The organism is Trinickia caryophylli (genome assembly GCF_034424545.1).
In the GTDB taxonomy this organism is placed as follows: domain Bacteria; phylum Pseudomonadota; class Gammaproteobacteria; order Burkholderiales; family Burkholderiaceae; genus Trinickia; species Trinickia caryophylli.
Map to the genome: position 1 here is coordinate 1,889,586 of NZ_CP139970.1, position 57,671 is coordinate 1,947,256.

44 protein-coding genes (2 of these 44 cut by a window edge) are annotated in these 57,671 nt (G+C 62.6%); 23 read left to right on the forward strand and 21 right to left on the reverse strand.

Features of this window, described 5'->3' with window-relative positions:
- Positions 1 to 1,558, reverse strand: partial view of a type III secretion system export apparatus subunit SctV gene (gene sctV, locus U0034_RS08585; protein WP_085228662.1) — the 5' portion only. 650 nt of this gene lie to the left of the window's left edge; only the first 1,558 of its 2,208 coding nucleotides appear in the window; its start codon is at positions 1,556 to 1,558; its stop codon lies off the left edge, out of view.
- Between the two features lie 398 nt (positions 1,559 to 1,956).
- A complete protein-coding gene (locus U0034_RS08590) occupies positions 1,957 to 2,844 on the reverse strand; it encodes an autoinducer binding domain-containing protein (protein ID WP_085228661.1) in 888 nt (295 codons plus the stop codon).
- A 332-nt stretch (positions 2,845 to 3,176) separates the two neighbouring features.
- On the opposite strand from U0034_RS08590, the gene U0034_RS08595 reads away from it, so the two are divergent.
- Positions 3,177 to 4,034, forward strand: a complete 858-nt coding sequence (locus tag U0034_RS08595; protein ID WP_102622903.1) for a helix-turn-helix transcriptional regulator — start codon at positions 3,177 to 3,179, stop codon at positions 4,032 to 4,034.
- Positions 4,035 to 4,075: 41 nt separating this feature from the next.
- On the opposite strand, the gene U0034_RS08600 is transcribed toward U0034_RS08595, so the two are convergent.
- Positions 4,076 to 4,927 (reverse strand): hypothetical protein, encoded by an 852-nt coding sequence (locus U0034_RS08600; protein WP_139831175.1) that lies wholly within the window; start codon positions 4,925 to 4,927, stop codon positions 4,076 to 4,078.
- Between the two features lie 755 nt (positions 4,928 to 5,682).
- On the opposite strand from U0034_RS08600, the gene U0034_RS08605 reads away from it, so the two are divergent.
- Positions 5,683 to 6,528, forward strand: coding sequence for a class I SAM-dependent methyltransferase (locus U0034_RS08605; protein WP_085228740.1), 846 nt, complete (start codon positions 5,683 to 5,685; stop codon positions 6,526 to 6,528).
- Positions 6,529 to 6,615: 87 nt separating this feature from the next.
- On the opposite strand, the gene U0034_RS08610 is transcribed toward U0034_RS08605, so the two are convergent.
- Both U0034_RS08610 and U0034_RS08615 read right to left on the reverse strand, forming a co-directional pair.
- Complete coding sequence (locus tag U0034_RS08610) at positions 6,616 to 7,467, reverse strand: DUF2182 domain-containing protein (RefSeq protein WP_102622904.1); 852 nt, start codon at positions 7,465 to 7,467, stop codon at positions 6,616 to 6,618.
- Positions 7,468 to 7,474: 7 nt separating this feature from the next.
- Positions 7,475 to 8,248, reverse strand: coding sequence for a DUF899 domain-containing protein (locus U0034_RS08615; RefSeq protein ID WP_085228657.1), 774 nt, complete (start codon positions 8,246 to 8,248; stop codon positions 7,475 to 7,477).
- Positions 8,249 to 8,346: 98 nt separating this feature from the next.
- On the opposite strand from U0034_RS08615, the gene U0034_RS08620 reads away from it, so the two are divergent.
- From U0034_RS08620 to U0034_RS08685, 14 genes are all read left to right on the forward strand, one after another.
- Positions 8,347 to 9,567 (forward strand): helix-turn-helix domain-containing protein, encoded by a 1,221-nt coding sequence (locus U0034_RS08620; RefSeq protein ID WP_085228656.1) that lies wholly within the window; start codon positions 8,347 to 8,349, stop codon positions 9,565 to 9,567.
- 9 nt (positions 9,568 to 9,576) lie between these two features.
- On the forward strand, positions 9,577 to 10,251 hold the full coding sequence (locus U0034_RS08625) for a Vgb family protein (protein ID WP_085228655.1): 675 nt from the start codon (positions 9,577 to 9,579) through the stop codon (positions 10,249 to 10,251).
- A gap of 294 nt (positions 10,252 to 10,545) precedes the next feature.
- A complete protein-coding gene (locus U0034_RS08630; RefSeq protein ID WP_085228654.1) occupies positions 10,546 to 11,244 on the forward strand; it encodes an RraA family protein in 699 nt (232 codons plus the stop codon).
- A 31-nt stretch (positions 11,245 to 11,275) separates the two neighbouring features.
- Positions 11,276 to 11,815 (forward strand): hypothetical protein, encoded by a 540-nt coding sequence (locus U0034_RS08635; protein WP_085228653.1) that lies wholly within the window; start codon positions 11,276 to 11,278, stop codon positions 11,813 to 11,815.
- A complete protein-coding gene (locus tag U0034_RS08640) occupies positions 11,812 to 12,669 on the forward strand; it encodes an aminotransferase class IV (RefSeq protein ID WP_085228652.1) in 858 nt (285 codons plus the stop codon). The genes U0034_RS08635 and U0034_RS08640 overlap by 4 nt, the downstream gene beginning before the upstream one ends.
- Before the next feature lie 31 nt (positions 12,670 to 12,700).
- Entirely contained in the window at positions 12,701 to 13,369 is a 669-nt protein-coding gene (locus tag U0034_RS08645) for a 2OG-Fe dioxygenase family protein (RefSeq protein ID WP_085228651.1), read from the forward strand.
- Positions 13,370 to 13,394: 25 nt separating this feature from the next.
- Positions 13,395 to 13,751, forward strand: a complete 357-nt coding sequence (locus tag U0034_RS08650; protein WP_158243492.1) for a cupin domain-containing protein — start codon at positions 13,395 to 13,397, stop codon at positions 13,749 to 13,751.
- A 36-nt stretch (positions 13,752 to 13,787) separates the two neighbouring features.
- On the forward strand, positions 13,788 to 15,335 hold the full coding sequence (locus U0034_RS08655) for an AMP-binding protein (protein WP_085228649.1): 1,548 nt from the start codon (positions 13,788 to 13,790) through the stop codon (positions 15,333 to 15,335).
- A gap of 93 nt (positions 15,336 to 15,428) precedes the next feature.
- On the forward strand, positions 15,429 to 15,692 hold the full coding sequence (locus U0034_RS08660) for a phosphopantetheine-binding protein (RefSeq protein WP_158243493.1): 264 nt from the start codon (positions 15,429 to 15,431) through the stop codon (positions 15,690 to 15,692).
- Between the two features lie 36 nt (positions 15,693 to 15,728).
- On the forward strand, positions 15,729 to 16,610 hold the full coding sequence (locus tag U0034_RS08665; RefSeq protein WP_085228647.1) for a chlorinating enzyme: 882 nt from the start codon (positions 15,729 to 15,731) through the stop codon (positions 16,608 to 16,610).
- 34 nt (positions 16,611 to 16,644) lie between these two features.
- On the forward strand, positions 16,645 to 17,574 hold the full coding sequence (locus tag U0034_RS08670; protein ID WP_158243494.1) for a 3-oxoacyl-[acyl-carrier-protein] synthase III C-terminal domain-containing protein: 930 nt from the start codon (positions 16,645 to 16,647) through the stop codon (positions 17,572 to 17,574).
- A 61-nt stretch (positions 17,575 to 17,635) separates the two neighbouring features.
- Positions 17,636 to 18,892, forward strand: coding sequence for a cation:proton antiporter (locus U0034_RS08675; RefSeq protein ID WP_114717933.1), 1,257 nt, complete (start codon positions 17,636 to 17,638; stop codon positions 18,890 to 18,892).
- Positions 18,893 to 19,106: 214 nt separating this feature from the next.
- Positions 19,107 to 20,036, forward strand: coding sequence for a DMT family transporter (locus tag U0034_RS08680; RefSeq protein WP_158243495.1), 930 nt, complete (start codon positions 19,107 to 19,109; stop codon positions 20,034 to 20,036).
- Positions 20,037 to 20,086: 50 nt separating this feature from the next.
- Positions 20,087 to 20,641 (forward strand): gamma carbonic anhydrase family protein, encoded by a 555-nt coding sequence (locus U0034_RS08685; RefSeq protein WP_085228643.1) that lies wholly within the window; start codon positions 20,087 to 20,089, stop codon positions 20,639 to 20,641.
- Here U0034_RS08685 and U0034_RS08690 read toward each other — a convergent pair.
- Positions 20,638 to 21,087: a YybH family protein gene (locus tag U0034_RS08690; protein WP_085228642.1), complete on the reverse strand. Its 450-nt coding sequence runs from the start codon at positions 21,085 to 21,087 to the stop codon at positions 20,638 to 20,640. The two genes, U0034_RS08685 and U0034_RS08690, sit on opposite strands and share 4 nt — an antisense overlap.
- 400 nt (positions 21,088 to 21,487) lie before the next feature.
- Between U0034_RS08690 and U0034_RS08695 the strand changes: the two genes are divergently transcribed.
- The gene (locus U0034_RS08695; protein ID WP_085228641.1) at positions 21,488 to 22,201 is read left to right on the forward strand and encodes a LuxR C-terminal-related transcriptional regulator; all 714 of its coding nucleotides are present in this window, start codon (positions 21,488 to 21,490) and stop codon (positions 22,199 to 22,201) included.
- 216 nt (positions 22,202 to 22,417) lie between these two features.
- Here the strand turns inward: U0034_RS08695 and U0034_RS08700 are convergent, their stop codons facing one another.
- The 12 genes from U0034_RS08700 to pqqA all read right to left on the reverse strand — a co-directional run bounded on the left by U0034_RS08700 (position 22,418) and on the right by pqqA (position 41,420).
- The gene (locus U0034_RS08700; RefSeq protein WP_085228640.1) at positions 22,418 to 24,355 is read right to left on the reverse strand and encodes an acid phosphatase; all 1,938 of its coding nucleotides are present in this window, start codon (positions 24,353 to 24,355) and stop codon (positions 22,418 to 22,420) included.
- A 222-nt stretch (positions 24,356 to 24,577) separates the two neighbouring features.
- The gene (locus U0034_RS08705) at positions 24,578 to 26,338 is read right to left on the reverse strand and encodes a ShlB/FhaC/HecB family hemolysin secretion/activation protein (protein WP_085228639.1); all 1,761 of its coding nucleotides are present in this window, start codon (positions 26,336 to 26,338) and stop codon (positions 24,578 to 24,580) included.
- A gap of 50 nt (positions 26,339 to 26,388) precedes the next feature.
- Positions 26,389 to 26,982 (reverse strand): hypothetical protein, encoded by a 594-nt coding sequence (locus U0034_RS08710; protein ID WP_085228638.1) that lies wholly within the window; start codon positions 26,980 to 26,982, stop codon positions 26,389 to 26,391.
- A 260-nt stretch (positions 26,983 to 27,242) separates the two neighbouring features.
- The gene (locus tag U0034_RS08715) at positions 27,243 to 27,626 is read right to left on the reverse strand and encodes a hypothetical protein (RefSeq protein ID WP_114717935.1); all 384 of its coding nucleotides are present in this window, start codon (positions 27,624 to 27,626) and stop codon (positions 27,243 to 27,245) included.
- Between the two features lie 134 nt (positions 27,627 to 27,760).
- A complete protein-coding gene (locus tag U0034_RS08720; RefSeq protein WP_102622905.1) occupies positions 27,761 to 28,219 on the reverse strand; it encodes a hypothetical protein in 459 nt (152 codons plus the stop codon).
- The gene (locus U0034_RS08725) at positions 28,206 to 28,484 is read right to left on the reverse strand and encodes a hypothetical protein (RefSeq protein WP_139831174.1); all 279 of its coding nucleotides are present in this window, start codon (positions 28,482 to 28,484) and stop codon (positions 28,206 to 28,208) included. Before U0034_RS08725 ends, U0034_RS08720 begins: the two co-directional genes overlap by 14 nt.
- 530 nt (positions 28,485 to 29,014) lie before the next feature.
- Positions 29,015 to 29,284, reverse strand: a complete 270-nt coding sequence (locus tag U0034_RS08730) for a hypothetical protein (RefSeq protein WP_139831173.1) — start codon at positions 29,282 to 29,284, stop codon at positions 29,015 to 29,017.
- Complete coding sequence (locus tag U0034_RS08735) at positions 29,281 to 30,099, reverse strand: hypothetical protein (RefSeq protein WP_085228636.1); 819 nt, start codon at positions 30,097 to 30,099, stop codon at positions 29,281 to 29,283. Before U0034_RS08735 ends, U0034_RS08730 begins: the two co-directional genes overlap by 4 nt.
- Positions 30,100 to 30,354: 255 nt before the next feature.
- Entirely contained in the window at positions 30,355 to 39,918 is a 9,564-nt protein-coding gene (locus U0034_RS08740; RefSeq protein WP_085228634.1) for a two-partner secretion domain-containing protein, read from the reverse strand.
- Positions 39,919 to 40,433: 515 nt separating this feature from the next.
- Complete coding sequence (locus tag U0034_RS08745) at positions 40,434 to 40,817, reverse strand: hemerythrin domain-containing protein (protein ID WP_085228633.1); 384 nt, start codon at positions 40,815 to 40,817, stop codon at positions 40,434 to 40,436.
- A 172-nt stretch (positions 40,818 to 40,989) separates the two neighbouring features.
- Positions 40,990 to 41,280 carry a pyrroloquinoline quinone biosynthesis peptide chaperone PqqD gene (gene pqqD / locus U0034_RS08750; RefSeq protein WP_085228738.1) on the reverse strand — a complete coding sequence of 97 codons (291 nt, stop codon included), beginning with the start codon at positions 41,278 to 41,280 and terminating at the stop codon, positions 40,990 to 40,992.
- A gap of 65 nt (positions 41,281 to 41,345) precedes the next feature.
- Complete coding sequence (gene pqqA / locus U0034_RS29215) at positions 41,346 to 41,420, reverse strand: pyrroloquinoline quinone precursor peptide PqqA (RefSeq protein ID WP_085228737.1); 75 nt, start codon at positions 41,418 to 41,420, stop codon at positions 41,346 to 41,348.
- Between the two features lie 355 nt (positions 41,421 to 41,775).
- Here pqqA and U0034_RS08755 point away from each other — a divergent pair, with 355 nt between their 5' ends.
- The 6 genes from U0034_RS08755 to U0034_RS08780 all read left to right on the forward strand — a co-directional run bounded on the left by U0034_RS08755 (position 41,776) and on the right by U0034_RS08780 (position 47,668).
- On the forward strand, positions 41,776 to 43,194 hold the full coding sequence (locus U0034_RS08755) for a HAMP domain-containing protein (protein ID WP_085228632.1): 1,419 nt from the start codon (positions 41,776 to 41,778) through the stop codon (positions 43,192 to 43,194).
- Positions 43,191 to 43,838, forward strand: coding sequence for a response regulator (locus U0034_RS08760; RefSeq protein WP_085228631.1), 648 nt, complete (start codon positions 43,191 to 43,193; stop codon positions 43,836 to 43,838). The genes U0034_RS08755 and U0034_RS08760 overlap by 4 nt, the downstream gene beginning before the upstream one ends.
- Positions 43,839 to 44,008: 170 nt before the next feature.
- Positions 44,009 to 45,154, forward strand: a complete 1,146-nt coding sequence (gene pqqE, locus U0034_RS08765; RefSeq protein WP_085228630.1) for a pyrroloquinoline quinone biosynthesis protein PqqE — start codon at positions 44,009 to 44,011, stop codon at positions 45,152 to 45,154.
- Between the two features lie 104 nt (positions 45,155 to 45,258).
- Positions 45,259 to 45,765 (forward strand): urate hydroxylase PuuD, encoded by a 507-nt coding sequence (locus U0034_RS08770; RefSeq protein ID WP_085228629.1) that lies wholly within the window; start codon positions 45,259 to 45,261, stop codon positions 45,763 to 45,765.
- Entirely contained in the window at positions 45,762 to 46,919 is a 1,158-nt protein-coding gene (serC, locus tag U0034_RS08775) for a 3-phosphoserine/phosphohydroxythreonine transaminase (protein WP_199187042.1), read from the forward strand. Before U0034_RS08770 ends, serC begins: the two co-directional genes overlap by 4 nt.
- The gene (locus tag U0034_RS08780) at positions 46,916 to 47,668 is read left to right on the forward strand and encodes a hypothetical protein (RefSeq protein ID WP_085228628.1); all 753 of its coding nucleotides are present in this window, start codon (positions 46,916 to 46,918) and stop codon (positions 47,666 to 47,668) included. Before serC ends, U0034_RS08780 begins: the two co-directional genes overlap by 4 nt.
- Before the next feature lie 111 nt (positions 47,669 to 47,779).
- Here U0034_RS08780 and U0034_RS08785 read toward each other — a convergent pair whose 3' ends face one another.
- The 3 genes from U0034_RS08785 to U0034_RS08795 form a co-directional block, all read right to left on the reverse strand.
- Positions 47,780 to 49,540 carry a ShlB/FhaC/HecB family hemolysin secretion/activation protein gene (locus U0034_RS08785; protein ID WP_085228627.1) on the reverse strand — a complete coding sequence of 587 codons (1,761 nt, stop codon included), beginning with the start codon at positions 49,538 to 49,540 and terminating at the stop codon, positions 47,780 to 47,782.
- Positions 49,541 to 49,693: 153 nt separating this feature from the next.
- On the reverse strand, positions 49,694 to 50,467 hold the full coding sequence (gene bcpI, locus U0034_RS08790) for a contact-dependent inhibition immunity protein BcpI (protein WP_233211866.1): 774 nt from the start codon (positions 50,465 to 50,467) through the stop codon (positions 49,694 to 49,696).
- Positions 50,468 to 50,505: 38 nt separating this feature from the next.
- Positions 50,506 to 57,671, reverse strand: the 3' portion of a protein-coding gene (locus U0034_RS08795) for a hemagglutinin repeat-containing protein (RefSeq protein ID WP_085228625.1). The gene runs 3,202 nt beyond the window's last position; only the last 7,166 of its 10,368 coding nucleotides appear in the window; the start codon falls outside the window, past its right edge; the stop codon is at positions 50,506 to 50,508.

Consider the following 57,671-nt stretch of genomic DNA (forward strand, 5'->3'; position numbering starts at 1 on the left):
CCTGCGTCTCCTGGATGCCGATGAGTTCGTCGGCGTGCTGGCGGACGATCTGCTCCACGTGTGCCGCGAGCACGGCCTCGCACGACAGGTGCCTGCTTTCGTGCGCGGCGCCCTCGGGCTTGATCCAGAGTGCCGTCGCGAACGGGCCGAACGGTTCGGCCGGCTGCCGCTCCGCCTGCTCGGGCAGCGGCGACGTGCCGTCCCACAACTGCCAGCCCGGCTTCAACGCACCTTGCGCCGCGAGCACGTCCTGCAGATAGATGCGATAGGTGCCCTCGGGAATCTTGTCGTCGTCGGTCAGCGTGATGCGCGGGAAGACCGTGCCGATATCGGCATCGACACGCGCCTTCGCCCCCGAAAGCGAGGCCTGCAACTGCGCGAGATTGATCGCGCCGCGCAAATCGGCCGAAAGCGTGACGGAGATGAGCGACGTGACACCGGCCGCATGCGTGACGCGTGCCGCTTGTCCCTCGCCCTCCGTGCCGCCCACATGGCCGGCAATATTGATGAGGTTGAAACTCGGCGCGGCCGTGCGCCGCTTCATCTGCATCAGGGCGATGCCGCCCAGTGCGAGCGCGATGAGCGCGAACGACCACTTCGGGAAGCCCGGCACGATCAGAAAGCCGGTCAGCACGAGCGCGGCGATCAGCAGGGCGCGCGGATGCGCCATCAACTGCTCGCCCAACTGCTCGCCGAGCTGACGCTGGCGCGAGTCGCGCGTGGCCACGCGCGTCGTGACGATGCCGGCCGCGATCGAGACGAGCAGCGACGGAATCTGCGACGCCATGCCGTCGCCGACGGTCAGGATTGCGTAGCGCTGCAGCGCCTCGCCGATGCTCATTTGATGCATGAGCGTACCGACGGCGATGCCGGCTACGATGTTGATGAACGCGATGACGAGGCCCGCGATGGCGTCGCCCTTGACGAACTTCATCGCGCCGTCCATCGCGCCGTGCAGTTGGGATTCCTGCTCGAGCTTTTCGCGGCGCTCGCGCGCCTCGTCGGCGCTGATGATGCCCGCGCGCAGATCGGCGTCGATGCTCATCTGCTTGCCCGGCATCGCATCGAGCGAGAACCGCGCGCCGACTTCGGCGACGCGCTCGGAGCCCTTGGCGATGACGATGAACTGCACGACGGCGATCACGAGAAACACCACGCCGCCCACGACCACGTTGTTGCCGACGACGAGCCGGCCGAACGCGTCGATGACGTGGCCGGCGTTCGCGTGCAGCAGAATCAGCTTGCACGACGCGATATTGAGCGCGAGACGGAACAGCGTCGTGAAGAGCAGCAGCGCCGGGAACGAAGAAAAGCTGACGGCGGACGGCACATAGGTGGACACCGTCAGCAGCACGACGCTGATCGCGAGGTTCAGCGAGATCATCCCGTCCAGCGCCGCTTGCGGCAGGGGCAGGATGAACAAGGAAATGACCGCGGCCACGAACGCCGCGAGCACGAGATCGGCTCGCGGCGAAGCGGACCATCGCGCGCCGGCTACGCTTGCGCCGGCGGAAAACATCCGCTGCCAGTCGCGCGGAAGCGCCTTGAGATCAGCCATTGTCGAGTACTGACTCCCTGTTGTTACGCCGACCGTCACTTCGATCGTTACTTCGATCGCTACTTCGGTCGTTACCCCGATCGTTGTCACGCGCCGGCAGGTCCGACCGGTGCGGCGCTATGCGCACGACCCCGATCTTTGCCGTGTTTTCCGGCTTCTGAACAACATACGAACGCGCGCGCCTTCACGCGACGGCTCGCCCGAAGACGGCACAGCTGCTGTCCAGCCGGGCCCCTTCGGGTATCCGAACGCGATCGAGTGTAACGGGCCGATTCAACGGATAACGGTAGTCGTCTCGTAGCTGACGAGGCGCTTTGCGGGCCCTTTCACGGGCCGTACTACGAAAGTTGCACGGGGCCGATCAAGTGCAACGTATTGCTACGAAGTGCTACAAATTGCTACTGATTCGCGAGCGCGACGGGCTCCCACGCACGCAGCCGCCGCCCCGCGAGATAGGCCAGTTGAGCACGGTTTTGGGCGTTGAACACTCGTTCGAGCCAGTGGATGTGATAGCCGACCTTGTGCAGCGAGATCTGCAGGGCGTCGGCGATACCCTGATCGGAGAAGCCCTGCACGAGCCGTTCGAGCACCGCTTCCTGCTCGTGCGCGAGTACGACCGTGCGAATGCGGCGCACGCGTGCTTCGAGAAACGGCTGTACGAAACGGTGCACGGCGAGGCTGATGGCCAGCGCCGTGCCGAAAACACGATCGTTGATCCAGTCGTGGTCGTGCGTCTCGGAGGCCAGCCCGACGCTCACGCGCAAGCCCAACTGCGGGGCCGACAACGCAAAGATCACGCCGCTTCGCATGTTGTGCGTGCGCAGCGATGCCGCGAGCGCCTGCATGCGCCGGTCATTGCAGGCGCGGGCCCGTTCCTCGATGAGCCCGAGGCCCCACGCTACTGGAAAACCCGTCTGTTGCATTTCCGCGAATCGAGGGTCGACCTCGTACCACATGTTCGAGAAATACGGTTGAATGAACGACACCGGCGCGAGGTCGCGCAGGATATGGGCGTAAAGCATGCGCTGACCGACCATTTCAAACGCGCCATAAGTCAACGTGCTGAAGCCGGCAGCACGCATGCGTTGATGGCACTCATTGAAGTTCGATAAAAACGCGTCGAATTTTCCGGATACGTCTTCCGCCTCGGTAAAAAATGGATTCAACGCGGCGTGCGCGGGCGCTTGCGCGTCCATAGCGGCAACGTCGGGCTGTTCGCGCTGTTGCGCGAGCACATCGGCCCTGGAAAACAATTCGACGATCGGTGCGCCTTCAAACGGAGTCATGGTGCTTCCTGGCTGTCATTCGATAGGACTGCGAAGAAACCCCCGTCTCGATCTGGTCTTTCTTGATTGTTTTATTGGCTGATCGACTGCAGTATTGCGGTTTTTGATATTACGATATCTTACTGTCATGCGGTTGTCGAAGCCTGCGTCGACGATGTACAAAGATTCGAAGAAGCGCGGTTTCTCCCCGAACCGGCTTGCGAACGAGACAAGAAGTATTGGTTTGCCGATCCCGCCGCGGATCCGGCACGCTGCACCGAGGGCTCCCCATGTCTGAGATTGCGTCGTACGAACCCACCTGCCCCGCGCGCGCTTCGGTGCCGTGGCCAGCGATGACGGGCCTCGCCGCCGAAGCGCCGGCGCCCGAGCCGGGCGATGCCGGCACGATTCCGGTCGTCTGGTACAACGATTCGAAACCCTCGGTGCTCGAGCAGGCGGGCGCGCCGCGTCTGGGCGTGGCGGAGACGCTCGCGCGCGCGCAGAGCGAGGCCGAGCGTTCGCGCATCGTAGCGAGCCTGCTCAGCCTCACCGGCTTTACGACGTTTGCTTACTTCGCCCTCGAATTCGCGCACGATCGCGTGCAACGGCTCTTTTTGCATGAAGCGTTTACGCCGGCCACCTGGCGCGGCGAATACGTCGAGCGCCGCCACTTCGGCGTGGACCCTCGTACGTTCGGCGCGCGCAGCTGCAACATGCCCATGGTCTGGGATCTGCGAACGCTGCGCGACGAGCCGAGGCTTGCCGACATCGCGGCTACCGATGCCGATGCGCTCGATGACTTCCTCCATACGATGCGCAACGACGGCATGTGCAACGGCATCATGTATTCGATGGCCGTGCCGGGCACGCGGCTGCATGCGTTCATGAGTTTTACGTCGTCGCGCAGCAACCGTGAATGGATGGCATCGACGACGATCGAGCAGGCGCTTTCGATCGGCCTTTCGGTGCACAAGTTCGCTTCGCCGAAACTGATGGCGGTGGCGCGCGAGCACGCGGTGCACAGCCTCACGCCATTCGAGTACAAGCTGCTCGCCGGGATTGCCGAAGGTGCATCGGACAAGGAGATCGGGCGCAGGCTCGATACCACCGCGCACAACGTCGACTATCACCTGCGCAAGCTGCGCAAACGCTTCGGCGTGTCGAATCGGATCGAACTCACCTATCTCACGTCGAAGATGGAGCTGATCTGAGCGAGCGTGAGCGCACGCTCGCTCTGTTCGTCGGGACGATCTTAACGGCCCACGCGCCGCATCGACGACACTAACTCGTCGCTGCGTGCCCACTCGTGTTCCTCGTTCTCCGAGGCGGGGAACTCGATCGCATGGCGCAACGCGCTGTGCTCCGACACGAGCGTTCGCACCTCGTCGACGAACCGGTCGCGCTCCGGGCCCGGCACGCTCATGCGGACGTCCCGATCCGACCAGAGTCGGCTAAGCCGCTCCGTCATCGCTTCATAACGGCTGCCCATATCCTCGTTGCCCAACTGCGTGACCGGGTCGCGCGCAATCGAAGCATGGTCGCCCAAATGCGATGCTACCGACGCGAAGTCCCTCAGCGCGGATGCCGCATCCTCGTCGCTATAAGTGAACCCCACTTCCGACGGTGAGTAGCGGCGTGCGCCCGTTCGGTCGGCGTTCAGAATCGACGCCGGGTTGCTCGGCAAGCCCAGCTCCGCACGATGCGTTCCCAAGCCGAGGCTGTTGACCGACGCATGCGTGTGCGAAGACGCATGCGTGTGCGACGACGCGGTCGATCGCGTCGAACGAGCTGTGCGCCCCGTCGCCTCGGTGCGGCCGCTGCGTCCCGATCGGGCCTCGCTGGATGCACTCCGTACCGACGACGACTCGCCCTGCTCGCTGATCGCGGCAAGCCTCGAAGCCGCGACCCGGCGGCGGTTCGTCTCGGCACTCCGGTCGCTTCCTGCCGTGCTCGATCCCGTCGTAAGCCGTCGCAGGCTTTCGGTGATGCCACTCATTCTCGAACGCCGGCCCGACGTCGACGACGTCGTGCTCGATGTGGTGGACGGCGCGCTCGCAGGCGTGCTGGTCCAGTCGCTGCCGCTGTTTCTGTTGATTCTGCTCATTTATCCAATCTCTCTCGGTATCTGTCGTGTCTGTGGTGTCCGCGCTCGATCAACGAGTGTCGCGGTTGCAAAGGTCGCGTCAACCAGGCGGCGACCGGTTGTGCCCGAGCGACGAATAAAAGGCGGAGGGGAGGGATATGCGCGCAAACCCGCTGGTGTGCGGTGTCTGCGCGAATGCGCTGCGCGATGCGGCATGACGCGCCGCGTGCGCGCGATTGCCGCGGCCAGCGGCCGGTACCGGCGAACGCGGCCGCGCGAAGACGGATGCGCGGCTCGACGCTACGAGCCGCGGCATGCGGCGGGACGAACGCTTGCCTGCCGCATCGGCTGTGCTCTGTTGCACCATGGATCGGTTTCTCGATAGTGATAAAGAGCGCATTGGATACCTGCACCCGATGCGCATCCCGCAGCAAACGCTCGGTTGGGCATTTCCCGACTGCGCGTTTTACCGCCCGCTTCTTTCCCGCCCTTCGGTTTTGCGCCGATTCGAGCGCAACCCAACGACCGGAAAGGGGTCCAGGATGCAACGTCCCATTCGCGGCGGCGGCCGTCCGGGCGAAAATACGGCGACTCGGGCGAAAATGCGGTGTCAGGCGATGCCATGCCCGCTACGGGGTCCGGTAGCGGCCCCGTGCGCCGGTCGATGCGCGCACGCCCGGGCGTCGCACCATTCGCGATAGCGAGCGGCGTTGCAAGCTAGACCCCAGGTGGCACAGTTCAGTTTCTTATCCCCGGACACGAAGGAGAAGACGGTCATGAATGACGCGCGGCAAACGGCGAACGAGCAGTTCGCGCTTTGGAACGGATATGCCGGCCGTGCCTGGGTCGACACCCAGGCGACGCTCGATCGATTGTTCGAACCCATTCAGACGATGCTCGTCGAGGCTGTACGCAACGCATCGGCGCATAGCGTGCTCGACGTCGGCTGCGGCACGGGCGCCACGACGCTCGCCATTGCGCGCATGCTCGGTACGCACGGGCGCTCCCTGGGCGTCGATCTTTCCGAGCCGATGATCGCGGCGGCGCGCACGCGCGCCGAGCAGGAAAACCTGCCTGTCGCGTTCGTGTGCGCCGATGCGCAAACGCATGCCTTCGAGCCGGCCAGCGCCGACATGATCGTCTCGCGCTTTGGCGTGATGTTTTTTGCTGATCCCGTTGCCGCCTTCACGAACCTGCGCAGCGCGGCCCGTGACGGTGCGGCGCTTCACGCCATCGTCTGGCGCAGCGCGGCCGAGAATCCGTTCATGACGACAGCCGAGCGCGCAGCGGCGCCGCTGCTGCCGAACTTGCCGCCACGCCGCGCCGAGGGCCCCGGCCAGTTCGCGTTCGCGGACCGTGCGCGAGTGAGTTCGATACTCGAGAAGAGCCGGTGGACACACGTCGAGATGCGCCCCATCGATGTCCCATGCACGGTGCCCGCGGACGCTATCGCAGGCTACGCGAGCCGGCTCGGCCCGGTCGGTGCGGCGCTGCAGGAAGTCGACGAACCCACGCGCGAGCGCGTGCTGAAAACGGTTAGCGCCGCATTCGGCGAATATCTGCATGGCGGCGAGTTGCGGTTCGACGCGGCTTGCTGGGCCGTTACAGCGCGCGCGGGATGATGTGCGGCATTTCGAGGCCGCCGGTTCGGTAAGGCCACTGCGCAGGCGCTCGGTCGATGTGCGCAGCGGCACCACGACGTGGCGAAGTCACGACGCCAGCGCCACCGTCAGCATGACGGCGCCGAATGCGAGCAAGGCGGCACCGATGGCGCGCGGCGCTTCCTTTCCGGCCGGCGCAAGGCGTTCGATCGTCGTCGCGCCGGTCACGAACGCCATCGCGCGCAGATCCATTGCGCCGGTGACGAGCAGCACCGCCGTCAGCCCCGCGCCGCAAAACATGCAATGAAACGCGAGACGCATGCCCTCGCAGCCGCCCGTCCACGCGCGCCGCGCCATTCGCCCGTTGCGCGTTCGCGGACCCGCACGCCGCCGCATGCCGCGCAGGCATGCCAGATGGTGCGTTTTCCACGCCGTGAATTGCATCGCGCCGGCCCACAGTACGGTTGTGCCCGCAACGATGGGGCACGCGCGAGCGAGCGCCGGCACCGCCATTGCCATCTGGAAGAACGCCGCGCCTGCGGCGAAAACGAGTGCGCCTGCCGCCGCCCACACGAGGAAGTACCCGGCCAATAGGCATGCAACCGATGTTTCGGGCCGGGCCGCATCGGTGCGATTCGCCGCTCCGAGATAGCACCACAGCATGGGCGCGAGCGAAGGCAGCATCATGACCGCCATCATGACGGTCCACATACCGACGAACGAGGCGGCCAACTGGTGCCAGGACTCGCCGCAAAGCGGCACCCAGGCCGCCGAGATCGACCACCCGCCCGGCATCGGTACAGCCCCCATCGCAGCCATGCGTCCGGCCTCGCGAATCGTCACCGCAAGGCCAGCTGCGAATAACGCTGCGCAAATGGCCGCGACGACGTACGGCTCGCGCTGACGCGAAGCTTCGCGTGGCGGCCGGTGGCCGGCGCGAACGATCTGGGTGCCGGACATCGTTCGCCTAGCGCGCATGCGCGGTTTCGTATTCGTCGTGCCGACGCCACCAGACCCCGGTCTCGTTGCGGCCCTTAGGCGCGCGATCGAGCCACTGATACATCCCCCACAAGCCGTCGAGGCCGCGCGCATAGGTCGAATACGCGTGATAAACGACGCCGTCCTCGAGCACGAACGTGCTCATGCCCGGCCTGTCGCGCGTATAGGTGAGAGGGTCGGTGCCGCAGGTATTGGCGAACTCGACCACGGGCGGCGGCGCCTGTGTCGCGTCCATCGCATGGCCGCCGCGCCGGAAGTTGTATTCGATGCCGCCGCCGCGCTGCTGTTCTTCGGTGAACGACACGTTGAAGTCGAAATTGAAGTCGCTTTCGACCGACGATGCCCACGGAAACGACCAGCCCATTCTGCGCTTGTAGGCCTGCAGTTTCGCGAGCGGCGCGCGCGAGACGGCCATGAGCGTCACGTCGTGATGTGCGAGATGCTCGACGAAGCCGTCGAAACCGTCGGCCAGCGCCGAGCACGATGGGCAGCCGGCCTTGTAATCGGGGCCGAACATGAAGTGATAGACGAGCAGTTGCGAGCGTCCGCCGAACAGATCCTGCAGCGTGGCGGGGCCGCCTTCCGTTTCGAACCGATAGGCCTTCTCCACGCGCACCCAGGGCAGCGCCTCGCGCTGCCGCGCGAGTGCGTCGCTGCGGCGGGTCAATTCCTTTTCCGCTTCGAGCAGTTCGAGCCGCGCAGCCAGCCATTCGGCGCGCGAGGCAACCGTGTGTTCAGTCATCGTTCTCTCCTCGGGTAGACACATATCGATCAAAACCTCTGTGCTAGATTAGGACTGCCGAACGATGCAGGGGGAGTGACAAGTGTGGCGGGATTGCAATGGATTCGATGATCGCGTCCGCGGCGCGTGCGCTGGCCGCCGGTGATCCGCTCGGCGCGCTGAACCGCGTCGCGCTGCGCGACGATGCCCATGCACTCGCATTGCGCGGCATCGCGATGGCGCAACTCGGCGATCTCGCGCGTGCGAAAGCACTCGTGCGCCGAGCAGCCCGTACGTTCGGCCCCGAGCAAGCGGCAGCACGCGCGCGATGTGCAATCGCCGAGGCCGAAATCGCGCTGGCCTCGCGCGATCTGAGCTGGCCCGCGAAGGCCCTCGATGCGGCTCGCAAGACGCTCGAACAGCACGGCGACCATGCCAACGCCGCACACGCGCAATACCTCGAAATCCGCCGCCTGCTGCTGATCGGCCGGCTCGACGAGGCCGAAGACAAAATCGCCGCACTCGAGCCCGCGCGCCTGCCGCCGGCGCTCGGTGCAGCGCATGCACTCGTCGTGGCCGGCATCGCCATGCGCCGCCTGCAGACCAAAACGGCACATGCCGCGCTCGGGCGTGCCGAACACGCGGCCCGGCGTTCGGGCATTGCCTCGCTGATCGCGGAAGTCGAAAGCGCGATGCGCCTGCTGACCGAGCCCGCTGCGCAACTGATCGCCCGCGGCCGTCAACAGATGCTTCGGCTCGATGAAGTGGAAGCGCTCCTGATGACGGATGCGTTCATCGTCGATGCATGCCGCCACGCCGTACGGTTTGCCGGAACCGTCGTGCCGCTCTCGAATCGTCCCGTGCTGTTCACGCTGGCGCGCGCTTTGGCCGAGGCCTGGCCCGACGATGTGTCGCGTGCGGCGCTCGTCGCACGCGCGTTTCGCGCAAAAACGGCCGACGAATCGCATCGCGCGCGCCTGCGCGTCGAAATGGGTCGGCTTCGCAAGGCACTTCACGGTATAGCCGACATCGGCGCGACGAAAGGCGGCTTTGCGCTCATGCCGCGCCGCGCGCGGGAAGTCGCGGTGCTCGCGCGCCCGGTCGAAGACAAACATGCAGTCGTGCTCGCATGCCTCGCCGATGGCGAAGCGTGGTCGAGTTCCTCGCTGGCGCTGGCGCTGGGCGCCAGTCAACGCACCGTGCAGCGCGCGCTCGACGCGCTCGCCGCCTCGGGCCGGGTTCAGTCGTTCGGCCTGGGCCGGGCACGACGTTGGACGATGCCGCCCATACCGGGATTCGCGACGGCATTGTTACTCCCCTCGCCGATACCGCTCGAGTAGGATCGCCCCATGAACACATCAGCCGCCGACATCGTCCGCGAGTACGGACCCTTCCCCGGAATCGACGCCGTGCATGGCCTGACGTACGACGGCCAACAGGTGTGGTTCGCTTCCGGCACCAAGCTCAATGCGCTCGATCCGGCAAGCGGGTGCACGCTGCGCGCGCTCGACGTGCCCGCGCAGGCGGGAACGGCATTCGACGGCCGGCACCTGTTCCAGGTGGATGGCGATTTCATCCGCAAGATCGATCCCGAATCCGGGCGTGTGCTCGCGAGCATTCCCGTGCCGAGCGGCGGCGGGATCTCGGGCCTTGCCTGGGCGGAAGGCATGCTGTGGGCCGGGCAGTATCGCGAGCGGACGATCCACCAGATCGATCCCGAAACGGGGGCTGTCGTGCGCAGCATTCGCACCGATCGCTTCGTGACCGGCGTGACGTGGGTCGATGGCGAACTTTGGCACGGTACCTGGGAAAACGACGCGAGCGAGCTGCGCCGGATCGATGCCACGACGGGAGAAGTGCTCGATCGCCTCGACATGCCGGCCGGCGTGGGGATATCCGGGCTCGAATCGGACGGCGCGGACCAGTTCTTTTGCGGGGGCGGCACGAGCGGAAAGATACGTGTCGTGCGCAGGCCCCGGCGCAATCAGAGCGAGGGCGAGCAGACGGGCGACGCACGCCGCTGATTCATCATCTCGATCCGGCCTCGCTCGCATCCGGATTCCACGCCGCAAGCCAGCACGTCCACGGCGCCGCAAAAGCCGGCGCCGATCGACCTCAATCGACGTCAATCCGACCATTCAATAACGTCAGTTTTTCTCCTTCTCGCACCATCGCGAGTCGAATCCATTCCGACGATTCGATAAAACTCGACCGTTCCAAAACTCCCCTTATATCTTAGGGGTAGACAGCGATTAGGGCCCCAAAATATATTGAGCCACACAACAACCCCGACAATCGCTCGACGATTGATTCAAAAAATGAACAACGAATATTTAACGTTGATTTATGAGAGAAAAATCAACACCTCGACGATTTCCGACGTTCTCGATTCATTCGGCGTCGAATCCGCACTGAATCCCGGCATTCGCCCGATGATTCGCTCCGGGAATGAAAAAGGCCATTATTTTGCGGGTACGGCCTATACGGTCAGATGGGCGCCCGTCAGAAAAGGCGCCGATATCATGGCCGCGCAGGAGTCTACCTGGGAACAGGTGAAGCGCTTCCTGGTTCCCGAGCTTGGCGATGGGGCCCGGAAAGTTTATGTGGCCGGTGCCGGCCCGATCCTGACGTCGGCGGCGCTGGCGGGCGCGATGAGCTGCACCTATTTCGACCGTCTCGGCTTCGAAGGCGCGGTGTTGGGCGGCGCGGTGAGAGACATCCCCGAATTGCGCGGCCTGCGAATGCCCGTGCTCGCAAGCAATCCGATTCCCGTGGATACGCAAGGCAGTTACCGCGTGGCCGGGACCGGGGATTTTTGCGTCATCGACAACAAGACGATTCACACCGGCGATCTGATCGTATCGGATGAAAGCGGCACCGTGGCAGTGCCGGCGACATTGATCGAAGCGGTATTGGATCGCGCCTGTAAAACCGATGAACTGGAAGCCGAAATGCTTCGGCAAATTCGCGCTGGACGCTCGCTGCCAAAACTGGTTGAAGAGCAACGCCGGATCTGACGCACGACTGCTTTGCCCCGAGGAGATCGACATGCTGAAAATCCACACCCTGGGCCCGCCCGGGACGAATTGCGAAAAGGCGGCGAAAGTCTATCTCGACCGCCGCGGCATAGACGGACAAGTATTGCTTTACGAAACGCTCGAAGAAGCGGCGGACGAAATGATGTGCACGGAGGAGCCCGACGACGTGCTGCTCGGCTGCATCGTTTATCCCTATCTGCACGAACTCGTATTTCGCAATCACCACTGGATGAAGCTGGTTGATTGCTTCGTGGTGGATACCTACGACATGGTCTTCGCCAGCCGTCTCGCCGATGTATCGCGCATCGCGAGCATCGGCTCGCACCCCGCCCCCGTCGATCTGCTCGCCGGCGTGACCGGGTTGCCGGGCGCGCTCGAGCCCGTCCTCGTCACCTCCAATGCCGAAGCGGCACGCCTTTGCGCGGCGGGCCGCTTCGACGGCTGCATCTCCACGCGGCTGGCCGCCGAACGCGCGGGCCTCCACATCCTGCAGAACTTCGGGCCTGTGCCGATGGGCTTCAGCATCCACGCGAAAGGAGCACACCAATGAAGTGGTGGCTCGACGGCAAACTGATTCCCGCCGATACGCTCTCGGTGCCCATCAACACCTACTCGCTGCACTATGGCCTGTGCGTGTTCGAAGGCATTCGGTCGTACAGCCTCGAAGGCGGCCGCACCATCTTCCGGCTGGAGGAGCACATTGCGCGCTTTGTCGCGTCGGCGGAGATGCTCGGCTCGCCGATCACGGGATACCGCGCAGGCGAGCTCTGCGATGCGGTCATGGCCGTGGCCGAAACCGCCCCCGCCAACGATCTCTATATACGGCCGCTTTACTACGTCGGCAACGGCATCATGGGCCTGCGCGCCACGCCGCTCGATCAGCACGTTGCGGTAACGGCATGGCAATGGCAAACCGATCGGTCGCACCCACGCTACACGTCGGGAATCAAGGTCGTGATTTCGCGGCACACGCGGCGCAAGGATTACGCGCAAGCGAAAGTGTCGGGCAATTACCTCGCGTCGGTCGCGGCCGTCAATTCGATTCCCGCCGGATTCGACGAAGCGATTCTGCTCGACGAAGACGGCTACCTATGCGAAGCGACCGCGCAAAACGTGTTCGTCGTCCTGCGCGACACGCTGCACACGCCGCGCGTGAAATCCTGCCTGAACGGCATCACGCGTAACGCTGTGATCGAGGTTGCCCGCAAGCTCGGGCTCGGCGTGCACGAGCGCGACATCACGCCAGCGGAACTGCTGGCGGCCGATGAGGCGTTTCTGACGAGCACGGCCTCCGAAGTGCTGCCGATCGCGCAAGTCGAGTCGCATCGGCTCGGATCGGCCGCACCGGATTCATGCACGTCGCGGATTCGGCAGACGTTTCTAGACCTCGTTCAATCGCACTGAATTCTATTCTCGCCAAGCTAAAGGAGCAGAAATGGGAGCACCGTATTTCATGCACAACCGCACTTTCTACCGCAACACGCCCGATGTGGATCTCGGCTTCCTGCAGGCGTCGTTCGATAACGTGCCGTACGACCAATACTTCACGGCCGGCCAGCGGTTTCGAACGACCTCGCGCGTCGCCATCACCGAGCACGGCTTGAAACTGCTGCCCAAGCGCCCGCTGTATCAACCTCCCTCGGTGAACAAGCTCCAGAACTACGGGGGAATTTGCCGGAATTACGAGGATGCCCCGGTCTCGCTCATCGAATCCGAGCCGTTTCGCAAGCTGATCGCCGAGTGGATCTCGCGCACGGGGCTGCAGCCCGAGAGCTTCTCGGTCCATCAGATCCGCACCACGGGTACGGGCAGCCCGGTCCCCGAGGGCCGGCACCACGACGGCACCGATTGGACGGGCCTTTACGTCGTCAAACGCCACGGCATCGAGCCGGAGAGCGCCCGCACGACCTATTGGGATCGGGACGGCGAGATCGTCATGCGCGACGTTCTCGCCGAAGGCGAACTCATCACCTTCGAGGACGGCAAGTACACGCACGATACGACGGCCCTCACCCCGACGCTCGACGGCGCCTATCGCGACGTGTTCGTACTGACGCTTCCCGAACACGGTGTGAACGTGCCTGCCGAACTCATCGGGGAATGACATGCCGCTTTTCAGCAGAAGTGCCTTGAGCGTTCATCAGGTCATAGACGGCGGGCGGGCAAGCTTCATACACGCGGAGCGCTTCTCGCTCGCGTTCTGGAAGCTCGATGCGGGCGCCGTGCTGCCGCTGCACCGGCATCCCCACGAAATGGCGCCGAACGTCATGTCGGGCGCCATCGATCTGACGGTGGGCGATGAAACATATCGTCTGCGCGCGGGCGATACGTTCGTGATTCCCCCCGACGTTCCGCATTCGGCCGTGGCACTGGAAGCGTCCGAAGTGATCGACGTGTTCGCGCCCGTGCGCGAGGACTACCGCGCACTGGCCGCCGGATCCGCCTCGACGTACCTGGGCCCGACGACGCGGACCGTCGAGCCCTGAGCTCCCTGCCCCCAAACGTCCCAAGCGAGGCAAACGATGGAAACGTACTATTCGATGCTGTCGCGGCATCGTGCCAGCGAGCGGCCGGCGTTCATCGATGCGGGTGGCCGTCTGCTCTCCTACCACAAGCTCTTCGAGCATGCCGATGCGATTGGGCAATGCCTCACGCGCCTGCTCGGCGATGCGAACTGCGCCGTCGGCGTATTGCAGGACAAGAGCCTCACTGCCGTCGCGTCCATTTTCGGCGTATTGGCCGGCAATAAGGTCTTTGTCCCGATCTCGCCCGGGCTGCCCGCAGCGCGGCGCGATTCGATCGTTCGGGCAACGTCGATGAAAGTCGTAATCGTCGACTATGCGCTCGCCGACGACGTTGCGCTGGAACTGGCGCGTCTCGGCCTCGCCCTGGTGTTTTGCGCCGTGGACGAAGACGGATTGCGACTGCATGTGGCCAACCGCGAGTCGATCGGCAGCGAGCCGGCCGCGGCGATCCACGACGAGCCGCTGAGCCACATTCTGTTCACGAGCGGAACGACAGGCACCCCCAAGGGCGTCATGATCAAGGCCGAAAGCCAGGCGGCCTTCACGCGCACGATGGCCGCCGCGTTCGGCCATAACTCGTCGACACGCTGGCTCTCCGTCTCGCCGCTCTACTTCGACGTGGTCACGCTCGATCTGTTCGTCGAGGCCTATTGCGGCTCGACGGTCTACCTCTATCAGCCTGGCCTGCCCGCGGCCGAGCTAGCCTACACGCTCGAAAAGCACGCGATCACCGATGTGCTCTTCATTTCGTCGGTGGTGAAAATGCTGGCGTCCGAGTTTTCCGAACTCAAGCGCCGGGATCTCTCGCGGCTCAGGCAACTCTGGTATGGCGGAGAGTCCTGCCCCGTCGAAGCGTTGAGGAAAATCAAGCAATGGCTTCCGCACATCGCGTTCGCGCAATGTTACGGGCCCACCGAAGTGTGCAACAACTCGACGCTGATGCGCTTCGACGACGTTCCGCCCGGCCATACCGGCTTCATGCCGCTCGGCAGACCGATCGACTCCGTGGAAGCGTACGTGGTGGACACCGACGGAGAATTGCTGCGAGGCCCGGGCGTCGGCGAACTCTATCTCGGCGGCGTGCAGGTCATGGCCGGCTATCTCGGCGATGCCGAGGGCACCGCGGCAAAGCGGGTTCCCAATCGTTTCAACCCGGCCTCGCCGTACCCGCTTTTTCGCACCGGCGACTTCGTTCGCCTCGACGCGGACGGCCTGCTCTGGTTTCACGGCCGCCAGGACGACCTCGTCAAAGTGCGCGGCAATCGAATTTCGCTGCATGAAGTCCAGGCCGCTTTCGTCTCGGAGCCCGAGATCGCCGATGCGATCGTACGCGTGGTGCCCGATTCGATCGGCGGCTTTCTCGACGCCCTCGAGGCCGTGGTGATCTGCCATCGCGCCATCGACAAAAAAGCGCTCGTCGAGCGCCTGCGCTCGCGGCTGCCGGCCTACATGGTGCCGGACCGGATCCACATCGAACTGAGAAGCGACGTGCCGATCAAGGAGAACGGCAAGCTCGATCGCCACCAGTTGCTGTCGCGCATCTGAGGTCCGACAGCCGATACCGGCGCCGACACCGACATCCGAATGCACCGCCACGAGGCGGATGCCCCCATCGACGCAACCACGACAGGAAAGACCATGTCCGAACTGAACGACTATCGAACGCCCGAAGAAGCCGAACTTGCGCGGATTTTCTGCGAAGTGATGAACCTCGATCGAATCGAGCGCGAGGCGGCCTACCTCGAACTCGGTGGCAATTCCGTGTCTCTTTATCTGATTCTCGAAAAGGTGAAGGAGCGATACGCCATCGATCTCGATCCGCAGCTCTTCTTCAAGGACGAAACGTCTTCGCTGCGCGCGCTGGCTACCGTGATCGCGCGCCAGACCGCCGTGCTCTTCTGAACCGGCACCGAGCCCCACCATCGAGGCAGACAACCCATGACACGCGAATACAGCCTGACACCGGAAGAACTGTCGAAGTTCTGGGCCAACGGATTCATCGGCCCGTTCACGCTCTACGAACCCGACGAAATGGAGCGCCTCTGGGCCGACGTGAGATTGAAGCTCTTCGACCGGTCCCGCTCGCCCTACCCCGAATCCCGCTTGAATTACGACCGGCATCTCGACGTCAAGCCGCTGAGCGACATCGCGAGCCACCCGCGCATCGTCGATCGCGTGGGCAGTATTTTGGGCGACGACTTGCTGTGCTGGCGCTCCGAATGGTTTCCGAAGTACCCAGGCGACGAAGGCACGGAATGGCACCAGGCAAAGACGTTCGTCGAATTCGAGGGTAATCCGCGCCTGCGCCCCACCGAAAACAAGACCGGGCTGTGGGGTCTGACCGTCTGGACCGCGTTTACCGAGGCGACGCGCGAAAACGGCTGCATGAAGCTGATGCCCGGCACGCAGGACGAGTGGTTCTTCGACGAAACGCGCTCGGTCGAGCACGATCCGTCACGGATCAACAACAAGGTCGCGGAGAACGAAAAGCGCGGCTTTTTCGGCTACGACTGGGACAAGCTCAAGGTCGATCCGAACTGGAAGCCCGACGAATCGCGTGCCGTGCACATGGAAATGCGCCCGGGCCAGTTCTTTATCTTCTCGTCGCAAACGCTGCACGGCTCCGAGCCGAATCGCAGCCGGACGCAATCGCGCTTCGGATGGTCCACGCGCTACGTCGCCACGCAGGTCCAGGTCTACCCGGGTTACGACCGCTATACGAGCCTCGGCGAGACGTTGTCCCTGCGCGATTACTCGACCGTGCTGGTGTCGGGCAACGACCGGTTCGGCCACAACACGGTGCGCGCGCCCCTGGCGTGACGCTACGGTGCAACGCTTGGCGGAGATGGCCATCATGAGAGAACCCGTGTTTGTCGGGGCCCCGTCGTTCGCGGCGGGGGAATTCGTCGAACTCGAGCAGTTGGAGCTCGACGCAACGAGCCGGGCCTCGCTGCACGATCTGGGCGTGAGCGGCGCGCGCACGTCGGGCGACGTGCCGTTGATGACGCTGGCGGCGCGCGCGGCCCGCAAGGTGCTGGACGCGGCGCCGATCAGCGGCGACGACGTGGACGCCGTCGTGCTCTGCACATCGAGTTTCTGGCGGCACCGGGAGCTTTCTTCCGGCGAGATCAGCCGCACGCTGCTCGATCTGGGGCTCAGGCGCGCACAAGTAGTGATGGCTTCGGTGATGGGCTGCCACAACGCGATCACAGGCCTGCGCCTCGCGCGCAGCCTCATTCGCTCCGAGCAATTCGAACACATCATGCTCGTGACGGTCGACATAGCCGAACCGGGAGCCACACGGCTCGCCGACGGCCCCTCGGTTCTAGGGGACGGCGCCGCGGCCTGCCTCGTCGCCACCCGGCCCTATGGCAATGCCTATCAATTGATGGACCTCGTGCTTTACGACAAGCATCCCATCGCGAAGCTGGGCGACAGCGCAGACGACCGGCAGTTGAAGCTCGTGGAATGGCTCGCCGCGATCAAAAGCGTCTGCAGCGATCTGTTGAAACGCAACGCGCTCTATAGCGATCAGATCGATCGGCTCGTATGCAACAATTACAACCCGCGAATGAACCGGTGGATCGCGAGCCAGGCCGGCGTGAGCGCAGGCAAGGCATGCGCATTCGATCGCACGCGCGGGCATATCTGGTCGTCCGACATTCTGATCAGCCTCGCCGAAATCGCGCAGGCACGCGATTTCGAGCGTATCGATCGCCTGATGTGCGTGGGATCGGGTCCGCACAACTTCGGTGCCGCGCTGCTCGAGCGGCGCGCCAGCTGAAACGCGGCCCGCTTCGTCGGCGACGAGGCGGACCGCGAGCATCCTTATCAAGGCCCCGCTCATGCCAGAGATTCAAATTGTCGTCATCGTCTGCGCGACGATCCTCGCCGGCTTCGCCGCCAGGGCGATCGGCCAGCCCGTCGTCGTCGGCGAAATGGCCGCGGGCATTCTGTTGGGCCCGGCCGTGCTCGGCAGCCTCGCACCGGCGCTGCAACAGCAGCTGTTTCCGGCCGATTCGCTGGGCGGACTGCAGGCGATTGCCGAGTTCGGCCTCATGCTGTTCATGTTCATCGTCGGGACCGAGCTGTCGGAACCCACACCCGACGCCGCTCGAAAGAACGACAGCCGGCTCGTCTTGTGGACGTCGGCGGCAAGCGTCGCCGTTCCGCTGGCGATCGGCGTGGGCTGTGCGATGGCATTGAGCCCGGAGATGGGCATCCCGGAGGGGCAGCGAGGTCGTTTCGCGCTTTTCCTGGGCACGGCGATGTCGGTCACTGCATTCCCGGTGCTCGCGCGCATGCTGGCAGACCACGGCATGCTCGGCACGCCGATCGGGCGCGTGGCCATTGCCGTGGCCGCGGTCATCGACATTTACGCCTGGATACTGTTCGCCGTGTGCACGGCGCCTTCACCCGCGCATGCCGGCACCGGCATGCTCCTCAGGCTTTCGTTGCTCCCGCTGGCCTGCGCTGTCGCGATCCGTTTCGCGCGGCCCCGGCTCGCCGCTTGGCTCCCCCGGCCCGGCAACGGCGCCCGCACGCAGCCAGGCGAGAGCCAATTGCCTACGCTCGCCGTCGTTGCCGTCGTCTTCGCCGCCGCCGCGGCAGCCCGCGCCGCGGGCCTGCATCCGGTGCTCGGCGCATTCGCGATCGGATGTTGCTTTCCGTCCGGCACGGCGCTCAGCGAAAAAATCAAGCGCGACCTCGGTGCGATTGCGGGGCGCTTCCTGATGCCCTGCTACTTTGCGCTCGCGGGCCTCAGCATGACGCGCGACGCATTCGGCAGCGGGGGGATTGCCCCGCTTTGCATACTGCTCGCCGTTGCCGTCTTGTCGAAGGTGTTCGGCACGGCCGCCGGCGCGCGCCTGGGCGGCGCAACGTGGCGCACCGGCATGCTGCTGGGCGTGCTGATGAATGCGAGGGGGCTCGTGGAGCTGATCTTGTTGAAGGAAGGCTTGAATGCGGGCGTGATCACGCCGCGGCTTTATACGCTGATGCTGCTCGTCGCGCTGATCACGACCGCCATGACCGGCGGCTTCAATACGTTCCTTGTTTCGCGTCGCTCCCCGCATCTGCTCGCTCGCGAGAAAGCGGGTTGAGCCGCAGCGAAATAAAAATCGATGCCCGCCTGGCTTTTTGGAAATGGCAGTAGTGCGGCTGCTTCAAGCCGAGGCAAATCATTTCATTACACGATCGGCCATATGCACGGCGAGTGTGATACGGTTTGGCGTTCGGTAGTTCAAGGCGTCGCGCATAGCAGACACCGGCGCGATGGAGGTCGACCATCGTTTCAACCGTTCGCACAGGCCGAATATGAATACCATTCTGTATGTCGTCACGGTGGCGATTTGGGGCAGCACCTGGATTGGCATTCATTACCAGGTTGCTTCCATACCGCCCGGCGTCTCGCTGCTCTATCGCACCGCAATCGCGGCCGTCGTCATGCTTTCCATCTGCCTCGTCACACGCAAATCGCTGCGTTATCCGGCGCGGGATCATCTTCTGCTTGCGCTGCAGGGGTTCTGCCTCTTCGCGGGCAGCTACTGGCTCGTCTATATCGGCGCACAGTCGCTCGAAAGCGGATTTGTCGCGCTCGGGGTATCGACCGTTATCGTTTTCAATCTGATCAATTCGCGTATTTTCCTATCGAAGCCGATCGAAAAGATTGTTTTGGCGGGTGCATTGATCGGACTGACGGGCGTCATGCTCGCGCTGATTCCCGACTCGGCCGCGCCAGCAAGCGGTGCGAGGATTCACGCCATTCTCATTACGCTGGCGGGCGCCTATATCGCCTCGGTCGGCAACATCGTGTCCGGCAAGACCAATGCGCGAGGCATTTCCGTGTTGCCGGCAAACGCGCTTTCGCTCACCTACGCCTCCCTGGCGCTTGCGCTGCTCGTTTTTGCGAGCGGCACGCCGTTGTCGTTCGATCCCCATGTGCCGTACGTCGTATCGTTGCTTTACCTCGCGATCTTCGGGACGGTCATTGCATTCCTCTGCTATCTGACGCTGCTCGGCCGGATCGGCGCCGGGCGCGCCGCCTATGCGATGCTGGCGTCGCCCGTCATCGCACTCGTGATTTCGTCGCGGATGGAAGGCCTTTCGCTCAGCGCGCGCGTGGTCGCGGGTACGGCGCTCGTCATCGTCGGCAACTGGATCATCATGCGCAAGCCGCGGATCGCCGGGCGCACAGGCACATCGGGCACGCCGGGCGCCGTTGCCGGCCCGGGCGAGAGCCGATGAACCCGGAACGCGGCCGCGGCGTTGCGGCACCTGCTGACGGAGCCATGTCAATGAACACATGCACGCTGTACGCGTTTCGCGGATGCACACCCCGAATCGAGGGATCGGATCATTACTTTGCGCCCGGCGCACGGATCATCGGCGACGTCACGATCGGCGAACGCGTCAGCGTCTGGTTCAACGCCGTGATTCGCGGCGATCGTGACCATATTGCTATTGGCCGGGGGACAAACGTACAGGATCTGGCCATGCTGCACGTCGATACGGGGTTTCCGTTGACGATCGGCGAAGGGGTGACCATCGCCCATCACGCGACGCTGCATGGCTGCACGATCGGCGATCATTCTCTGATCGGCATCAACGCCGTTGTGCTCAACGGTGCGCGCGTGGGCCGATGCTGCGTGATCGCCGCCAATGCGCTCGTGGGCGAAGGCGCGGAGGTACCCGAGCGCAGCGTTTTTGTCGGCAGCCCGGGCCGCGTCATCCGGCAGCTCAGCGACAAGGAAGCCGCCGATCTCGAAGCCGTCAGCGCGAGCTATGCGGCGCACGCACGCGAGTTCGCCGCCGACTGCCATGCGCTCGAGCCGGCGGCGATCGAACGTTAGACGAACTCGAGACGAGGTTTCTCCGTAAAGATCTGGCGGCAGATCTTCCATACGCCGCCGTCTTTGCGAAGGTGCCAGAGCGCACGGTAGATCAGGTCCTCCGTCCCTTCGCCGCTCGTTGTGTCGAATGGTTCGACGTGAACCTCGACGAGCGCCGTCGCAAAGCCGAATTGCGGACGGAACAGGCCGCACTCCTGGAAATTCATTTTGATGTGGATGTCCGCCTGCTTCGCGACGAACGCGAAGCGAATGGCGGCGGGGCCACGCCGGTCCGGCGCGCGGGGCGGCGACCATAGCGCATCGGGCGTATAGAGCGACGAATAGCGGGCGGCGCTGTTCGAGTTGGCTGCTTCCACATAATCGCATTCGATAAAACGCCGGATCTCCATGAGTTCCGCGTCGTGCTCGACGTCCAATGTGGCGGATGTGTTCGGCGATAGCTGCATGGTGAAAGTCCGAGAAATGAAATCCGTTTTCGATGGCCTCGCCATTGGGCAAGCGCTCTCAGTGTATTTGAGAGTCCGGTTCGCTTTGAGCTCTAACAAATGAGGGGTTTTCAGCGCGGGCGCGGGCGCCCGACCGGCAAAGCCCGGCCAAGGTCTATCGACGGAATGCTGCTTTACGCGTGGGCGAACTGCCCGTATCGCGCCTGAAAGGCCCGGATAAATAGTATGAAATGAAATGCGCCATATTGGGGCATAAAGCGATGGCACCAACGAACCGTCCGCGATCAGCCGCACGACTCTGGTTAATACACATTGAGTGCCGCATGGCCCTTCAATAAGATCGAAAATCGCCCTTCCGATAATTGCCGGAGCCCTCCCGATCATACAGCCAGAGGGCCCAATGAAAAATCGATACGAAGACTATATTAGCGCCTATGGACTAAAGGCGGCTAATGCAGACGAATTGATGCGAGAAATAGACGTACAAGTCGGCTCACTAGGATTCGACACCTGGTGGTTTTCGTTGCTCGTTCCGAGTCCGGTGACATTACCGCGTCTTTATCTTCGGGGAAATTTTCCCGAGGAGTGGGCGTCGCGAAACGCTCGCGGATGGCAACCGGGCCGCAATCCAATTCTCCGTCGCGCTCACTACGCTTGCCTTCCGATCGCGTGGGCCAGCGAAGATCAGAGCACGGATCGTGAATTCTGGAGCGTGCTGACTCAGCGCGGAAATCGGTACGGGTGGTCCAAGCCCACGCGGATCTATGCTCATGCCTCCTCGGTATTGACGTTGGCGCGCGGAGACAAGCCGCTTTCGTATACCGAACTCCGAGAGAAAGGCCCGGCGCTGATGTGGCTGTCATACAGCGTTCAGCAATCGATGTGTGCCGAGCTCGAGGATGAATTGCGCGTGGCGGATGGGTTCGGCCTTACCCCGCGCGAGAGAGAGGTCATGCTATGGACCGCCGAGGGCAAGACGTCCTCGGAAATATCGTCCATTCTGAACATCGCGGAAACGACGGTGATTTTTCACATCACCAATGCCGTCAAGAAGACGAACTCCGTGAATCGGGCACAAGCGGCGGCGAAGGTCGCGCTCTGGGGGCTGTTCTGAACGCGCGTGACAGGTCCGGCGAATAACGCGCGCCGATATCCGCCTGCAAGCAGGCACCGCACTCGCAGCACGGTCCCGGCTGGACGCATCGTCAGCCAGGATCGCGCTGCGGGACGTCGGCGGTTATTCGTTATTCGTATTCGAACGTCGGCGAGAGGGGCATCCTCGGGCGACGGCGGATGCCCGCGCCCTTGGTATCGCCCCTTTCCGCGCGCATCAGCTGTCGATGCGTACCTGCACGCCCGCCGAACGATAGAGCGCAGTAGCCTTGTGCCCGTCGACCACCACCGAATCGAATTGCCCCGTCAACTGGCTCGTGTCCATGATGTCGATGACGTCACCGGCCTTGGGCGTCATGCCGCTGGCGAGCTTCACATGCAGCGTGCCGCCCGCGATCGTCGTGCGTCCCGTCACGGCCAGACGACCCGCATCGCCCGCGCCGCGGTCGATTTCGAGCGTACCGCCTTTCAGCTGCGTGTACTTGCCGGCGATAGATGCGCGCGCAACGGCCGAGATCGCGACCGTACCGCCGCTCACGTAGACGTCGCCCGAGCCGAACGCTTGCGCAGAGCCCGCGGCGAGCGTTCCGCCGCGCACTTCCGTGCCGCCCGTGTAAGTGTTCGTGCCCGCCAGCGTCAATGCCCCGGTGCCCATGAACGTCAGCTTGCCCGTACCGCCGATATCGTTGCGCCAGGTATCGGCCGCGTTGAAGCCACCCTGCGACGCGTCCATCGAAATCGTGACGCTGCCGTTGAATTGACCATAACCGTCTGCGGCGGCGAAGAAATTCAGTCGGCCCCAGCCTTCGGCGTCATCGAGCATCGGGTAGCCGGATGCAAGCGCGGTCGTCTTCAGCACCACGCGGCGTTGGTCCGCGCTCAGATACGGCAGCCGCGTTTCGAGCAACGCTTCCGCACCCTTCGGCACCACGGCTGCCGCGGTCGTCGACGCGATCGGCGCGAAGCCGAACGTCAGCCGGCGCAGATAGTTGGCCTTGTTGGTCGCATAGTCCGAGAAGCGATCGTTCGCCGGCGTGCCCGAATGCGCGAAGGCGAGGAACGTGGTGGCATCCGTATTCGTTGCCGCGTAGAGTGCCGTGTGGGCTTGCGCGAGCGCGGCCTGCTTCGTCGCGCTCGCCGATGCGACGATATTCGCGACCACCGATGCTTCGCCCAGTACGCGGCCGCCGATCACGTCGAGCGGCGAATGCATGCCGGCGAGAATCCGGTTCTCGCCGAGTTCGAGGCCGCGGCTCACCATCTCCTGGAAGCGCTCGGGCACCAGATAGGCCATCGCGAACGCGTCGCGCACGCCCTCGGCCGAATGCCCGCTCGGGAAGCCGCCGTCGGTGGAGGGCGTGCCGCTTTCGGCCGGCACGAGAGCCGGGGCGACGATGACACTGCTGCTCCAGCGGTAGGGGCGTGCGTACTTGTAGAAGCGCTTGGACGGCTCCGTGGATGCGTTCGTGCCCATCGCGTTGATGAAATCGACCACCTTGCCGAACGTCGCGTTTGTCGAACTGCCCACACCGGTGTTGTTGCCCGTGTCGTTATACAAGGTGCTGGTTGCGTTGGCAGGGATGGACGTGATGCTCGTGGTCTGCTGCGTTGCCGTGCGCCATGTATCGGTGAGCGGGCCCATGCCGTCGGTCACGCTGTAGCCCTTGCCGCGACGGTCATCGTAGTACGCCGCTTCGGCTTGTGCGGCCGTACGCGCGGTGGTTGCGTCCACAACGTATTGAACGTTCGCGTTCAATACAGTCGGATTGAGCGCCGTGCCGTTCGGCGTGCCGTCGGTGGGCACGCCCGTCCATGTCGATGCCACGACGGCCGGGAAGCCGTCCACGGCCGGTGCACTGACGCCGGCATCGACGATGTCGGTCAGCGGCTGCCACAACGTGCGGAAGCCCGCGAGCACGCGCACGCCGGCATTCGTGTCCATCGTCGCGTAGCGCGCGTCGCCGCGCTGGTTCGTGGCGTAGGTGTCGACGAAGGCTTTGGCCGTGGGGACAGGGGCGGTGTCGACGAAGCCAGGGTCCGCCGGTGCCGATGGCGCGTCGGTCGCGTTATCGCCGCCACCGCAGGCAACAGCGAGGAAAGAAAAGGATGCCGCGCACGCGAGCGTGCGTAGGCGAAGGTAAGGCTGCGTGGCCACGAAACGTTCCCTTGATCATTGATTTTCGAAAGATCGGATGGTAGGGGGCGTTTGTTAAGGTTTCGGGAAAAGTAGGATTTGTTCGCGCGCGCCGGCGGCTGTTTCGATTGCCCACGCGCCAGGCTCGCGAGACTCGCCAACGCGGTCGAGGTCCAATTGGCATATACGGCGTTTTCCGCGGCTCGCCGATCGAGCATTTGATCGACGAGCCGTACCGGCCGTCTAAAACTGCGTCATCAATTGGAATCCCACCGTCACGTGTGCGGTTTCAAAGCTGGCCGGCTTATATATCGGAGTGCCGGCAAAGACCTCATATGAGTAGGCGCCGAAACGCGTGCGGACGCCGCCGCGCAGCCCGATCACGGCGCCGGCCAGTTGCGTGCCGGCCAGGAACGCCGTGTTGGGGCCGTAGGCACGTCCGTAATCGATGCCCGCATACGCGCAGTGCCCGGTCTGCGCGATCGGCACTTGCAACTCGTTGCGCCAGTAAAAGCCACGCTCGGCCGCGAGCATCGTTTCGCCGTCGAACCCGCGCACGGTGTAGCGGCTGCCGATCGTCAGATCGTCGATGTAAAACAGCGTGTCGTTCGTGAATTGGCCGTGCACCGTCGTGACGTAACGCAAGTTCTGGCCGGCCACGGCAAACGGCACCGACAGGTTCGCGTCGAGCACGGCCATATGGAAGCGATAGGTCGGGGCGCCGTTTCCGGAAGTGTCCGGTGTCGCACCGAGCCAGCCGATGCCTTGGCGGTACGCAAGCGTGCCGTCGAACTGCGCGGCACCGAAGTAGTGGCGATCCGTTACGCCTGCCTCGATAAACGTATTGTCGCGACGCTGTTGGGGAATCTCCGTGTCATCGATGAAACTCGCGCCCCAACGCTTCGTTAGCTGGAACTCCACGCCGAACACGTCGTTCTGGCTCCGGCTCAATACGCGCTGCAGCTTCATGCCAAGCGACTGCGCGTTGCCGCTCGAAATGAACGTCTGGTTCACACCGGCAATCTGCTGGTAATAGGTGTTGGCATTGCCGGAAAGCGTCGCGGTCCAGTAACCCCATGGCACCGAATAAAAGCTGTTGAAGCCATGCGAACCCAGGCGCTTGTCGCCAAACTCCAGGTCTTGGCTTGCACCAATGTTGAACAGGTCGTTGAGGCCGAGGGGATTGTCGATGCCGAGCGACAGGTTGCCTTGCAATTTGCCCGTCGCTCGCGTACCCGAGTTGTCGACCGATGCGACGACCGTCCAAGCCTTCGAGCGTTTGACGTTGATGACCACATCGCTCTCGCCCGGTACCTCGGTAGGATCGATCTGCATGTCGACGTCCTGGCTCGACACCCGTTTCATCTGCTCCAGGCCCTGCTCCAGATCGCGCAGATTCAGCAAATCACCGCCACGCGCCGGAAACGCCGACTTCCAGGTGCCGCGCGCGGCGGCGTCCGCAAAACGCAGTTGTCGAATGATTCCTGGTACAAGCGAGAGCTTTAGCGTGCCCGCCGAAAGGTCCTGCTCGGGCACGAGCACGCGCGTGGTCACATAGCCCTTGCTCAGAATCAATTGCTGCACGCCCTTCACGATCTGCTCCACGCCCTGCTTGCCGATGCATTGGCCGCGGTAGTGATCGAGCCATTCACGCGCAAACGCGAACGGGTCGAGCGGAAGCCCCGATGCACCTCGCGTGCGCACCGCCTGCGGCAAGGTATCGGGCACGTCGAGCGCGAAAGCGCCGATGCGAAAGCACAGTTTCTCTGCCGGCAGGTCAGGCCATCCGGCTGTTGACGGCGCCGCAGTACGCACACCCGGTGCGTTGACCGTTCGCTCGCGTTGCTGCGCCTCGCGTTGCTGTTCTATCAGTTGCTGCTGCTGCGCCGAACTGCGCGCAGCGTTCGCGGCGTCGGGCGAGGTGGGGGACTGTTGTGCCTGTACATCAAAGGTGACGAGTATCAGTGCCGCAGACCAGATCGTCGCGGCGCGCGTGGAATGCATTGTTCTTGTTCTCTACGAAGTTCTTATCGGCCCGGCGAGACGTATTCCGATCATCGGCTCGCGCTATTCTTGCTCACGCTGCTCGATGCGGAGCATGCGGGTATGTAGTGCCCCTCCACCGGCTCATCGAGTCCTTTGTCGTCGATGCGGCGAATGACAACCGCGCACTCATGCGAATGGCGCCCCGTCGGCTGCACGAAAAGATAGATGTCGTAGTCCTGACCGGGCACGGGCGTGAAGCCAGCCTTTGCTGTGCACGACCACGAAACGGAGGTGCCGCCGCCTCCGGTCCCCATTAGAACGGCGAGCGGTTTTCCTGCATCGACCACGTACTCGCGAATCATGTCTTTGCGTACGAGGCCATCCGTTCGCATCCGCGGGCGAGGGCTCGGAGGCATGCCGATCGTGACGCTGCGCGATGAATACTTGAAGCGGGAGAAATAGCCGTCGTCGACGTCGATGCGGTCGGGGTCGGTGTCCCACCAAGCGGTATAGCAGGTACCCGGTCGGATCGAGGCGTTTTGCAGGTCGTTGCCCGTCAGTATGCGGACGCGGGCCGAGACGGTTGGATCGTAGTGGGGTGCTTCCGTCGTCACGTAGTGGGCCGGTGCGCAGGCCGCGACGAGGACTGGCAGGCATAGCATCGCCAGTACACGAATAGACGCCCCCGGGGATGGCGACCCACAGCCCTCTTTGTATTTTTTTCTGATCAATTCAGTCACTCTTTATTTTTAAATACACCAAATATTTAAGCATCGACACCTAGACATCCGCCGCTCGATGGAAATCTCCGAAACGTTAATGGGAGCGGAGACATCACCTATGGATTCTGGTCATTGTTGGACCCCGTTCCCATTCAATGATTTTACGATGTTGCAAGGCGCGGCTCGCGCGGTTCCCAATATCATTTGCCGGTCCGAGCGACCTCAAGTTGATGTCTAAATTCATCCACGGGAGGCAGGGGGTAATCTACCGTGTTACAGCCCTTCCTCTTTGCGAGAGCGATGTTCTCAAATGCTTTCTCCTGATAACGGTTGAAGGCTGCTGCATACGGTGACGGCGCCTTCTCGCTGATCAAAAAAAGCTGCACGTTCGCTCCCGTTACATCGCCCTTCTTCCCATAGCTTTCGCTGAAATTCGTGATAGCCCAGTTATTTAGATAAGCCGCCACCTTCGCATGCTGTTCACACGTTAATTTTTCACCGGCATCACTCGATCGACTGGTCACGCATCCAAGCAAAGTTTGCAACAAAATAAGACAGAGCATGTATCTAGCGATTGATTTCATATTTTCCTTTTGTTATGCGATCGGCCGCCTTATCGAAATTAACATACCACCTGAAATTCAACAGACTCCAACCAGCACCGTAAGATCAGGTAGTAGCAGTCACACCTGCACCACTGGCGTCCCGCGCCAGCCGATTAATTACATACCTTCATCGTCATCACATTGAATACCATTGAAAATCCGTAGACCTCACGAGGCAAGCCCTGTGAGCTGTCCCTTTCAGGAGAAAGTTTGATCTTCGCCACCATATCACCCTTACACAGAACGACGGAGTCTTCATCACTACGCCTCTCAACCCACCCCCTCCCCATCAATTCCTGCCGATATGCCTCGGCCAAATCACGACTCCAAGAATTGCCATTTATATTCTCTATCAACAAAGCACCACCAATTTTCGCATTCGAGTATACGGAATCAACTACGCCGCCCCTCTTTAACGTAGCATCCATCTCTTGCACCATCATCTCCAGATGAACCTCAGACTCTCTCTTTGATGGATTTTTATGTATTGCCCACAGTCCCGCACACAGCCCCAGAATCACCAAAAATACCCAGCCCATCGATTTCCACAGTCCACTCTTAATGTTTGGCATTCGAACTCTCCATCCATGGAATGGCGAATAGAGGAAAGCTATAACCTCCCGAACCATTACCACCGGGTTTTGGCTGCTTCGTGACCCCACCAAAGCCAATGCCTACTTCGATCGCTGTTTGACCACCAACCGAATGGTTCAATCCACTGCAAACCCCAAATAAACATCCGTTTCCACCGACGGACGGCCCAGAGAGTAGTTGATCAGTTGCATACTCTCGATCTCCCGCACTTTTTCCAACATTATCCGGAATCATTCCGAACACGACTCCTGCTCCTTTCTCACGAGAGGCTGCGATAGAACCGCCTACGTAGACATTCCCGTTATATAGATTAACGGTCACACTCCCGCCCGGTCCCGCGCCTCCCTGCAAAGTAACATAGCCAATCGTCCCTGGCCTCCGTGCACCGATAGCCGCTTGAGACGCTCGTTGGTCAGCCTGCGCATCGTCCGAACTATATGTGAAGAGATTGTTTCCCGAAATTTGCCGGATCAAACCGCCATATGAACTCGCCGAGAAAAATGTTCCGTTGTAGCTCTTCAGCTGACTCTGTTCATCTGTATAGGCAAGGCCTTCACTCTGTAGCGCAGAGTACTTCGAGTAGTCCGCCGTGCCTGGAGCATATTGCGCTGCGCACTGTACAAGTGCACATGCTGCTGCCTCGAGGCGATGTTCTTTCGTCGCATCACCATTCGCCAGTTCCTTGATAGCCTGTTTTTCTTCCGGATGGAGCTGCCGATTGTAAAGATCTGGGCAACCAACCGGCGGGGAACATGCCTATCGTTTCTACCAGATCAGTTTTTAAACCAAGGACCGAATTTCGAAGAATCGTCGCTCAACATGCCGGCCTTGCGTAATCGACCAGGTAGATACCTGACGAACACAACCAGCAACAGTATAAAGAAGGGAAGACCAATAGCAAACGAAGCTACGCCGTCACTCAGACCGATCACCTTCCGGCATATGGCAATCACAATAACCGCGTAAAATCCAGCGGCGCCGACCGATATACCACCGACAACTCCTATTATTTGGCTAACTGCATAAAGACGCCTCCAGTTCATTGCTGGCCTCCTGTATGACGAATATCATTTATAACAGCAGCTCCCTTTGAACCCACGCCGAACAGCAGAATTCCCTGTGTTGTCCCACATGGCGCCGCCTGACCAATGAAGGGTATCAAAGTATTGTTGTTAAAACGTGGTACCGTTACGTCGAACATGGACCCAGGGCGATTCAAACCATCGGCAACACCCATTTTTAGCGGAACCGGCGCATAAAGAGCTCCGATCGCTGTGGCAAGGTTCAGACCATCATATGCCACGTTCCCCCAACCAGCAGGCAATACCTCATTGAAGCCATAGCGTAGCGGATTTATGCCGGCGGCACTGATACCGTTGTATCGGTTGTACAGTCCGTCAGCCCCTTCAGCCATATCGCTGGCACCAAAAGCCACCATCGGAACGCCTGCCGCACAGCCCAAGCTGGTTGTACAAAGCGCAGCCCCCGTCTTAGTCGTCAGCGCACCCGTGACAATCTTTGCCCCATCCTTCACCACGCCCAGCGGATCGCTCTTGAACATATCCGCAATCTTCTGCCCTGGCGTGTAATCGAACAGGCCCGCTTCCTTCTGCCCATTCACCCACGCCAACTCCGGCCCGAGTTGCGACGCCTCAACCTCGCTCACAAAGTTGGCATTGCGCTGATCGCTTCCTGGCGGATATTCCGCCCAACACTTCACGGCGTAGCACGCGGCCCTGGTCAGTTTTTCTTCTTCGGCCTTGTCCCCATGCGCCGCATCGTGAATCGCCTTCTTTTCATCCGGATGCAACTGCCGATTGTAAAGATCCGCGTTCAACGCACCACCCGCGCCAGCCATCGCTACTGCTCGTCGTCAGAGGGAGACGCTCCGACTTCCTTCTCTCGCGTCAGGGCGCGTAGCTCCTTGGCGAATTGGTAAGTGATACTTCCAACTATGGTCAAGTAGATCGGCAAGCCAACTAGCACTGGTCGCCAACTCGCCCCCTGTGCATAAGAGAACACGAGTACCACCGCAGGAATTCCTATGGCGCATACATAGGCCCAAACGGCCCGCCTTACTATGGAACGCTTCTTTTCCCGAGCACTCATCGGCTTACTTTCCAGAGATCTTCTGCTTGTCGGCTTCGATTGCGGCTTGAGTTGGCCCAGATAGCACTTGCAGAAGTTGATTGATGCTCATTCCAATTGGTCCTGGCATTTTTGCCTCTACGCCCGCGCCAAACAAACTGCTTGCTGTGCCAATCCCCGCCGACAGATCCGCGCTACTACCCGGATTCGTCATTGCCGTCGCTCCAAATGCGCCGACGCCGCCCCACAATGCGTTATAGACGCCAACCGCCACTTTTCCGCCTGTTGCGTTACCCAGCGTGTTTAATGGCAGAAAGAAAGGTGCCGCTGCTCCGGTCACACCGCCGACCGCCAGCGACTTCCCAACATTCGGCCCGTCGTTCGAGAGCCCCATCGCGTGGCTGATCACGTCGCCTGCATAATCATACGTCGCACCCAGCGCCCAGGCCGTCGCCGCAGTTGGCGCCACCGCCCCGAGCGTGAACAATCCAACCGCTGCGCCCGCTGCCATGCCAAATTGGGGATTCGCCTCGTGCCCCGGCAACGACCGCTGCTCGGGTGTCAACGAGCCGTCCTTGTTGCCATGGAGGAACGGGCTGTTGTATTCGGCCGTCGTGGCCCGGAACAAGCCGTTGCTGTTTTGACTGATATAAGCAACGGCGGTCGCATCACCGCCCGGCCCCTTGCTGGCCGCCGCGTCAACAAGCCGATAGCCGTTCGCCAGCAGCATCTGCTGGGCTTGGTCGTCGGTGATGTCTTGGCCTGTCTTGTCCTTGTAGAACTGCGCAAACCTGCCGGCGTTGTCTTTGGCCCACCGCCGTTCGTCAGGATGCAACTGCCGATTGTAAAGATCAGCCAACGACGCAGTAGCCGCGCCCGCACCTCCACCAACCGCTGCCCCCGCGGCCGCTGCGATCAAATTCCCAAGCCCATTGCCGAGCGCGTGCCCCAACGTCCCCGGCGCACCGAAGTCATCGGCCATCTCGTTCAGCTTAGGTGCCAACCCTGCCGACACGCCAGCTCCTGCAGCCCCACCAAACGCACCCGCGGCGCCACCCGCCCCAAGTCCCCCCAACATCGCTCCGCCCAGGATATGTAGCCCGATGCGGTCAGCCCCGCCTTCTGCCCATGGTTTGGCTTCGTCCTTATACTGCTCCGCAAGGTCAGCCTCTCCAAGCAATGAAGCTGCCTTCGCGCCGTCCTCCGCCCGAGCCTTCTTGTAGTCGCTATACGTGCCGATCGCCTGCGCCACCTGCGCACCCGCCGCATTTGCGGCATTCATCAGGTCCGACTGCTGCGAAAGCATATCGTTGATATCGGGCAACTTCGATACCGTGCCGTTGAGATCGGACGTATCGCGATCGAGCGCGCCCAGATTCTGCTTCTGACTCGCCGCGTCCGTAAGCGTAATCGCGCCGGCACTCACGGCACTCTTCGTCAGTGCATTTTCGTCCCCATTCGCGAACTGGGGAATCATCGGCACGATACCCATGCCAGCACCGCCGACAGTCACACCTGCACTATTGGCACTGTAGTGCGAGTGATTTTCGATATCCGAGAAACTGAGCGAGCCCGTCGTCAGCGAATTCTTGGACGCATCGGCATCGCTCGCGACGTAGGCCCCCTTGAGATCGGTATTGCCCTTTACGTCGATAGCGTACCCGCCGTCGCCAGCCTTGATCCCGGCCTGTTCGACCACCGCTGCATAATTGCCAGCCGCGTTGCCGCGCTGTGCGCTGAAGCTCGCGCTGGCGCCGCCATACTGGCTGATCGAGAAGCCCCCGCCCGAGCTCGATTGATGCGCCGCGCTCACGGTCGTGTCCTGAACGCTGGCAACGTTCAGATCTCCACCAACGTCAACCTTTACCAGTCGCCCAGCAACGTCCGAACCGACGATGTTCGTATCGCCGCCAGACCGAACAGCGACGCTATTAGAAGCGGACACGTGCGAGTTGTTCTGCATCACGGCATCGGAGTTTGCATCGCCATGCGCATTCGACATCGATGCCGAGATGCCGAATCCGCTCCCGAACGAATAGGACACGCCCACACTCGCACTGCTCGAACTGTTGGAACTGCGAGTAGCGTCCGTGTTCGTCGTATTGACGATATTGACCTGGTTCTTCGCATCCAGCAGCACGTCGGTCGCTTTGATGTCCGAACCGGCCACCGTCACGTTGCCACTTCCTTGCGTACCGTCTCCGGTCGCAACGAAAGCCACGGTCCCGCCTGCGTCGATCGCGCTACCGGTCTGCGTCGTCTGATCTTCCTTCGACGTGCTTTTCGATTCGCTCGTGCCGAAACTCAACTGCACACCGATGTCGGGCGTCTTCCCTGGATTCAAAGCCATTGCTGCGCCGGCATTTCCGATGGCCCCCGCCGCCGCAATCGAATGCAGTGCCGACGCCCGCCCGTCTTTACTATTGGAAGCTGCACGAGACTCGGACGCCGCCGTCATGATGGCGTTGCCGATGCTGCCCGATAGCCCGAGCGTAAAGCCGCTCGTCTTCGTCTCGTGCGTTTCGTCGTGGTGGTTGGTGCTCGTCGCCGAGTCGATGGTTACGTTGGCAGCCTGACCGAGCACATCCTGCGCCGCGATCGCGGTGCTGCCAGTGACATGCAGGTTATTGCCCGCGACGAGCGTTACGCTCCCACCCGTGCTGCCGACAATGCTGCCATTCTGCGTAATGGCATTGTCATGTACCGTGTCTTTGCTATCCGTGTTGCCGTACGAAATCCCTGCTCCTCCGCCTGCTCCGAGACCCGAGCTCGTCTCCTCGTGGAAGTGGCTGCTTTGGCTCGTATCCTGCGTCGTCACGATGTTGAGGTCATGCACCGCCGAAAGCGACAAGTCGTGCGTCGACGCAATGGTCGACCCCGCAACGATCAAATCATGCCCCGCACTGGCAGCAACGACATCGCCCGAGACGGTCGAGCCCGCCGACACGATCTGATGCGAACTCTTCTCGTCCGTCATCGTGCTGCTCGACAGGAAGCCGGAGTGGCTATCGTGCGTCCAGCTCTGCGAGTCATGCGTCTCGGTAACCGCGCCCACCGTGACGTCGCCAGTCGCGACCAGCTTGACGGCGCCCCCGTTGACGCTGCCATCCGTAGCCGTCGTGCCGGTGGTCACACTCGAGCCCAATACCTTCATGTTCCCGCCACTACTGGGCGAAGCTGCCGCACTCACCCCCTCCAGCGCAAGCAACGTTGCAGCGGTCCCTGCCTGCCCCGCGCCGAGCAGTACGGTGCCCGACGCATTGATATCGCTTGCGCGTGCCGTTTCGTCATATGACGACGCCGTATGCTGGGTCAGGCGGCCACCCAGCGATCGCTCGTCATGCGTCTGGATGTCCTTCGCGGCCGTCACCGTCAGGTCGTTGCCCGCGATCATCGACGCATCGCCGGCCGCTTGCACCGTCGAGCCGGTAACGGTCGTGTCGCGGCCCGAAATCGCCGTCAGACTACCGCCCGTCACAATCGAACTCCCGACGTTTTTCGTCAGATTGTCATGGCCGCCGCTCAGCCCGTCATCCGTGTGCACCTCCTGCGTGGCCGCGAGCGTGACGGTGCCCACGTCGATATCGCGCCCTGCCGCGAGCATTGCATTGCCGCCCGTCTGGATCGATGCGCCTGCGAGAGTCACGTCGCGCCCGGCGATCAGTGCGGCGTCGCGCGACGCGGAAATCGTGCCGGTAGCCAGCGTACCTTGCGACGTTGCCGTGGAAACCAGGTTCCCGTCGCGCAAGGTCTGCGTGACACCGAATGTTTCGCTCTCGTTGACGATGTCGCGCCCGGCCCGCACCATCGTATCGGCGCCACCTATCCGGCCACTTACGTTTCGGACATCCTGTACCGCCGCGACGGTCGTCGTCCCGCCGCTCCCAATCACGCCACGATTGACGATATTGTTGCCGAGCACCGTCGTCGCAACATCGCCAACGATATGGCCGCGGTTGGCAACGTCGCCGGTGGCGTCAAGGCTGACGGACTTGCCCGCCACCAACGCGCCACTATGCTGCAGATCGACGGTGTCGGCCTGCGCGAGATAAAGCTTCGGCACGAGCACAGATTGCTGCGTGCCATCAGGCAGCGTCACGTCCTGCGAGACCAGCCAGACCATATCGGTCGTGAGCTGCTTCATCTGCGTATCCGAGAGCGCTACGCCGGGCGTGAGGCCAAATTGTTTGGCGTAGGTAACGCCGCTGTTCATCAGCGCGGTGTATTCGGCAAGATTGTCCGAGTAGCCGGCGAGGAACGTACGCCCCGTGAGTTGCGTGACTTGATCGCGAATCACTTTCTCTTCGTAGAAGCCATCGCCAAGCCGCTTCTGTGTAGTCTGCGGATTCAGGTTGAGCGCACTCAGCATGTAGTCGCTCGATATGAAGTTGTTATAGCTCGTGAAACGAGGATCGGTTGCGATCAGGTAGGTCGCGCTCGGGGCCGTTTGCACCGCGAATAGGCCGTTGACCGGCAATGTCAGATTCGGAATTCCGCTCGATGCACTTCCGAGCGTCTGCGGTCGGCTCGCTCCGCCAGTGGCGCCATCGGCCACGTTCACTCGCGCTCTTTGTCCCATGACGCCCGTAGTCGCGCGAACTTCGGTCGTCTGGCCGGTCACGCCGCCCAACAAGGTTCCTGTCGCGTCGCCGCCGGTCACGCCCGAGCCGGTCACCGTTTGGCCGACTCGATTGACGCTCGATACCGTGATGGTGGCCGCATCCGTCTGCACGGCTTGGTTCGCGGTCGCGATAGCCGGTAGTGCGGCAACGGTTGTGGAGGCCACCGGTGTCACCGGATAGATGACTGTTTTCGTGTCCTCGCTATTACCGGTCTTCTGATGCCAGTAGAACGTCGACGTGTCCTGCTCGGTCACAGTCTGCTGCAATACTATGCCGACATCGCGAACACTGCCGTTCGTCGCGCGCCGAACAAGATCGCCACCGGCAGCCATGATAGAGGATTGATTGGTGATCGAGCCACCGTCGGCGTTGATGCGAATCTCGCCCCGAGCGCGAATCTTCGCCGCATCGGATGCACTCACTAGTCGATCAGTCGTCGTCGTGATCGTCGTTACGCGCCGCTTTTCGACGTAGTCATGCGAGTCAGAGCCCAGATCGGTCCGAACGCGAACTTGGTCGGGACGAATCTGCGTATTTGGGTTCCAATCCGGCCAAAAGGTGATGGTGTAGGTATCGCCGTTATCCTGGATGTTTTGGTACCACTGCGTAGGATTCGTAGCGACTTGACTATGAAGCATGTCTACGTTCGTATTGCAGTTGGACACGCAGGCGGTGAGGTCGGGAAAACGCGTCTCCGTAATCGGCTGCGTCAGGGAGAATGTCTGCGCGCCAGTGTCGACATTCACCACTTGCGATTTGGGTAGAGTCACGGACACCGGCGTGCGTAGTGCGCCCGCCATATTCCCCGAAAGGGGATCTGCCTCGCCGCTCCATCTCCATTGGGGAAAGGTGATGCTATTACGGTGTTTCGTATCGTCGCCGATTTCCAGACCTGCGGTCCAAATCGACCACTCAGACGTTGCTGTTTGCGGCGCGCCCGGTTCCGTCACGATCGTCGTTCGCTTGTTGACGATTGTGTGTGCCGCGATATCGAGGTTGCCGTCCGCCTCAATGTCCGCCGAGCTGTTCTCGAGGGTGCCCGTCTGATGCGCAAGCATTCCGGTGCTATCGCGCGTGCCGTCTTGCGCTATCTCAAGGTCGCCAGCGCTATAGATCAGCGCCCCGTCCATGTTCGAAACGGAGTTCGACGCATACAGCTTTACGCTCTGTGCGCCAGCGATAACCGCTGCCGCACCGCTGTTCTGGATATCGGCCGCATTCACCTGCACGTCGTTGCCGATGACAGTGCCCGTGTTCATCAGCGCGGCGCTGTTCGTCCTCACGGCGTCGCCTTCGATGCGGCCGGCGTTGGCCAGAACGCCCGATGCGTTCACCGTCGTCGCCGAGGATGTCATGCGCGCCCCCGCTGCATTGACGACCTGGCCGCCCGACGCCGTCAACGAGCCCGCGGCGGCTAGCGTGCCTGCATTCGTCAACGTCCCGGTCGCGGACACCGACATATCTCCGTCCGCATGCAGCCGATTCGCCGCGTCGTTCGTGTAATTGCCGGTGGCGCTCAAAGTCAGATTGCGTCCCGACGTCACCTCCCCGACGCCGCTCACCGCGCCGCTGGCGGCGATGTCGCGGTTTGCTCGGATAGCGCCGCCTGCGTTCGAGAGCGACGAAACCCGCGCCGACACGTCGGCCCCGCCCTCCAACGTACCGCCGTCGTTCGTGAGCTTCGCACCGGCCTGATTCAGGTTCAGCGCGGTGCCGCCGTATATCGTGCCGCCCGCATTGTTGACGCTCTCCGTGACATCGAGATTCGCTGCGCCTGCCGCCACGAGTTTCGCACCCGACGTATTGGTGAAGCTCCGCGCGGCAATGGTCACGTCACCGTTGCCGCCCATCGTGCCTCCGGTGTTCGTGACACCGGCTGCCGCCGTGATCGCCATTGCGCCGTCGCCCGCATCGGTGAGCGTGCCGGACGTGTTGTCGATGTTTGCAGCCGCGATGAGCATCGTCCCATGCAGCCCGTTCGCGGACATTACCCCTCGAGCGTTCGTGAGCGCGCCACCCGCCGTGAGAGAGAGATCGCCGGCGGTCTGCATCGATCCGGCAGTGCTATCCAGTCCGCCCTGGGTCGTCGCCGTCAGGCCGTCCTTGCCGTAGACGGTACCGCTACGGTTCAGAATGCCTGCCGCGGCGTCGAGTTCCATCGCGCCCTGAGCAGAAAGCGAACCGGACGTGTTGTCGAGGCTCAGCGCATGCGCCGTCAATTTGCCGTTGGTCGCAATCTGTCCGCCCGCGTTGGACAGCAAATCCGATGCGGTCAGCGTGAGCGAACCCGCCCCCGCATGCTGAATCGATCCGCTGGTCCCATTCGCTATCGACTGCGCCGATAGCGCAAGGTTCGACGCGTTGCTCGCGATCGTCCCGCCGCTGTTGTCGAGCGTGCCGCCGGCCGATATGACTTCGTTCGCCAGTCCATACTGGCGCAGCGTGCCCTCACGATTGACGAGATCGCCAGCCGTGGAGACGGTAAGCAAGTGGCCCTCGATAGTTCCACTGCTGTTGTCCGCAGACGCTGCGCTCACGTGAGTTGCCGCCGCTGAGACGAGCCCATTTCGATTATCGAGTGTGTTCGCAATCGTCGCGCCGATTTCGCCTGCAGCGATCAGCTTGCCCGAATGATTGTCGAACGACTGCGCGTGCAATTGCGCATCGCCTTTCGCGCTGATCGTCCCCTGGTTCTCGAGTGCCCCACCCGAGATGTCAAGCGCACCATCGGTAACGACTCTGCCGCCCGTGTTCGAAATTGCTGCCGCAGTGAGGCGAAGCACGCCATTACCGGCATCGTCGAGCGCGCCGCTATCGTTGATGAGCGTCTGCGCGGACACCGATAGATTCGACGCATTCGAAGCAACGGTGCCACCGGTGTTGTCGAACTTGCCTCCCACCGATATGCGCTGATCGGCTAGTCCATACTGTTGAACCGTTCCGCCGCGATTGACGGGGTCGGCGGTAGTCGAGAGGGCAAGCGCATCGCCCTCGATCTTGCCACCTCTGTTATCCGCCGACGCTGCCGTTACTGTGGCAGCCGCTCCGGAGATCAGGCCGTTTCGATTATCGAGTGTGCCGGCGATAGTGGCATTGAGATCGCCTGCGGCAATAACGCTACCCGCGTGGTTGTTAAGCGATTGGGCTTGCACCGATGCATTGCCCTTTGCGCTGATTTGCCCTTGATTGGAAAGCTCGCCGCTCGTCAGTCTCAGCGCACCGTTGGTGCCGATCACCCCGCCGATATCGCCCGTGCCCGCCGTTCCCGACGCATTGACGAGTCTACCGGTTGTGGAGACCGTCAACCCGTCACCGTTCAGCGAGGTCACACGTCCAGCCGTGTTGCCGATAGACGCCGCGTTTATCTTCATGCGCCCGGACGCCTGAATGACGCCTTGACGATTATTCACCGCCCCGCGCGCGTCCAACTCGATGGCCGATTGCGAAAGGATCTGGCCGGACAGGTTCGACAACTCCCCTGCTGTAATCGTCTGCTTGCCCGACGAGGAAAGAACCGCGTTGTCGTTGGTCAGCGTTCCTTTCGCGCTAACGGAAAGCGTGCCGCCTGCTGCCGTCGTCGCATGTGCCTGGTTCAGATCACCAGCGCCCGCACTCAGTTCAAGGTTGCCGTTGGATGACGTTTCACCGCCCGCAAGGTCGATAGACGCCGCCGAAAACGATGCATCGCCGCCTGCCACGTTGTGACCAGTGGCCGATATTGCGCCGGCTGCAGTGACCGTCAGATCCCCGGCTCGAGCGATGGAACCGTCGCCGTCGACACCTGCGCCGAGCGCACCCGTCGATGCCACGCTCCCGACGTCGATCGTCGTATTTCGCTGCGCGGCCAACGTGCCGGCGTTCTCGAGCGCGGCGGCCGTTGTTACCGAAACATCCTGCAGCGCGTAGGTCGAACCGCTGTTGTCAATTTCGTCCCGTGCCGCGAGGGCCATATTACCGCTGGCGTTCGTTCGGCCAGCCAGTTGCAGGCGCCCTCGAGCGGTGAGCGTCAGGTCACCGGCCTGGGCAGCGATGACGCCGCGATTCGATACGCCCACCCCGAATTCGTTGGACGCAAGAAATATCCGGTTTGCATACATGCCACCGAGTTGCCCGACGTCGATCGCGAGTGACGGCGCAGCGCCGTCACCGGTAATAGGCGTAGCGGTAAGCGTATCGTGGTCGACATGATTCGAGCCAGCGACAACGTTCAGCGTATTGCCGTAGACCGCCGCATTCGCCTGCACCGCGCGGGCAATGAGATCAACCTGATCGACATTCGATGCGTTGAGCCCGGCGCCTTGCACGAAGATGCTGCCGCCTCGGACATCGAAGCCCGAAAGCGCGCCATTGGCACCGAACACCGGTGCCCCGGTCGTCAGAATAGCCCTCGATGTATTGATGAAGCCTGCGCCATCGACGATCAAACCCGACGAATTGGCGATCACCACCTCGGCGCGGCTGCCTGCCACCTCGAGGTAGCCGCGCAATTGCGACGGCGAATTACTGTTGACTTGGTTGAGGATGATCTTCGCCGGCAGGCCGGGCTGAAGATTCGGGTTGCCGTTGATGTAGCCGGCCTGCTGCGTAGCAACGACCGTTGCCGAGTTGTTCAGGATCGCGCCATTCTTTTGGACGTCGAACTGCGAGTAGGTGTTGACCGACACCCCTGCGCCCGACGGCTTGGCGATGTTGACCTGAGGCAAGCCGTTCGCTGTTTGGATGACGCTGGCGCCAGAGCCCTGGGCTGCGACAATTTGCGCATGTGCCACGGGAACAGTGCCCGCGAGCAACGACGCCGCGAAAGCCATGTGGCGTAATGCGAAAAGCGAAATAACGCGACGACCTGCCGCTACCCGTACCGCGAATTCACCACGACCTGCATTGCCGACCGACGAAGCCGTTTCCTCGACGGCGACAAGCATTCCCCGCAGCTTGTTGAATACAAGCCGATAAGCCCCGGAATTCATCTCTCGTTGTTTGTTTCGAATTGTAACGGAGCGGTAATCTACCGAGATTTTCAGCGACTCGCATCAAATTTCGTGTTCGAGGTATGGAAGCAACATTCGAAGTACTTGGACACGCGCGGACCCAGTTGCAAATTATGGATCGTCCATCTGATAAGGGATTGCCGCCGGAATGCGATAGCCATAACCGGCGATTCGGCTTCCGATCGTCTGATTTGCCCAAGGCCGAAAGGAAAGCTGCGCGCAGCAGGAAGAATGCGCGGTTCGTTCACCTCTGTTTGCTGATATCCCGCGTGCGCGGGATGCGAATTAGAGTATCGCCTTTCCTCATCTCACTCGCTCCGAGCACGTGTCTCGCGAGTTCGATTCGAGCTTAAAAAGGACCGCGAATGCGATAGCGGCGAATTAAAGTGATCGCGTCAAAGCAAGGGCATCATGCTGTGCACGAGCAAGCCCGTCGCATTACCCCGCTTCGAGAGCTCGGACGCGATCAGCAAGAACGCACGCGAGCCTGTCGCTCACGCGCAGTGTTGATCGAATGCGGGATACAAGCGAATTTCCTCACGGGTCATACGCTGCCGCAGATGGACGATGGCGGCCCCCATCTGCCGCGCGAAGTCCATACCCGTCTTTCCTCGTTCGAGCGAATCGAAGAACGTCAGCACCTCCTGCGAGATGCCCTTCATCTCCGACGCATAGGAGGTTGCGAGATCCTTGGTCACCGCATGCTGCTGCATCTGCGGATACAGACTGCGATCTTCGCGCGCAAGATGCGCCATCACCAACGCTTTGGCCTCTTTCAGCTTTGCTCGCCCTGCATCGGTCAAGCCAAGGTCTCGGCACGCTTCGAGGAGCCGGAAGATTTCTTGATGTTCGCCTTTGAGAATCGTGGTAAGTGACATGGTGCTTTTCGACGTCCGTGGTAGGAGCAGTGGTGACAAATCCGACTTAAGATGTATTTACTATACATCTTTTAGGCGAAAAAGGACCATGCCCCCACATCGCTCGCGGGCATGCGAAGCCGACACCGCAGGCCTGCCTGCGACACGCACCCTCAAAGTCGCTTCCGGGCACTCACCATTGCAACCATCCCTTGTGGCGAGCGGTATCGATGAACGCTCGCGTGGCATCGGCGATCTGCGCACCGTCGGCTCCCGCGTACGCAGCCTGAAGCTCGGCAATGACACTCGACACTGAGCGCATGCCATCACAACGTTTCAGAATTTCGCCCGCGCTTGCATTGAGCTTGACGAGCCCTTCCGGGTAGAGGATCACATAAGCGTCCTGGCTTGCTTCCCAGCGGAAGACCAGATGCGATGCCCGGCGTGGGCACGCATCGAGAGAAACGGTGGCGTCGACAGTCATGACTGTATGCGGTACCGGCGCCGGGCAGCGCTTCATTACGGCCTCGGCGCTCACCCGGCTACGGCTCACCGAACGTAGACGTAAGCCGTCACCTCGAAGCCGAGGCGGATGTCGCAAAACGCCGGATTTTCCCAAGTCATATCGAGTCTCCTTTCATCAGGTCAGGCGATGGCAGGCCGTCATCGCCCGACCGATTATCGGCGCCCCCCTTCGCGTCAACCAGCGGCATCTCGCGAAAAACACCTCATGAAAATCTTGTGTTCAGCGCCTTCTGTCGCGTTCTGGAGCAATGCCTGTCGCCGCCTGTTCCATCGCGCGACACCCTGCGTATAAGCGCCGCGAATCCCACGCTCACCGGCCGCACCTCGTCCAGACTCGCCAATCCGCACTTTCCCGTCGCCACAACGTCCCAACATCGAATTGTGGTATTAAACTTGCATCTTAAAGAGGGGCGCACCCAGCGCTTCTTCCCTCCGTGAGAGAGGGCATGAGAGGATGACAACCCAACCCCAATCGGCAAAGTTCGGCCTGCATACGCGCATCGGATTCGTGCTGACGGCGCTCGCCACCGTGCTCGTCGCGGCACTGGGCGTGCTCTGGGTGCAGCAGACGCGGAATTCGATTCGCGAGGAGATAGGCGCCGCCTCGCGCGTCGCCGAACAATGGCTGACGATCTCCGCTCGCGAATTGCAGGCTCACCCGTCCGCATCGAATCGCGCACGCCTGCTCGCGGAAATCTCCGCTATTGGCCGCATTCGTGCCAACGCGCTGGAGGTGACCGACGTGCACGGCCAGCGACACTACCTGTCGCCGCCTCCCGTCTACAAGGCCGGCCGGTGGGCACCGGCCTGGTTCGTGACGCTCGTCCAACCGCCGTTCTCTCCCTGGCGAGTGGACGCCGCGGGCCTTACGTTCATTCTCTACCCCGATGCGTCGCGCTCCGCGCTCGATGCCTGGGACAACTTGCGCACCATAGCCAGTTGGGCCGCCATCCTGCTCGCCGTGCTGTTCCTCGCGGTCCGCTTTGCGCTCCAGCGGGCGCTTGGCCCGCTCGAGCAGGTAATGACAGCACTCGATCGAACCGGAGCAGGCGCTTTCGGCACCCGTCTGCCCGTCTTTCGGATACCCGAACTCGGGCGACTGGCGCGAGCCTTCAATGGGATGGCCGACCGGCTCGCGCAGGCCGTGAGCGACAACGTCCATCTCGAGGCGGAACGGGAAGTGAGCACCCGTGTGCAAGCGAGCCTCGAAGCGGAGCGGCGGCATATCGCGCTCGAATTGCACGACGAACTGGCGCAAGGCATCACCGCCGTACGCGCCCTGGCCGGCGCCATCGTTCAGCATGCGAATGCAACGCCGGCGGTTCGGCACCCGGCGGAGCACATCATCGTCGCCGCGGGTCAGATGCAAGATGGCGTGCATGCGATTCTCCATCGGCTACGCGAAAGCCCCGACACCGAACCGCTGCGCACCGAGGACTCGCTGCGCCATCACATCGACGTCTGGCAACAGCACCACCCCGGCATCTCCCTCGACGCAACGCTCGATCTCGGCGGGCCCACCCTGCCGGGCCAAATGCTGACGCACACCTTGTTGCGAGCGGTTCAGGAAGGTCTGACGAACGTTGCCCGGCATGCCTGCGCGACGCGTGTCGACCTGGTCTTGCGACGCTCGCATGACGGCTGCTGGTTCGAACTGCTGCTTGCCGACAACGGCAAGCACTCCCCGGGCCCTTCGTCTGCCGCCGGCTGCGGAATGGGGCTGACGGGCATGCGCGAGCGCGTGCGTGCACTAGGCGGCGAACTCACGTTCGAAACCATCGCTGGCCACGGCGCCCGCCTCGTCGTACGCATTCCCGCCATTCCCACGCCTGCCGGCGCAGGTGCAACGCCTCCGGAGGGTCCGCCATCATGAGCATCGCGCTATCCGGTTGTCGAATCTTGCTCGCGGACGACCATGCCATGGTCCGCACCGGTTTTCGCCTGCTGCTCGAGGGTGCCGGCGCAACCGTAGTGGGGGAAGCCGAGAGCGGCGAAGAGGCCTTGCGGCAATATGCGGAGCTCGCTCCGGCAGTGCTCGTCATGGATGTGTCGATGCCCGGCATTGGCGGCCTTGCCGCACTCGAACGGCTGCGTGCCCGATGCCCCGAGGCGCGCGTGCTGATGCTGTCGGCCCGACAGGACGCGATGATTCCAGTACGCGCGCTGAAAGCCGGCGCCATCGGCTACCTCAGCAAGCGCTGCCTGCCGCAAGCGTTGATCCAGGCGGTACACCAGGTCGCGCAAGGGCTGCGCTATCTCGATCCGGAACTGGCGCAAGAAGTGGCGCTCGCGCAGATCTCGGGCGCCGCGCATCCGGCCCAGGCATTGACCGAAAAAGAGTTCACGATCTTCCTGCAACTGGCGCAGGGACGCACCGTCAACGACGTCGCCAAAGACTTCCATTTGAGCGGAAGCACAGTCGGCACCCATCTTTATCACATCAAGCAAAAGCTCAATGCCGGCAACGCCGCCGAACTGGCGGTGATCGCCATGCGCGCGGGCCTGCTCGACCTCTGAAGACGCTGAAGATCGAGCCCCCGCGGCGCTCATGAAATTCGCTAGCGCGGTTTACCGGAAACAGTGAGCGCACGATCCACCCAATTGCCGCGCGACGATCGGCAGGCGCAATCGAGAATATCGCTCAACGGCGGGCACTTCGCACCGCCACCGCGAGAAAGGAACGCGCCATGCCCAAGGAAACGCAAGGACTGACCCTCGACGGCCAGGGCAAGCCGCTGTGGCTGACGCTCGAACTCACTTATCGCTGCCCGCTGAAATGCGCCTGGTGCAACAATCCGCTCGACTTCAAGGATTACGAAAAGCGCGAACTGTCCACGCAGGAGTGGAAAGACGTTCTGCGCGATGCGCGCGCGCTCGGCGCGTTGCAACTCGGATTCTCGGGGGGCGAGCCGCTCGAACGCGACGACCTCGAAGCGCTCGTGGCCTACGCCGACGAGATCGGCTACTACACGAACCTGATCACTTCGGGCATCGGCCTCACCGAGCAGCGCATGACCGCGCTGAAGCAGGCCGGGCTGCGGCAAGTGCAGTTGTCGCTCCAATCGATGCGCCCCGAGCTGACCGACGAACTCGTCGGTGCCAAGGCCCACGCGCGCAAGCTGGAGGCGGCGCGCCTCGTCAAGGCGCACGGCTTGCCCATGGTGCTCAACGTGCCGCTCGGCCGGCAGAACATCGGGCAGATCGACGCGGTCTGCGAGTTTGCCGCCGGCATCGGCATCGAATACATCGAGTTCGCCAACATCCAGTACTACAACTGGGCGCTACTGAATCGCGACGAACTCCTCCCCACGCTCGAGCAGGTGCGCGAAGCGGAAGCAGCGGTGCAACGCTGGCGGCAAGTGTTGGGCGGGCGTACGACGATCTATTTCGTCATTCCCGATTACTACGAGAACCGGCCCAAGGCCTGTATGAACGGATGGGGCGCGATCCATCTGACCATCGCACCCGATGGCGTAGCCATGCCGTGCCAGGAAGCGCGGGTGATACCCGGCCTCGAGTTCGAATCCGTTCGCGACAAACCATTGTCGTGGCTCTGGCATGAATCACCGCTTTTTCGCAGGTTTCGCGGCCTTGACTGGCTACGCGAGCCCTGCCGTTCGTGCCCCGAGAAAGAAAAAGATTTCGGAGGGTGCCGCTGCCAGGCATTCCTGCTCACCGGCGACGCGGCCAATACCGATCCGGCCTGCAGCCGCTCGCCGCATCATCATCTCGTGCGACAGGCTGCAAGCCAGGCGGGCACACCGCTGCGCTTTCGCAAACCGCTCGTCAAACGCAGCAGCGCCGGTGTCTCGACGGCTTTCATGGAGGACTGAATGCGCCATCCCTACGATTCCGCCAGGGGCACGATCGTGCTCGGCTTGCTGCTGACCGTGACGCTGGTCGCGCTCGTCCGGCTCCTGGCTGCGTGAGGTTCGTCATGAACGGCATTGTCAGCCTCGACCTCCTGTTGCGCTGGACGCATTTCATCGCCGGCATCATCTGGGTGGGTCACAACTATGCCAACGTCATCCAGCGCCCGAACTGGCGCCCGCTGACGCGCGACGATCTCGTCGACGGGCAGACGCCGCGATTCCAGGCACTGCTCAACCGCGAGCATGGCGTGTTCCGCTGGGCCGCCGTCGTCGCATGGTGCGCCGGCATCCTGATGCTCTGGCGACGCGGCGCGCTCACCGGTGCGCTGGCGCTGCATGGCGGGTTGGCGCCCATCGGCATCGGTGCCTACATCGGCACGCTGATGATGATCAATGTCTGGCTCGTGCTTTGGCCACATCAGCAGAAGGTGCTCGGGTTCAAGCCCGCGTCGATCGAAGAGCGCTTGCGCTGCGCGCGTATCACGCATCTGTCGTCTCGCACGAATACGATGTTGTCGATCCCGCTGCTGCTTTTCATGGCTGCGGGGGCGCATGGCGGTATGGTGCCGTGAAGAACGACGTGCACGCCTTCCTGGGCTCCTCTGCGCGACGCGATGCGCGCTGGAATTTCGGCGCCGGGCCGTCGCGCCTGCCGGACGCCGTTCTTGCGCAAGCCGGCGAGCGCTTGCTGACCCGCGCGGCCGACGGAATGGCCGCGATCGAACGGCCCTTCACCGGCGCTGCTTATCGCGAAGTGCTCGCCGAGGCGCGCGGACGGCTCGCTCGCCTGCTCGGTGTGCCCGATCACTATCGCGTGCTGTTTCTTGCCGGCGGCGCCTCGCTTCAATTCTCGGCAGTACCGATGAATCTGCTCGACCCGTCCTCGGGATTGTGTCGCGGCGCCTATGCCGACTCCGGCTACTGGTCGCGCCGGGCGATCGCCGAGGCAAGCCGTCATGCAAAAACGAGCGTAGTCGCACGGCCAGCGGGTAGCGGCGAAGCGGGTGGAGGCGAGCCACCGCTCGCCACACCGCAACTCGACGGCTGGCATCTGCCGCGCGACAGCGCCTATTGCCACATCACGGCAAACGAGACCGCCGATGGCATCGCTTATCCAGCGTGGCCCGAGACGGGCGGCGTTCCCCTTGTCGCCGATGCCAGTTCGTGCCTGCTGAGCGCCCCGATGGACGTATCGCGGTTCGGCCTCATCTATGCGAGCGCACAGAAGAATATCGGCCCGTCGGGGCTCACGCTCGTCATCGTGCGCGAAGACTTGCTGCATCGCCCCGCTTCTTCGGCGCCTGCGCCGCTTCAATATCGAACGCAAGCGGACGCCGAGAGTTGTGCGAGTACACCGCCGATGCTTGCGGTCCACCTGGCAGCGCTCGTGTTCGAATGGATCGAGGCATGCGGCGGGCTGGCCGCGATGGCAGCCGCGAACGCTCGAAAAGCTTCATTGTTGTATCGCGCGATCGACGAGAGCGGCGGCTTTTACGTGGCGCCCGTCGAGCCGGGCCATCGCTCGATCACGAACATCCGGTTTCACCTCGACGAAGCGTCCCTCACCGAGCGGTTCATGGACGAGTCCGAAGCCGCCGGCCTCCTGCATCTGCGCGGCCACCCCCGCCTCGGCGGGGTGCGTGCGAGCCTTTACAACGCCATGCCGGAAGCCGGCGCGCAAGCGCTCGCTGGATTCATGATCGATTTTGCGAAACGATACCGATGAACAACTGCGAATGGCTCGCCCGCATCGGCTTGGCCGGCGGCATCGACAAGGACGGCAGCCGCGCGGCCGAGCTGTTGGCGACGGGATTTCACAGTGTCGAGTTCGGCACCGTGGCATGTCACGGGGAGCGAGGGGGGCATCCTGACGTGCTCGCGCTCGCGGCACGCCTTCTCGCATTGGCGCCGTCCGAACGCGGCAGTGCGCGTATCGGCATCGGGATCGGCATGCGTGCCGAAGCCGGGCCGGGCATATTGCCAGCGGATTGGGTACGCGGGCTGCACGAAGGTTGGGCGGCAGCCGATTATTTGAGCTTCAATCTTAGCGCGCGTCGTTATCGCGATTTATTGGACGCCCGTTACGCGCCGCTGCTCTTGCGTGCATTCGCCACGGTGGTTGCCGCACGCGATGAGCGGGCACGCGCTGACGGCCGCCGCGTTGCCGCCGCACTCAAGATCCCGCTCGGCAACGATGACTCGTTTCCGCTTACAACGGCCGAAGCGGCCGCCGATGCCGGCTTCGATGCGGTGATTGCCGTGCTGCCCGAAGGCGCCGGGCGGATCGAGCGGCTGCGTTTGCTCACTCGCCGCTTGCGCGGCAAGGCGGCGGTGGTGGCAGTCGGGGGCATTCGCACAGCGGGCGACGTCGTTGCCGTGCACAAAGCCGGCGCTCAAGGCGCTCAGGTCCACACGGCTTATAGCGAGCTCGGCGCGCGATGCTTCTCGACGCTTTGTGACGCATCGGCTGGTTGAGTTTCGGCTGGGCCGTCACAGCATGCAGCGCAACGCGAGCGCGGGTGAGCCCGTATTATCCAGCCGCTCGAATTCGCGCTATACGTGCCGGGGGCGGCAGTACTGAAAGATTCAAAACTGCGCCGTCAACTGAAATCCAACAGTCACTCGAGCGGTTTCGAACCTAGCGGGCTTATAGAGCGGTTTGCCGGCGAATACTTCGTACGAGTACGTTCCAAAACGCGTTTGCGCGCCCCCGCGCAGCCCAATCACCGCACCGGCCAACTGCGTACCCGCGAGAAACGCCGTGTTGGGACCGTACACGCGGCCGTAGTCGATCCCCGCATAAGCCGACTGCCCCGTCCCGCCTATCGGCGCCTGCAATTCGTTACGCCAATAGAAGCCGCGCTCCGCCGCGAGCATCGTTTCACCGTCGAAGCCACGCACCGTGTAGCGGCTGCCAATCGTGAGATCGTCGATGTAAAACAACGTATCCCTCGTAAGCTGCCCGTGCACCGTCGCGACATAGCGCAGGTTTTGCCCCGCCACCGAGAACGGCACGGACAAATTGGCATCGAGCACCGCCATATGAAGCCGATACGTCGGCGCGCCGTCCCCCGAGGTGTCGGGCGTCGCGCCGAGCCAGCCTATGCCCTGCCGGTACGCCAACGTTCCGTCGAACTGCGCATTGCCAAAATAGTGCCGGTCGGTCAGCCCTGCTTCGATAAACGTATTGTCTCTTCGCTGTTGAGGAATTTCGGTATCGTCGATGAAACTCGCACCCCAGCGCTTCGTCAGTTGGAACTCCACACCGAATACGTCGTTCTGGCTTCGACGCAGCACACGCTGTAGCTTCAGGCCAAGAGACTGCGAATTGCCGCTGGACACGAACGTCTGATTCACGCCTGCGATCTGCTGGTAATAGGTGTTCGCATTTCCGGAAAGCGTTGCTGTCCAGTAGCCCCACGGCACCGAATAGAAACTGTTAAAGCCGTGCGAGCCGAGGCGCTTGTCGCCGAACTCCAGATCCTGGCTGGCGCCCACGTTGAACAAGTCGTTCAACCCGAGCGGGTTGTCGATGCCGAGCGAGAGGTTGCCTTGCAGTTTGCCCGTCGCGCGAGTGCCGGCGTTGTCCACGGATGCGACAACCGTCCATGGTTTCGCGCGCTTGACGTCGATTACGACATCGCTTTCGCCCGGCACTTCCGTCGGCTCGATTTGCATGTCGACGTCCTGGCTCGCCACGCGCTTCATCTGCTCCAGACCTTGCTCGAGGTCCCGCAGATTCAGCAGATCGCCGCGGCGCGCGGGAAACGCCGACTTCCACGTACCGCGCATCGCCGGGTCGGCAAAGCGCAATTGCCGAATGACGCCCGGCACGAGCGAGAGTTTCAGTGTACCTGCCGAGAGATCCTGCTCGGGCACGAGCACACGCGTGGTGACATAGCCACGGCTCAGGATCAGTTGCGATACGCCCTTGACCACCCGTTCGACGCCTTGCTTGCCGATACACTGGCCGCGGTAATGGTCAAGCCATTCCCGTGCGAATGCGAACCGGTCCAACGGCAGAGCGGATGCCCCCTGCCTACGCACCGCATCGGGCAACGTGGCCGGGAGATCGAGCACGAAAGAGTCGATGCGAAAGCAGAGTTTCTCCGCAGGCAGTTGCGGGAAAGCACCGGCTACCGGCGCGGCGGAGCGCACGGCGGGCGCATTGACGGCCCGTTCGCGCTGTTGCGCCTCTCGCTGCTGCTCGATCAATTGTTGTTGTTGCGCGGAGCTTCGCGCCGCGTTGGCAATATCAGGCGAGCTGGGGGCGGATTGCGCCAGGGCGTGCTCGGTAACAAGTGCGAGTGCCGCGGAGAGGATCGTCGCGGCGCGTATGCGTTGCATTGGTCTTGGTCTTTACTGGTTTTGTTTTGATTTTGTTTTCGATTGCGGCTGGCCGTACAAACTGCTGGCTACGCTGCAACCGAAGGAGACGCTGTCGTTGTCGCCACGGCAAGACAATGCCGATCTAAACTCGAATACAGCCGCAGCCCGGTTTCATTGCTTGAACCATCGCGACAGTTTGCCGGCGAGGCCTTGTGGCGGAGGAGTCCACCCCGGTTTCAGAAAATCGTATACGTCGTCGTAGTGATCGAGCGGCTGAACCGGCATCAGCGCCATCGGCACCAGCGGGTGATCGATCTGGACCGGAATGCCGCGATACCAGCAAAGCTTGGTTTCCACTGTGCCGCGATACGACATGAAATCCTCGTCGATCGCGTCCTCGCTCCTCATCGAAGCATGTTTACCCTGTATGAGCTTTTCGAGGGCGGGCTCGTCCCGATCGAGCAGCAGCGAAAAAAAGTCGCGGCCCTCGGCACATTCGGTACGTCTCGGGTTCTTCCCGTGTTTCGCAATTTTTTCGATCATGGCGCGCACCGCCTCGTCGTCGCCCCGGATCGCGAGCTGGAGCATGTACACATGAAATCGATTGTTGAGCGGGTTGTCTCGCTGGCTAATGAGTTCCGGCGTTTCCACGCGGGCCATCGCGTCGATCACCTCGGCGCTATCCGACAGAAGCGCTCTCAGGATGTCCCCGCCTGTTTCAAAGGAGGCTCCGCCGTCTTGACTAACGCTTTCCAGCGTCAATCGTGCTGCAAGATAAAAATTCTGCTTGCAACGCTCGATGTCGTGTTCGACAAAGTAGGCGTGCATGGCTTTGACTCTGGCGTGCGTGGCGAGGCTGCACAGCACGGACCCGAGGCGAACTTTATCGCGCCGATAATAGACAGCCTCGATGAGCCCGGGATGGTCCGCTTCGTCCAGCGTCATCCAATTAACTAGTTTGTCTTCTCGGGTTCGATCGGTCATTACTTCCCCCCCAGCTTAACCGTAGTCATGCCCTGGCCGTTGACGCCACTCACCAACTTGACCAATCTGTTTTCATTGATAGCGCTCTTTATCAATTGCGCGGTCTTTATGGATTCCGGGTTGCCCGAGTTTTCAAGACGCCTGACAGCACTGCCGATCCACTCATCCGTCATCTGGGTTGACATGCTATCCGACGGCCCGCTCAGCTTGATCGACCCGTTAGGATTCAACGGTTTCACCTCGTTGATGTAGACGGTGTCGCCCTTGATATAGACGCCGTCAAAACAGTTTCCGGCGCCGCACTTGCCGTCCAGCGGCGTGTAGCCGTTACGGACGAAGTAGTTATTGGCCACGTACTCGCGCGCGTCGCCCTGCAAGGCGGTACTACCCAGATTGTCGATTTGCGACAGTATGCCCTGCTCCGCCGTGCTGAGGCGAGCCGGCATCCCCTCCATCGTGATCTGGCTGGCGCTGATGTTCCCCTTCGCGGAAGCGCTTACCGGCCCGGCCAGACCCACGTCCAACGACGCGATGATCCGCTCGACCGTTCCCATGACCCTGTTCGCGAACGCACCGCCGAGCAGCGCTTGCTCCAATGTGTAGTCCGGCTGTGCCGCACCGTTTCTTGCACCGAGATACTCGAGACGCGACTCGTCACGCGCCTCGACGCCCGGTACCACCGGTGCCGGCGGCTGCGTTCCGAGCACGTAGTTCGCGTACGTATCCGCCCGCTGCGCGGCGGTCGCGCTGAAGTAGGTCTGCTGCGCACCATCGGCCGTAACCGCCACGCCATTCACGGTAATCGCCTTGCCCATGTACGGCGTGAGCATCTGCTCCGCTGTGCGCAGATTCTCGAGGTACGCGGCAACGCCCCCGCGGGCGCCTTCGCTACCCGGGTCGTTCGCCGTCTGCAAAACGGACTGCAGATACGTCATGTTTTCCGCGTTCGCCCGATCGTCCACCAAACCTTTCGCGGTTCGTTCGAGAAGATCCGACCAGAACACGGTAGCCTTGCCGATACAGGCCGCGTCCCCGTTGCAATCCCGGCTGGCCTTGTCCTGCGCCAGTTTCTTGATCAGGCTTTGCTCTTCCGGGTGCAGTTGCCGGTTGTACATGTCCGCCATCGAGGCCGTTGCGGCGCCGGCCCCACCCCCGACCGCCGCCCCGGCAGCCGTCGCGATGACGTTCGCGATCCCGTTTCCGATTGCGTGTTCCAAGGTTCCCGGCGCGCCGAAATCGTTGGCAAGGTCGTTCAGTTTGGGCGCGAGCGCGGCCGACACGCCCGCCCCCGCCGCGCCACCGACGGCGCCCAGCGCGCCGCCGGCTCCGAGGCCGCCCAACACCGCGCCGCCCACCATATGCAGCCCGACGCGATTGGCCCCGCCTTCGCTCCAGGCGTCCGCTTCAGCCTTGTATTGGGCGGCCGCGCCGGTATCGCCCCGCAGCGCAGCCGCCTTCGCCGCGTCCAGCGCCTGCGCCTTCCGGTAGTCCGCATAGGTACCGATCGCCTGCGCGACCTGGCTGCCCGCGGCGTTCGCCGCGTTCATCAGGTCCGACTGCCGAGAAAGCATATCGTTGATATCGGGCAGCTTCGATACCGTCCCGTTCAGGTTCGAAGTATCGCGATTCAGGCCTGCCACATCCTGCTTCTGATTCGCCGCATTCGTCACCGTGATCGAACCCGCGCTCACTCCACTCCTGGTCAGCGCGCTTTCATCGCCGTTCGCGAACTGCGGCATCATCGGCACGATGCCCATGCCAGCACCGCCGATAGTCACACCTGCACTATTGGCACTGTAGTGCGAGTGATTTTCGATATCCGAGAAACTGAGCGAGCCCGTCGTCAGCGAATTCTTGGATGCATCAGCGTCGCTCGCGACATAGGCGCCCTTGAGATCGGTATTGCCCTTCACGTCGATGGCGTACCCGCCGTCACCCGCCTTGATGCCCGCCTGCTCGTTCACTGCGGCATAATTGCCGTCGGCATTGCCGCGCTGCGCGCTGAAGCTCGCGCTGGCGCCGCCGTACTGGCTGATCGAGAAGCCCCCGCCCGAGCTCGATTGATGTGCCGCGCTCACGGTCGTGTCCTGAACGCTGGCAACGTTCAGATCTCCACCAACGTCAACCTTTACCTGCCGCCCCGCAACGTCCGAGCCGATGATGTTCGTATCGCCGCCGGAGCGGATCGTCAGGCTGTTCGCACCGGTGACATGAGAGTTGTTCTGCATGACCGCATCGGAGTTCGAATCGCCATGCGCGTTCGACATCGACGCCGAGATTCCAAATCCGCCACCGAGCGAATACGACACCCCAACGCTTGCGCTACTGGAGCTGTTCGAGCTGCGCGTGGAGTCCGTATTCGTCGTATTAACGACGTTCACCTGATTCTTCGCGTCGAGCAGAACGTTGTTCGCGCTCACATCCGAGCCCGCAATCGTCACGTTCCCGCTGCCCTGCGTGCCGTCGCCCGTCGCAATGAAAACGGCCGTGCCGCCCGCCTTCACCGTACTGCCCGTCTGCGTCGTCTGGTCTTCTTTTGACGTGCTCTTCGATTCGCTCGTGCCGAAGCTCAGTTGGACGCCAATGTCGGGCTTTTGCGAGGGATTCATCATCGCCTTTGCCCCGGCATTGCCAACAGCGCCGGCCGCGGCGATCGAATGCAGCGCCGAAGCACGACCGTCCTCGCTGTTCGACGCGGCGCGCGATTCGGATGCCGCCGTCATGATCGCGTTGCCGATGCTGCCCGACAGCCCGAGGGTGAAGCCGCTCGTTTTGGTCTCGTGTGTTTCGTCGTGATGATTCGTATTCGTCGCCGAGTCGATCGTCACATTGACGGCCTTGCCGGTGATGTCCCCCGCCGCGATCACTTCGCTGCCGGTAATGTGCAGGTCTTTGCCCGCCAAGAGCGATACGCTGCCGTTCGTGCTGCCGACGACGCTGCCGTTGTGCGTGACCGAATTGTCGTGCGTGGTGTCTTTGGTATCGGTATTGCCATAGGAGATCCCGGCCCCGCCGCCCGCGCCGAGCCCCGACTTGGTTTCCTCGTGGAAATGGCTGCTCCGGCTCGTATCCTGCGTCGTCGTGATGTCGAGATCGCGCCCGGCAGAGAGCGACAAATCATGCGTCGACGCCACCGTGGAGCCCGCAACCGTCAAGTCCTTCCCCGCGCTCGCGGTCACCGTGTCGCCCGAGACGGTCGATCCGGCGGAGACGACCCGATGCGAACTCTTTTCGTCCGTCATCGTGCTGCTCGACATGAAACCCGAGCGGCTGTCGTGTGTCCAGCTCTGCGAGTCGTGCGTTTCGGTGACTGCGCCCACCGTCACATCGCCCGTGGCGACGAGTTTGGCCCCGCCGCCGCTCATGGTGCCGTCGGCAGCCGTCGAGCCCGTGGTCACGTTCGAGCCGAGCACGGAGATGTTCCCGCCGCCGGCAGGCGCGGAAACGGCGCTCACGCCTTGCTGCGCAAGCAGCCCGGCCACCGTTTCCGTCTGGCCCGCGCCGAGCAGCACGTTGCCCGCTGCATTCACAGTGCTGCCGCGTGCCGTTTCGTCGTAGGAAGACGCCGTGTGCTGCGTGAGGCTGCCGCCCAGCGAGCGCTCGTCGTGGGTCTGCGTATCCTTCGCCGCCGTCACCGTCAGATTGTTGCCCGCAACCATCGAAGCATCGCCGCCCGCTTGCACGGTCGAGCCGGAAAGCGTCATGTCCCGGCCCGAAATCGCCGCGAGCGAGCCGCCCGTCGCGATCGTGCTGCCGAGGTTCCTCGTTACGCTGTCGCGGCCGCCGTTCAGCCTGTCGTCGGTATGCGCGTCCTGCGTCGCCGTGAGCGTCGTCGTGCGGACGTCGATGTCGCGTCCCGCCGCGACCAATGCATCGTTGCCGGCGGCAATCGACGCACCGACCACGCTCAGGTCGCGTCCCGCAACGATCGTCACGTCGCGCGAAGCAGAGATCGTACCCGTCGCCAGCGTGCCCTGCGATGTCGCGGTGGAGACGAGATTGCCGTCTCGCAGCGTCTGCGTGACGCCGAACGTTTCGGTCTCGTTCACGATGTCGCGCCCGGCCTGCACCACCGTATCGACACCGCCGATCCGGCCGCTGACGTTGCGCACGTCCTGCACGGCCGCGACGACCGTCGTTCCGCCGCTGCCGATCACCCCGCGGTTGACGATATTGTTGCCGAGCACCGTCGTTGCCACGTCGCTGACGATATGGCCGCTGTTGCTCACATCGCCCGTTGCGTTGAGCGTGACCGAATTGCCCGAAACGAGCGCGCCGCTATGCTGCAAGTCGACGGTATCGGCCTGGGCCAAATACAGCTTTGGCACCAGCACCGATTGATGCGTGCCGTCGGGCAATGCGACGTCCTGCGAGACGAGCCAAACCATGTCGGTCGTCAGTTGCTTCATCTGCGCGTCATTGAGCCCAATGCCAGGTGTCAGGCCGAACTGTTTCGCGTAGGTGACGCCGCTGTTCATCAGCGCGGTGTATTCGGCAAGATTGTCCGCGTACCCGGCGAGCAGCGTGCGCCCCGTGAGTTGCGTGACTTGATCGCGAATCAACTTCTCTTCGTAGAACCCGTCGCCGAGCCGCTTTTGCGTGGTCTGCGGATTGAGGTTGAGCGCACTCAGCATGTAGTCGCTCGAGATGAAGTTGTTATAGCTCGTGAAGCGCGGGTCTGTCGCAACGAGATAGGCCGCACCGGGGGCCGGCTGGAGTTTGTAAAGGCCATTGACAGGCAACGTCAGATCGGGAATGCCGCTCGAGGCGCTGCCGAGCGTCTGCGGCCGCGCCCCGCCGCCGGTCGCGCCGTTCGCCGAGCCGGCGCGCGCCGTTTGCCCCATGACGCCGGTGGTCGCGCGCACCTCGCTCGTCTCGCCGGTAACACCGCCGAGCTGCGTACCCGTCGCGTCGCCGCCTGTCACGCCCGATCCCGTCACCGTCTGGCCCACCCGGTTCACGCTTCCTACCGTGATGCTCGCCGCGTTCGTCTGCACGGCCTGATTCGACGTTGCGATCGCCGGCAGCGCGGCAACGGTCGTGGATGCCACCGGCGCGTTCGGATAGACGACCGTCTTGGTGTCGTTGTCGCCACCGGTCTTCTGATGCCAGTAGAACGTCGAGGTATCCTGCTCGGTCACCGTCTGCTGCAAGACCGTGCCGGTGTCGACCACACTGCCGCCCGTTGCCCGCCGCACGAGGTTGCCGCCGGCCGACATGATGGACGACTGATTCATGATCGAGCCGCCATCCGCATTGATGCGAATGGCACCCTGCGCCTGCATCTTTGCGGCGTTCGACGCACTGACTAGACGGTCCGTCGTGGTCGTCGTCGTGGTCGTGCGATTCGTTTCGACGTAGTCGTGCGAATCCGAGCCGAGATCGATACGCACGCGCACCTGATCCGGGCGAATCTGCGTTTTCGGATTCCAGTCGGGCCAGAACGTGATCGTGTAGGTATCGCCGTTGTCCTGGAGGCCTTGATACCACTGCGTCGGGTTGGTGGCGATTTGCCTCGTTTGCTCGACCATGCGGGTATGGCAATGGTCGTTGCAGACCTCCTCCGTCACCGTGCTGTCGAAGAAATGCTCGGTCAACGGCTGCGTCAGAGAGAACGTCTGCGTGCTCGCATCGAGGTTCGCCACCTGCGACTTCGGTACAGTGACGGACACTGGCGTACGTAGTTTTCCGGCCATCCCGCCCGAGATGGGATCGTTCTCGCCCCCCCAACTCCATTGGCTAAATGTCCTGCTGCTGCGAGACTGCGTTTGCACACCGATCGGGATGCCCGCTGTCCATAGTGACAGCGTCGATGTTTCCGATTGCGGCGTACCCGCTTCCGCCACGAGCGTGGTCCGCTTGTTGACGATGGTATGAGCGGCGATATCGAGGTTGCCGTCCGCCTCGATATCTGCCGAGCTGTTCGTGAGCGTGGCCGTCTGGTGAGCAAGCATTCCGGCGCCGTCGCGCGTGCCGTCCTGTGCGATCTCGAGGTTGCCGGCGCTGTAGATCAGCGCACCATCCATGTTCGAAACAGAGTTCGACGCGTACAGCTTGACGTTCTGCGCACCGGCGATAAGCGCTGCCGCCCCGCTGTTCTGGATATCGGCCGCGTTCACGCGTACGTTGTTGCCGATCACGGTACCCGTGTTGGCGAGCGTCGCGCTGTTCGTCGTAACGGAATCGCCCTCGATGCGGCCGGCATTTGCGAGCGTGCCGGAGGCGTTGATCGTCGTCGACGCCGATTTCATGTCAGCGCCCGCCGCGTTCACGACTTGGGCGCCGGAGGCCGCCAGCGAACCCGAGGCCGCGAGCGTGCCCGTATTGGTCAACGTTCCCGTTGCGGACACCGACATATCGCCATCCGCGTGCAGGCGATTGGATGCGTCGTTGATGTAATTGCCCGCGACGTTCAGCGTAAGGTTGCGCCCCGAGGTCATGGTGCCCGCACCGCTGACGGCACCGCTCGCGACGATGTCGCGGTTCGCGCGAATCGCGCCCCCCGCATTCGAGAGCGAGCCGACTCGGGCCGATACGTCCGCGCCGCCTTCCAATGTGCCGCCATCGTTCGTCAGGCGGACGCCGGCCCGATTCAGATTCAGTGCCGTCCCGCCATAGACGGTACCGCCAGCATTGTTGACGCTGGCCGTGACGTCCAGGTTCGCGGCGCCGCCCGCGACGAGTTTCGCACCCGCGGTGTTCGTCAGCGTTTGCGCCGCAACGGTTACGTCGCCGTTGCCGCCCATCGTGCCGGCGGTATTCGTGACGCCCGTGGCCGCGGTAATCGTCATCGCGCCGTCGCCCGCATCGGTCAGCGTGCCGCCTGTGTTGTCGATGTCCGCTGAGGCGACGAGCATCGTGCCATGCTGCCCGTTTGCCGAGATCGTGCCGTGCGCATTCGAGAGCGTTGCGCCCGCGCTGAGCGTCAGATTACCTGCCGTCTGCATCGAACCCGATGTGCTGTCCAGCGCACCTTGCGTCGTCACGGCCAGCCCGTCTCGCCCGTAGACGGTGCCGCTCCGATTCGCGAAGCCCGAGGTTACGTCGAAGTTCGCCATGCCCTGCGCGGAGAGCGACCCCGACGTATTGTCGAGACGGCCCGCTTGTGCATTCAGGCTACCGTTCGTCGCGATCTGCCCACCCGCGTTGGCGAGCATGTCGAGCG

Excerpts from the sequence above, each read along its gene's own strand:
- U0034_RS08590 (WP_085228661.1), bottom strand. The coding sequence starts at position 2,844 with ATGACTCCGTTTGAAGGCGCACCGATCGTCGAATTGTTTTCCAGGGCC.
- U0034_RS08595 (WP_102622903.1), top strand. The coding sequence starts at position 3,177 with ATGACGGGCCTCGCCGCCGAAGCGCCGGCGCCCGAGCCGGGCGATGCC.
- U0034_RS08600 (WP_139831175.1), bottom strand. The coding sequence starts at position 4,927 with ATGAGCAGAATCAACAGAAACAGCGGCAGCGACTGGACCAGCACGCCT.
- U0034_RS08605 (WP_085228740.1), top strand. The coding sequence starts at position 5,683 with ATGAATGACGCGCGGCAAACGGCGAACGAGCAGTTCGCGCTTTGGAAC.
- U0034_RS08610 (WP_102622904.1), bottom strand. The coding sequence starts at position 7,467 with ATGTCCGGCACCCAGATCGTTCGCGCCGGCCACCGGCCGCCACGCGAA.
- U0034_RS08615 (WP_085228657.1), bottom strand. The coding sequence starts at position 8,248 with ATGACTGAACACACGGTTGCCTCGCGCGCCGAATGGCTGGCTGCGCGG.
- U0034_RS08620 (WP_085228656.1), top strand. The coding sequence starts at position 8,347 with ATGGATTCGATGATCGCGTCCGCGGCGCGTGCGCTGGCCGCCGGTGAT.
- U0034_RS08625 (WP_085228655.1), top strand. The coding sequence starts at position 9,577 with ATGAACACATCAGCCGCCGACATCGTCCGCGAGTACGGACCCTTCCCC.
- U0034_RS08630 (WP_085228654.1), top strand. The coding sequence starts at position 10,546 with ATGAACAACGAATATTTAACGTTGATTTATGAGAGAAAAATCAACACC.
- U0034_RS08635 (WP_085228653.1), top strand. The coding sequence starts at position 11,276 with ATGCTGAAAATCCACACCCTGGGCCCGCCCGGGACGAATTGCGAAAAG.
- U0034_RS08640 (WP_085228652.1), top strand. The coding sequence starts at position 11,812 with ATGAAGTGGTGGCTCGACGGCAAACTGATTCCCGCCGATACGCTCTCG.
- U0034_RS08645 (WP_085228651.1), top strand. The coding sequence starts at position 12,701 with ATGGGAGCACCGTATTTCATGCACAACCGCACTTTCTACCGCAACACG.
- U0034_RS08655 (WP_085228649.1), top strand. The coding sequence starts at position 13,788 with ATGGAAACGTACTATTCGATGCTGTCGCGGCATCGTGCCAGCGAGCGG.
- U0034_RS08660 (WP_158243493.1), top strand. The coding sequence starts at position 15,429 with ATGTCCGAACTGAACGACTATCGAACGCCCGAAGAAGCCGAACTTGCG.
- U0034_RS08665 (WP_085228647.1), top strand. The coding sequence starts at position 15,729 with ATGACACGCGAATACAGCCTGACACCGGAAGAACTGTCGAAGTTCTGG.
- U0034_RS08670 (WP_158243494.1), top strand. The coding sequence starts at position 16,645 with ATGAGAGAACCCGTGTTTGTCGGGGCCCCGTCGTTCGCGGCGGGGGAA.
- U0034_RS08675 (WP_114717933.1), top strand. The coding sequence starts at position 17,636 with ATGCCAGAGATTCAAATTGTCGTCATCGTCTGCGCGACGATCCTCGCC.
- U0034_RS08680 (WP_158243495.1), top strand. The coding sequence starts at position 19,107 with ATGAATACCATTCTGTATGTCGTCACGGTGGCGATTTGGGGCAGCACC.
- U0034_RS08685 (WP_085228643.1), top strand. The coding sequence starts at position 20,087 with ATGAACACATGCACGCTGTACGCGTTTCGCGGATGCACACCCCGAATC.
- U0034_RS08690 (WP_085228642.1), bottom strand. The coding sequence starts at position 21,087 with ATGCAGCTATCGCCGAACACATCCGCCACATTGGACGTCGAGCACGAC.
- U0034_RS08695 (WP_085228641.1), top strand. The coding sequence starts at position 21,488 with ATGAAAAATCGATACGAAGACTATATTAGCGCCTATGGACTAAAGGCG.
- U0034_RS08705 (WP_085228639.1), bottom strand. The coding sequence starts at position 26,338 with ATGCATTCCACGCGCGCCGCGACGATCTGGTCTGCGGCACTGATACTC.
- U0034_RS08710 (WP_085228638.1), bottom strand. The coding sequence starts at position 26,982 with ATGCTATGCCTGCCAGTCCTCGTCGCGGCCTGCGCACCGGCCCACTAC.
- U0034_RS08715 (WP_114717935.1), bottom strand. The coding sequence starts at position 27,626 with ATGAAATCAATCGCTAGATACATGCTCTGTCTTATTTTGTTGCAAACT.
- U0034_RS08720 (WP_102622905.1), bottom strand. The coding sequence starts at position 28,219 with ATGCCAAACATTAAGAGTGGACTGTGGAAATCGATGGGCTGGGTATTT.
- U0034_RS08730 (WP_139831173.1), bottom strand. The coding sequence starts at position 29,284 with ATGAACTGGAGGCGTCTTTATGCAGTTAGCCAAATAATAGGAGTTGTC.
- U0034_RS08735 (WP_085228636.1), bottom strand. The coding sequence starts at position 30,099 with ATGGCTGGCGCGGGTGGTGCGTTGAACGCGGATCTTTACAATCGGCAG.
- U0034_RS08740 (WP_085228634.1), bottom strand. The coding sequence starts at position 39,918 with ATGAATTCCGGGGCTTATCGGCTTGTATTCAACAAGCTGCGGGGAATG.
- U0034_RS08745 (WP_085228633.1), bottom strand. The coding sequence starts at position 40,817 with ATGTCACTTACCACGATTCTCAAAGGCGAACATCAAGAAATCTTCCGG.
- pqqD (WP_085228738.1), bottom strand. The coding sequence starts at position 41,280 with ATGACTGTCGACGCCACCGTTTCTCTCGATGCGTGCCCACGCCGGGCA.
- U0034_RS08755 (WP_085228632.1), top strand. The coding sequence starts at position 41,776 with ATGACAACCCAACCCCAATCGGCAAAGTTCGGCCTGCATACGCGCATC.
- U0034_RS08760 (WP_085228631.1), top strand. The coding sequence starts at position 43,191 with ATGAGCATCGCGCTATCCGGTTGTCGAATCTTGCTCGCGGACGACCAT.
- pqqE (WP_085228630.1), top strand. The coding sequence starts at position 44,009 with ATGCCCAAGGAAACGCAAGGACTGACCCTCGACGGCCAGGGCAAGCCG.
- U0034_RS08770 (WP_085228629.1), top strand. The coding sequence starts at position 45,259 with ATGAACGGCATTGTCAGCCTCGACCTCCTGTTGCGCTGGACGCATTTC.
- U0034_RS08780 (WP_085228628.1), top strand. The coding sequence starts at position 46,916 with ATGAACAACTGCGAATGGCTCGCCCGCATCGGCTTGGCCGGCGGCATC.
- U0034_RS08785 (WP_085228627.1), bottom strand. The coding sequence starts at position 49,540 with ATGCAACGCATACGCGCCGCGACGATCCTCTCCGCGGCACTCGCACTT.
- bcpI (WP_233211866.1), bottom strand. The coding sequence starts at position 50,467 with ATGACGCTGGACGAAGCGGACCATCCCGGGCTCATCGAGGCTGTCTAT.